General features: G+C 32.1%; 55 protein-coding genes and 10 pseudogenes. 30 read left to right on the plus strand and 35 right to left on the minus strand.

Annotated elements, in window-relative coordinates; translation table 11 throughout:
- Positions 1–71 precede the first annotated feature (71 nt).
- From bpSLO_RS07670 to bpSLO_RS07800, 27 genes and pseudogenes are all read right to left on the minus strand, one after another.
- Complete coding sequence (locus bpSLO_RS07670; protein WP_246990122.1) at positions 72–353, minus strand: hypothetical protein; 282 nt, start codon at positions 351–353, stop codon at positions 72–74.
- An 83-nt stretch (positions 354–436) separates the two neighbouring features.
- Positions 437–607 (minus strand): hypothetical protein, encoded by a 171-nt coding sequence (locus bpSLO_RS07675; protein WP_246990124.1) that lies wholly within the window; start codon positions 605–607, stop codon positions 437–439.
- A gap of 109 nt (positions 608–716) precedes the next feature.
- Positions 717–1,541 carry an FAD-dependent thymidylate synthase gene (gene thyX / locus bpSLO_RS07680; RefSeq protein ID WP_246990143.1) on the minus strand — a complete coding sequence of 275 codons (825 nt, stop codon included), beginning with the start codon at positions 1,539–1,541 and terminating at the stop codon, positions 717–719.
- A 266-nt stretch (positions 1,542–1,807) separates the two neighbouring features.
- Entirely contained in the window at positions 1,808–2,686 is an 879-nt protein-coding gene (locus bpSLO_RS07685) for a P12 family lipoprotein (RefSeq protein WP_246990126.1), read from the minus strand.
- 373 nt (positions 2,687–3,059) lie between these two features.
- Positions 3,060–4,043, minus strand: a pseudogene (locus tag bpSLO_RS07690) (variable large family protein); the annotation flags it as partial.
- Positions 4,044–4,156: 113 nt separating this feature from the next.
- Positions 4,157–5,221 (minus strand): variable large family protein, encoded by a 1,065-nt coding sequence (locus tag bpSLO_RS07695; protein ID WP_041178827.1) that lies wholly within the window; start codon positions 5,219–5,221, stop codon positions 4,157–4,159.
- Positions 5,222–5,302: 81 nt separating this feature from the next.
- The gene (locus tag bpSLO_RS07700; RefSeq protein ID WP_246990144.1) at positions 5,303–6,172 is read right to left on the minus strand and encodes a variable large family protein; all 870 of its coding nucleotides are present in this window, start codon (positions 6,170–6,172) and stop codon (positions 5,303–5,305) included.
- A 256-nt stretch (positions 6,173–6,428) separates the two neighbouring features.
- Positions 6,429–7,064: a Vsp/OspC family lipoprotein gene (locus tag bpSLO_RS07705; protein ID WP_348648864.1), complete on the minus strand. Its 636-nt coding sequence runs from the start codon at positions 7,062–7,064 to the stop codon at positions 6,429–6,431.
- A gap of 122 nt (positions 7,065–7,186) precedes the next feature.
- Entirely contained in the window at positions 7,187–8,209 is a 1,023-nt protein-coding gene (locus bpSLO_RS07710) for a variable large family protein (protein WP_041178829.1), read from the minus strand.
- Positions 8,210–8,332: 123 nt separating this feature from the next.
- Positions 8,333–9,340: a variable large family protein gene (locus bpSLO_RS07715; protein WP_246990243.1), complete on the minus strand. Its 1,008-nt coding sequence runs from the start codon at positions 9,338–9,340 to the stop codon at positions 8,333–8,335.
- A 230-nt stretch (positions 9,341–9,570) separates the two neighbouring features.
- The gene (locus bpSLO_RS07720) at positions 9,571–10,200 is read right to left on the minus strand and encodes a Vsp/OspC family lipoprotein (protein ID WP_246990244.1); all 630 of its coding nucleotides are present in this window, start codon (positions 10,198–10,200) and stop codon (positions 9,571–9,573) included.
- A gap of 123 nt (positions 10,201–10,323) precedes the next feature.
- A pseudogene (locus bpSLO_RS07725) lies at positions 10,324–11,136 on the minus strand (variable large family protein); the annotation flags it as partial.
- A 114-nt stretch (positions 11,137–11,250) separates the two neighbouring features.
- On the minus strand, positions 11,251–12,348 hold the full coding sequence (locus tag bpSLO_RS07730; protein ID WP_172797976.1) for a variable large family protein: 1,098 nt from the start codon (positions 12,346–12,348) through the stop codon (positions 11,251–11,253).
- A 197-nt stretch (positions 12,349–12,545) separates the two neighbouring features.
- Positions 12,546–13,067 carry a Bdr family repetitive protein gene (gene bdr / locus bpSLO_RS07735; protein ID WP_246990245.1) on the minus strand — a complete coding sequence of 174 codons (522 nt, stop codon included), beginning with the start codon at positions 13,065–13,067 and terminating at the stop codon, positions 12,546–12,548.
- Positions 13,068–13,365: 298 nt separating this feature from the next.
- Positions 13,366–14,373, minus strand: a pseudogene (locus bpSLO_RS07740) (variable large family protein); the annotation flags it as partial.
- Positions 14,374–14,641: 268 nt separating this feature from the next.
- Positions 14,642–15,280 carry a Vsp/OspC family lipoprotein gene (locus bpSLO_RS07745; protein ID WP_348648870.1) on the minus strand — a complete coding sequence of 213 codons (639 nt, stop codon included), beginning with the start codon at positions 15,278–15,280 and terminating at the stop codon, positions 14,642–14,644.
- 215 nt (positions 15,281–15,495) lie between these two features.
- Positions 15,496–16,071, minus strand: coding sequence for a Bdr family repetitive protein (bdr, locus tag bpSLO_RS07750; protein WP_246990246.1), 576 nt, complete (start codon positions 16,069–16,071; stop codon positions 15,496–15,498).
- Positions 16,072–16,383: 312 nt separating this feature from the next.
- Positions 16,384–17,358 (minus strand): annotated as a pseudogene (locus tag bpSLO_RS07755) (variable large family protein); the annotation flags it as partial.
- Between the two features lie 267 nt (positions 17,359–17,625).
- Positions 17,626–18,255 (minus strand): Vsp/OspC family lipoprotein, encoded by a 630-nt coding sequence (locus bpSLO_RS07760; RefSeq protein WP_432432511.1) that lies wholly within the window; start codon positions 18,253–18,255, stop codon positions 17,626–17,628.
- A gap of 213 nt (positions 18,256–18,468) precedes the next feature.
- A complete protein-coding gene (bdr, locus tag bpSLO_RS07765) occupies positions 18,469–19,110 on the minus strand; it encodes a Bdr family repetitive protein (protein ID WP_025407647.1) in 642 nt (213 codons plus the stop codon).
- Positions 19,111–19,151: 41 nt separating this feature from the next.
- Positions 19,152–19,313 carry a hypothetical protein gene (locus bpSLO_RS07770; RefSeq protein ID WP_246990248.1) on the minus strand — a complete coding sequence of 54 codons (162 nt, stop codon included), beginning with the start codon at positions 19,311–19,313 and terminating at the stop codon, positions 19,152–19,154.
- A 370-nt stretch (positions 19,314–19,683) separates the two neighbouring features.
- The gene (locus bpSLO_RS07775; protein WP_246990292.1) at positions 19,684–20,730 is read right to left on the minus strand and encodes a variable large family protein; all 1,047 of its coding nucleotides are present in this window, start codon (positions 20,728–20,730) and stop codon (positions 19,684–19,686) included.
- Positions 20,731–20,853: 123 nt separating this feature from the next.
- Positions 20,854–21,655 (minus strand): annotated as a pseudogene (locus tag bpSLO_RS07780) (variable large family protein).
- Positions 21,656–21,883: 228 nt separating this feature from the next.
- Positions 21,884–22,522, minus strand: a complete 639-nt coding sequence (locus bpSLO_RS07785; protein WP_246990249.1) for a Vsp/OspC family lipoprotein — start codon at positions 22,520–22,522, stop codon at positions 21,884–21,886.
- 193 nt (positions 22,523–22,715) lie between these two features.
- A complete protein-coding gene (gene bdr, locus bpSLO_RS07790) occupies positions 22,716–23,357 on the minus strand; it encodes a Bdr family repetitive protein (RefSeq protein WP_246990250.1) in 642 nt (213 codons plus the stop codon).
- Positions 23,358–23,396: 39 nt separating this feature from the next.
- A pseudogene (locus tag bpSLO_RS07795) lies at positions 23,397–24,688 on the minus strand (PBSX family phage terminase large subunit).
- A 5-nt stretch (positions 24,689–24,693) separates the two neighbouring features.
- On the minus strand, positions 24,694–25,266 hold the full coding sequence (locus bpSLO_RS07800) for a DUF603 domain-containing protein (protein ID WP_246990251.1): 573 nt from the start codon (positions 25,264–25,266) through the stop codon (positions 24,694–24,696).
- Positions 25,267–25,383: 117 nt separating this feature from the next.
- Here bpSLO_RS07800 and bpSLO_RS07805 point away from each other — a divergent pair, with 117 nt between their 5' ends.
- Both bpSLO_RS07805 and bpSLO_RS07810 read left to right on the plus strand, forming a co-directional pair.
- Positions 25,384–25,812, plus strand: coding sequence for an Mlp family lipoprotein (locus bpSLO_RS07805; RefSeq protein WP_246990253.1), 429 nt, complete (start codon positions 25,384–25,386; stop codon positions 25,810–25,812).
- A gap of 466 nt (positions 25,813–26,278) precedes the next feature.
- On the plus strand, positions 26,279–27,037 hold the full coding sequence (locus tag bpSLO_RS07810) for a tyrosine-type recombinase/integrase (RefSeq protein WP_246990255.1): 759 nt from the start codon (positions 26,279–26,281) through the stop codon (positions 27,035–27,037).
- A gap of 235 nt (positions 27,038–27,272) precedes the next feature.
- Here the strand turns inward: bpSLO_RS07810 and bpSLO_RS07815 are convergent, their stop codons facing one another.
- The 7 genes from bpSLO_RS07815 to bpSLO_RS07845 form a co-directional block, all read right to left on the minus strand.
- Positions 27,273–28,091 carry a DNA adenine methylase gene (locus tag bpSLO_RS07815; protein WP_246990257.1) on the minus strand — a complete coding sequence of 273 codons (819 nt, stop codon included), beginning with the start codon at positions 28,089–28,091 and terminating at the stop codon, positions 27,273–27,275.
- The gene (locus bpSLO_RS07820) at positions 28,088–28,504 is read right to left on the minus strand and encodes a DUF261 family protein (RefSeq protein WP_246990259.1); all 417 of its coding nucleotides are present in this window, start codon (positions 28,502–28,504) and stop codon (positions 28,088–28,090) included. The genes bpSLO_RS07815 and bpSLO_RS07820 overlap by 4 nt, the downstream gene beginning before the upstream one ends.
- 19 nt (positions 28,505–28,523) lie before the next feature.
- A complete protein-coding gene (locus bpSLO_RS07825) occupies positions 28,524–28,865 on the minus strand; it encodes a hypothetical protein (protein WP_025407631.1) in 342 nt (113 codons plus the stop codon).
- Positions 28,866–28,934: 69 nt separating this feature from the next.
- On the minus strand, positions 28,935–29,318 hold the full coding sequence (locus bpSLO_RS07830; RefSeq protein WP_241803714.1) for a single-stranded DNA-binding protein: 384 nt from the start codon (positions 29,316–29,318) through the stop codon (positions 28,935–28,937).
- Positions 29,293–29,487: a hypothetical protein gene (locus bpSLO_RS07835; RefSeq protein WP_246990260.1), complete on the minus strand. Its 195-nt coding sequence runs from the start codon at positions 29,485–29,487 to the stop codon at positions 29,293–29,295. Before bpSLO_RS07835 ends, bpSLO_RS07830 begins: the two co-directional genes overlap by 26 nt.
- 25 nt (positions 29,488–29,512) lie before the next feature.
- Positions 29,513–30,184 (minus strand): DUF244 domain-containing protein, encoded by a 672-nt coding sequence (locus tag bpSLO_RS07840; RefSeq protein ID WP_246990261.1) that lies wholly within the window; start codon positions 30,182–30,184, stop codon positions 29,513–29,515.
- A 167-nt stretch (positions 30,185–30,351) separates the two neighbouring features.
- Positions 30,352–30,870 carry a hypothetical protein gene (locus tag bpSLO_RS07845; protein WP_246990263.1) on the minus strand — a complete coding sequence of 173 codons (519 nt, stop codon included), beginning with the start codon at positions 30,868–30,870 and terminating at the stop codon, positions 30,352–30,354.
- A 183-nt stretch (positions 30,871–31,053) separates the two neighbouring features.
- Between bpSLO_RS07845 and bpSLO_RS07850 the strand changes: the two genes are divergently transcribed.
- The 7 genes from bpSLO_RS07850 to bpSLO_RS07880 all read left to right on the plus strand — a co-directional run bounded on the left by bpSLO_RS07850 (position 31,054) and on the right by bpSLO_RS07880 (position 35,762).
- Positions 31,054–32,166 carry a plasmid maintenance protein gene (locus bpSLO_RS07850; RefSeq protein ID WP_246990265.1) on the plus strand — a complete coding sequence of 371 codons (1,113 nt, stop codon included), beginning with the start codon at positions 31,054–31,056 and terminating at the stop codon, positions 32,164–32,166.
- Between the two features lie 9 nt (positions 32,167–32,175).
- Entirely contained in the window at positions 32,176–32,736 is a 561-nt protein-coding gene (locus bpSLO_RS07855; protein ID WP_246990266.1) for a DUF226 domain-containing protein, read from the plus strand.
- Entirely contained in the window at positions 32,712–33,464 is a 753-nt protein-coding gene (locus tag bpSLO_RS07860; RefSeq protein ID WP_246990267.1) for a ParA family protein, read from the plus strand. The genes bpSLO_RS07855 and bpSLO_RS07860 overlap by 25 nt, the downstream gene beginning before the upstream one ends.
- A gap of 40 nt (positions 33,465–33,504) precedes the next feature.
- A complete protein-coding gene (locus bpSLO_RS07865; RefSeq protein WP_246990269.1) occupies positions 33,505–34,065 on the plus strand; it encodes a chromosome replication/partitioning protein in 561 nt (186 codons plus the stop codon).
- An 11-nt stretch (positions 34,066–34,076) separates the two neighbouring features.
- Positions 34,077–34,229: a Bdr family repetitive protein gene (gene bdr / locus bpSLO_RS08175; protein ID WP_432432512.1), complete on the plus strand. Its 153-nt coding sequence runs from the start codon at positions 34,077–34,079 to the stop codon at positions 34,227–34,229.
- A 581-nt stretch (positions 34,230–34,810) separates the two neighbouring features.
- Complete coding sequence (locus bpSLO_RS07875) at positions 34,811–35,317, plus strand: ERF family protein (RefSeq protein WP_051480062.1); 507 nt, start codon at positions 34,811–34,813, stop codon at positions 35,315–35,317.
- 28 nt (positions 35,318–35,345) lie between these two features.
- Positions 35,346–35,762 carry a hypothetical protein gene (locus bpSLO_RS07880; RefSeq protein WP_246990271.1) on the plus strand — a complete coding sequence of 139 codons (417 nt, stop codon included), beginning with the start codon at positions 35,346–35,348 and terminating at the stop codon, positions 35,760–35,762.
- A 130-nt stretch (positions 35,763–35,892) separates the two neighbouring features.
- On the opposite strand, the pseudogene bpSLO_RS07885 reads toward bpSLO_RS07880, so the two are convergent.
- Positions 35,893–36,060, minus strand: a pseudogene (locus tag bpSLO_RS07885) (BBA14 family lipoprotein); the annotation flags it as partial.
- Positions 36,061–36,268: 208 nt separating this feature from the next.
- On the opposite strand from bpSLO_RS07885, the gene bpSLO_RS07890 reads away from it, so the two are divergent.
- The 21 genes and pseudogenes from bpSLO_RS07890 to bpSLO_RS07990 all read left to right on the plus strand — a co-directional run bounded on the left by bpSLO_RS07890 (position 36,269) and on the right by bpSLO_RS07990 (position 57,639).
- Positions 36,269–36,907, plus strand: coding sequence for a Vsp/OspC family lipoprotein (locus bpSLO_RS07890; RefSeq protein WP_246990272.1), 639 nt, complete (start codon positions 36,269–36,271; stop codon positions 36,905–36,907).
- A 261-nt stretch (positions 36,908–37,168) separates the two neighbouring features.
- Positions 37,169–38,182, plus strand: coding sequence for a variable large family protein (locus bpSLO_RS07895; RefSeq protein WP_246990294.1), 1,014 nt, complete (start codon positions 37,169–37,171; stop codon positions 38,180–38,182).
- A gap of 119 nt (positions 38,183–38,301) precedes the next feature.
- Positions 38,302–38,949 carry a Vsp/OspC family lipoprotein gene (locus bpSLO_RS07900; RefSeq protein ID WP_281506699.1) on the plus strand — a complete coding sequence of 216 codons (648 nt, stop codon included), beginning with the start codon at positions 38,302–38,304 and terminating at the stop codon, positions 38,947–38,949.
- A gap of 218 nt (positions 38,950–39,167) precedes the next feature.
- Positions 39,168–40,256: a variable large family protein gene (locus tag bpSLO_RS07905; RefSeq protein WP_246990295.1), complete on the plus strand. Its 1,089-nt coding sequence runs from the start codon at positions 39,168–39,170 to the stop codon at positions 40,254–40,256.
- Between the two features lie 97 nt (positions 40,257–40,353).
- Positions 40,354–41,362, plus strand: a pseudogene (locus bpSLO_RS07910) (variable large family protein); the annotation flags it as partial.
- Positions 41,363–41,450: 88 nt separating this feature from the next.
- Positions 41,451–42,455, plus strand: a complete 1,005-nt coding sequence (locus bpSLO_RS07915) for a variable large family protein (RefSeq protein WP_246990275.1) — start codon at positions 41,451–41,453, stop codon at positions 42,453–42,455.
- 119 nt (positions 42,456–42,574) lie between these two features.
- Positions 42,575–43,645, plus strand: a pseudogene (locus tag bpSLO_RS07920) (variable large family protein).
- 114 nt (positions 43,646–43,759) lie between these two features.
- Positions 43,760–44,803, plus strand: a complete 1,044-nt coding sequence (locus bpSLO_RS07925) for a variable large family protein (RefSeq protein ID WP_246990296.1) — start codon at positions 43,760–43,762, stop codon at positions 44,801–44,803.
- 129 nt (positions 44,804–44,932) lie between these two features.
- Positions 44,933–45,985, plus strand: a complete 1,053-nt coding sequence (locus tag bpSLO_RS07930; RefSeq protein ID WP_246990276.1) for a variable large family protein — start codon at positions 44,933–44,935, stop codon at positions 45,983–45,985.
- A 238-nt stretch (positions 45,986–46,223) separates the two neighbouring features.
- Positions 46,224–46,832, plus strand: coding sequence for a Bdr family repetitive protein (bdr, locus tag bpSLO_RS07935; RefSeq protein WP_246990278.1), 609 nt, complete (start codon positions 46,224–46,226; stop codon positions 46,830–46,832).
- Between the two features lie 222 nt (positions 46,833–47,054).
- Positions 47,055–48,116, plus strand: coding sequence for a variable large family protein (locus bpSLO_RS07940; RefSeq protein WP_246990279.1), 1,062 nt, complete (start codon positions 47,055–47,057; stop codon positions 48,114–48,116).
- 119 nt (positions 48,117–48,235) lie between these two features.
- Entirely contained in the window at positions 48,236–48,895 is a 660-nt protein-coding gene (locus bpSLO_RS07945) for a Vsp/OspC family lipoprotein (protein WP_246990280.1), read from the plus strand.
- Positions 48,896–49,103: 208 nt separating this feature from the next.
- A complete protein-coding gene (locus bpSLO_RS07950; protein ID WP_432432513.1) occupies positions 49,104–50,174 on the plus strand; it encodes a variable large family protein in 1,071 nt (356 codons plus the stop codon).
- Between the two features lie 310 nt (positions 50,175–50,484).
- The gene (bdr, locus tag bpSLO_RS07955; protein WP_246990283.1) at positions 50,485–50,724 is read left to right on the plus strand and encodes a Bdr family repetitive protein; all 240 of its coding nucleotides are present in this window, start codon (positions 50,485–50,487) and stop codon (positions 50,722–50,724) included.
- Positions 50,725–50,906: 182 nt separating this feature from the next.
- Positions 50,907–51,071, plus strand: a complete 165-nt coding sequence (locus bpSLO_RS07960; RefSeq protein WP_246990284.1) for a hypothetical protein — start codon at positions 50,907–50,909, stop codon at positions 51,069–51,071.
- Positions 51,072–51,230: 159 nt separating this feature from the next.
- Complete coding sequence (locus tag bpSLO_RS07965) at positions 51,231–52,298, plus strand: variable large family protein (RefSeq protein ID WP_025407659.1); 1,068 nt, start codon at positions 51,231–51,233, stop codon at positions 52,296–52,298.
- A gap of 139 nt (positions 52,299–52,437) precedes the next feature.
- The gene (locus bpSLO_RS07970) at positions 52,438–53,067 is read left to right on the plus strand and encodes a Vsp/OspC family lipoprotein (RefSeq protein ID WP_246990285.1); all 630 of its coding nucleotides are present in this window, start codon (positions 52,438–52,440) and stop codon (positions 53,065–53,067) included.
- A 234-nt stretch (positions 53,068–53,301) separates the two neighbouring features.
- Positions 53,302–54,324 (plus strand): annotated as a pseudogene (locus bpSLO_RS07975) (variable large family protein).
- Between the two features lie 125 nt (positions 54,325–54,449).
- On the plus strand, positions 54,450–55,493 hold the full coding sequence (locus bpSLO_RS07980) for a variable large family protein (RefSeq protein ID WP_025407656.1): 1,044 nt from the start codon (positions 54,450–54,452) through the stop codon (positions 55,491–55,493).
- Positions 55,494–55,798: 305 nt separating this feature from the next.
- Positions 55,799–56,365 carry a Bdr family repetitive protein gene (gene bdr, locus bpSLO_RS07985; RefSeq protein WP_246990286.1) on the plus strand — a complete coding sequence of 189 codons (567 nt, stop codon included), beginning with the start codon at positions 55,799–55,801 and terminating at the stop codon, positions 56,363–56,365.
- 191 nt (positions 56,366–56,556) lie between these two features.
- Positions 56,557–57,639, plus strand: coding sequence for a variable large family protein (locus tag bpSLO_RS07990; RefSeq protein WP_246990299.1), 1,083 nt, complete (start codon positions 56,557–56,559; stop codon positions 57,637–57,639).
- Positions 57,640–57,671: the final 32 nt, after the last annotated feature.

A 57,671-nucleotide genomic window follows, 5' to 3' on the forward strand; every position in this document is an offset into this window, starting at 1 on the left:
TAGTTTAGTTTTTAATAGTATAAAATAGATAACTAAAACCTATCTTAAAAATCTATTCTACACACAATTTTTCAGCTTTTATTTCTATGCTCATAACACACTTGTTTAATCAATTCAAATACTTTCTCTTCAGGATCTCTTTCAACAGCAGGTCCAGGCACAGGAGGATTTAAAAACATAAAATAATTATCAAAAACATCGGCAAGTCTTTTTTCTATTCTATAATGCTCTTTTGCATCTATATTAAGATTTTCATCTCTACCCTCTACATTAGGTGAATTATCTTTACCATATTTAATATGCTTAAGTAATTCTTTAACTTTTCCCTTATCGTTCAGTTTCAACAAAAACATTTTAATATATTCTTCTATTTTAGATACATCTCCTTTTAAATGGATATCAAAATTAGCTGAAACACCTTTGGGTAATTCATTTTTTAATACACTAACAACAAAAAAGTTAATATACCGGTCTCTTCTTTATTAAGTCCAAGATTATCTCTCCAATCTGATTTTAAATTAACATTAACTGGTTTTTGCAAGAAATCATCTTTATTATTTTTATTATTATAATCTTTAAATAAATCACAACTTACAAAACAAATCACACAAAATATAAATACAACTCTATACATAAAATCCAAAACTAACTTACTCTTTATAAAGATATCTCATTATTACTGTTTTTCAATATACAATAAAAGGAAACTTTGTTTATTATGTAATATTAAGTTTATCTTTTAACCTCTTTAATGCCTTATCATCCAATTTGAGTTTACTAATATTCAATGCACCAGAAATAGCTATTATCTCTTCATAAGACAACCTACACCCTTTTAAGATATGATTCTTAAAACTTTTAGTAGCAATAGGCACAATTTTTTCAATAACATCAATCAATATCCTGGCATATTCACGCATCTCTTTTGATGAATTTTCCCTAACCTCTTTCGATTCATTGAACGCCAACCTTATTTTGATAAAATGAAAAAGATTATTTAAATCAATCTGCCAATACCATTCAGTATACAAGCTTAACGGTAAAGCTATTCTAGACACTTCTTTTGAAACATTACACTCTATCATATTTTGATATAGTTTGTAACAAAAACTTTGACTTTCCTTTAAATCGCTTAACACATCTTTTGCAAAATTAGATTCAGTTTGCTTACTCTCAACATTTTGAATCTTTATATCCTCTTCTAAAGGAAGATAAAACTCTTCTCTCAGCAAACTATATGAACCAGACACTTCATTAATCCTTGCTGTTCTATGTCTCATCCATTGTCTTGCAACAAATATAGGGGCCTTAACATAAAATGTAAAAACAACTTGTTCAAATGGACTTGTATGCTCATTTCTCACTAAATAATCTATAAGTTCATCATCTTCTCTCCTAATACTTTCACCTCGATATGAAATTCTTGCTGCTTGCACTATTCTCTCGTCACTACCCATATAATCAACAAGCTTGATAAAGCCCTTATCTAAAACCTTATATTCCTTATTTAATAAATCATCTTTTTCAATATCAGTATTCAAAAGCAATTACTCCCACCAAAGCTTTAAAATAATTTACCAGTTATTCAATTTGCATTATTATATCAAAACATTTGATACCTTTCAAAAACACTTTGGAATAATAATACTCACACTTGTTAAGACATTTAAGCAGTACAAACTCATAGTCAAATCTTAAAGGTAATTAGTTTGTAAAAACTTATTTAAATAAAATTAATAAGAGTTCCTTTATAAGGAACTCTTATTGAAAATACTAATCTTATAAAAGATTTAAATCTTTACCATCTCTATCTTGAAAGATTCTCTAGAACAGACTTTGCCTCATTAATGAGTTCCTCTATCTCTTTCTTTATTCCTATTGCTTCTCCTATATTAGAAGAAGAGGATTCTAATAAACTTAAAACATTTTCTGCATCACTTCGTGCCTTTTGAGCTAAAGAATCGCTATTCCATCTTCTTGATGAGTAACTTCTACGTTTATTATTTCTTAATCTTTCAATAATAGCTTCTCTTAAAGTTTTTTGCGCTTCTTCAAAAAAATATTTTGCAGAACTTCTTTTATTAAGTCCTGCATCAATTTGGGTCATAAACATATCAAGCTGATTCCTTTCTTCATTGAACCTATTTTGTAATTTAATGAGCTTCTGTCTATTTGTTTTATCCTTTATAAGATTACTACTCCTTATTTTATTTTTAAGTTCTGAAAGAATACCATAAAAACTAGATTCTAATCGCTCATATTCACTTTTGAGTTTAAGTGCATCCTCAATTAATTGAGAAAATCCAGAATCTTCAATAACACGCTCTATATTTTTAACTGCATTATCTACTTCTTTTTCGGACTCAGTACTTGGTATTAGGTCTCCTTCTTTTATCTCTATTTCTTCTTGGACATAGTATGGATAAAATTGCTCAGACACCTCAAATCCCGCATTAACAGGCTTTACTCCCATATCTTGTTTTATTTCTACACCCTCTTCAAAAGCATCTATAACAACTTCTTTTTGTTCCTGATTTTCTTGTTTATGGTTTAAACCTTTATTATCTTTGCTTTCATCTAAAAATTTTTCCCTTACTTCATTTAATAAATCATTAAGGGCATTGATATCACATGATAACAAACATAATAATGTTAATATACATACTGATAAAATACTTCTCTTCATATCTCCCTCCTGGGATATTAGATTATTTAATTATTAAATCTCGATATTGAAATACAATAATTACTGGTAAGTGTACACCCTTTTATTTTAAATAACAAAAATAAATTTCATAAAACCCCGGTTATTTTATTCTGTAATAATTAAAATCTATTTAAAATTATTTTAATAAAGTAAAATTAATTACTTACTAATCAAAACTAATCTTAGAATACTTACTTCCACCTAAGTAGCATAGGAGTGAATAAAAGTTACTCTCTTATCTTTAGTACAAATATTTAATACATCACCAAAATGTAAAGAAGGAAAACAATTCTTATAAAAAGAAAAGTTTTCCTTAAATGACTTTATTTAGTAGATTATTTAATTAGATAATTTATTTAGCAGCAGCAGGTTGAGTAGTCGTACTAGCTTCAGTTGATTCAGTAGTAGTCTCAGAGTACTGTATTCCCTTAACAGCTTTTCCTACTTTATCTAGTTCGCTTGCTACTGTTTTCCTAATTATTAAGTCAAGTATTCCCAGTACCTTATTTACAGCAGTTACAGCAGCAGCTTTAACTGCACCATCTTCATTAGCAGCAGCACTAAATTTACCACCCTTAGTCATAGCTTTAAGAGCAACAGCAGCTGCTAAGTCTGCATTTGTTTTAGCACCAGTATTAGCTTGAACATCAATTTTAGTCGCTAGAGTTCCAGCTTCATTATCATTGCCTGCAGCAAGTGCAGCATTAGTTTTAGCATCTTTAATCTTATCAATCATTGCCCACGGATCAGCTTTAGACACTTCTTCAGCTAGATTAGGACCAGAGTTAGCAGCTGCAGCAGCACCAGACTTTGCAAGAGTTGCTCCTGCCTTATCATCACCAGCAACTACCTGAGCACCAGCATCTCCAGAACTGATTTCTACTTCAGATTTCTTTGCTACTTCAATAATTGCATTCACACTTTTAATTATAGTGTCAACTCCATCCTTATCAGCAGCAACTGCAGCACCAGCATTATTAGCATCACCAATATTAGTATCGCCAGCTTCCTTAGCAACCCCAGCAAGTTTAGTTAAAGCAGCAATTAGTTGCTCAAAGACATCACTAGCACTGTTAATTGCACCCTTAACAGCTTCAATTGTGCTACCATTAGCATTTTTTGCTTCAGATATTTCACCTGATAACTCTTTTAACTTATTCTTAGTAATTGTAAGTCCATCACCTATAGTCTTAAAGTGTTCACCAACTTTACTTCTCTTATCACCCGATTTAACTGCTGTAAGTCCCAAAGCATCACCAATAGCATTACCAAAAAAGCCAAAAATCTCGTAAAACCCATGACCTATTTTGATAAATGAACCAAAGAAAGAAATTTTAAATTAAGAAGCCAATTTAATTTCTTAAAGTTAATTACAACAATATAGAAGGCATCTTAGATATCGATCTAAGATGCCTTCTAATCTTATTTTAAAGTAATGAATCTATCTTATTACTGACCTGCTGTTTTCGGAGCCCTTGCTTCATCTATTTTTTCTTTTGCTGTTTTAAGAACATTCTTTACTGTCTTTTTAACTATATCTTCTACCGCTACTAATAGTTTATTTACTGATGTTATTCCTACTGCTTGTACTGTTATTTTATCATTGGCATCATTATTTGCAGCTAATTTACCTCCTTTAACCAAGGAACGTAATGCTATTCCTCCACTCACGGCACTTGCCAGCGCCGCACCTTTTGCTATATTCCCTACAGTACCTCCTACTGCAAATTCCAATGGAGTTGTATCTGCAGTTGCATCAGCTCCGATTTTCACAGCCTTATCTTCTGTTGAATTAATTATTGAAGCTAATATTTCTTCTCCACTCACTGCGGATACTATTGCTGCCGCTTTATCTCCTACTGTTGATCCTGCATTAGCATTTTCAGCTAAAACCTTGGCTCCATTTTCTGGAGAAGCTACTCCTATTGATGCTTGCGACAATGTTAACCTACTTCCTTTTAATTCTTCAACACCTGCTTCCACAGCTGAATTTACAATCCCTTTCAATGCTTCAAATACTATCTTTAATTCATCTGCACTTGCTGATACTCCTTTTTGGGTATCGCTTCCTACCTCACCTACTTTACTAATATCTCCTATTCTCTCTAAAGAAACTATATATCTTTTTAATTTTTCAAACATTTGCTTAGCTTTTTCAATCGCTTTATCTAATTCTGATTCATTTGCTTCTTTTTCTGATTGTTTATCAGACTGATCAGTTTGACCTGAAATTGCTGACAATTCCCCTACAGCTTTCTCTATTCCTTCTGCTAATTTCTTATAATAGTTCCCTACGTCATTTTTAGTTGTATCTTTAGTTACTCTTAAGCCTAATGTATCTGAGAGTAACTCTAAAAATGAATAAAAGGCATTTTCAGCACTTTTACCTACTTCCATTAGCACTGCACTTAAACTTCGCCCACCTGTAGCTGCCTCGCCATCCTTACCTACTTGTGGTTGTTGACCACTGCCACAGCTAAGAAGTAAAAATAAAGTAATAAGTATAATAAAAATAAAAGGAAAACGATTCTCATGAAGAGAAGAGTTTTCCTCAAATGACTTTATTTAGTTATGTTTATTGTTATTAAATTCTAACTAGTTCTTCTTAATTTCAGAGATTGTATTATCAGTAGTTACAGGAGTATCGGTAGAATTAAATTTCATAGCATCTTTAACAGTCTTAAGTCCCACATCAATTGTTTCTCTTATAGCAATAGTTAAAGTATCTAATGCCTTAATTACTGCACTGATAGCTGCACCTTTAACCGCGGGAGCATACTCAGCAGCTTCAGCACTAGGACCAGCAAATTTACCATTCTTAGCCATAGCTGTTAATGCAATAGCACCTGCAATAGTTCCATCTTTAGCCTTAGCCTTAGCAGCATCTCCGGCGTTATCGTTAGCAAATAATTTACCTGCTTCACCATTACCATTAGCAGTTCTTGCGCTAAGATCCTCGGCTTTTTTATCAGTACCAGCATCAGCATTTCCTTTATCTTTAAGAACCACGTCTACTATATCTTTAATTCCCTTTACTAGTTTATCAACTTCAGTCCCAGCAACACCAGCAGCATTATTAGTACCAACATTACCAAGTAACTCATCACCTGTAGTACCAACAGCCTCACTAGCAGTCTTAGCCCCCTGGATTATTTTATCAAGAGTATTAGTAATTAGAGCTTTTACAGCAATACCTGTAGCCTCTGCATTAGGATTATTATCAGATTTCATATCAGAAACAATTTTCTCAAGGGATGTCTTAGTAGATGAAAGAGTATCATGTACTTTCTTAAAGTAGTTCCCAACATCAGACTTTTTAGTATTAGTATTAAACCCTAAAACCCCTCCAACTATATCAGAAAAGGAAGTAAAAACATTTAAGAAGTCATTACCTAAACTAATAAGAGATTTTAAGAATCTACTCTGAGGATCCTCAGTCTTAGTACTGCCACTCCCACAACTCAGAAGTAAAAATAAGCAATCTAAGTTCTTATTAAGTGATAAAACAAGGTAAAATCAAAACATAAATATAAGTCTAAAATTGATAAGTAATCATAAGAAATCTAAGAAGAATAATAGTAAAGCAAGTAGATAGAGAATAAAGAAACAAAATAAGCTAAGAGAAGCAAACTCCTAGCTTATTATTTATAGACTTTATTTTATAAGAAAATAACGATTGATTAAAAAGTAATCATATAATAACTAATTAACTTGTTTACTCTTAGTTAGATTGAGCAGGAGTTGAAAGCGCATTAATTGCAGCTGTTACTGCAGCTTCAGCAGCAGTTAACAAAGCATCAATTGCTGTGTTGAGTTTTTTAAGTTCTGCAACTCCTTTGGTTCCATCTGGCTTATTAGTTTTATCTATAGCTTCTTTTGCATGTTCATCAGTAACAGCGCCATCTGCCTTACCAAGATCAGAATGCTCAGTTTCCAACTTTTTTATGAATGCATCATTATCGGTCTTAACAGCAGTAACCTTTTGTTTCAATTCATCAGAGATTCCATTTGTTTGTTCCAATACTCCCAATTTAGTTTTTACAGCTGATATTACACTATGTGCACCAGCAAGCAATGATCCATTTTTACCACCATTATCATCTTGAAGACCATCTGCTTGAATTTTCTTTTTAATAGCCTTAGCGAGGTCATCAATGGACTTAACTAAGGTATGAATTTCTGTAACACTCTTAGCAAAAGCAACAGCCTCTGTTATTTTTGAACTTACTGACTTTAAATCAATAAGAGTGCCATCAGATTTAGCCGCTTGCCCATCTTTAGGAGAAGAAGCTGAATTATTACAAGACATAAGTAAAAATAAAGTCATTAATAACGCACAAAAAGTAATTCTTTTCATTATCACGTGCCTCCTTATTAACTTAAGGGAGCTAGATCAAACAAAAGGAAAACAATTCTTATGAAGAGAATAGTTTTCCTAAAATGACTTTATTTAGTTATGTATTTATTATTAAATTTTAACTAGTTCTTCTTAGCTTCAGAGGTTGTATTATCAGTAGTTACAGGAGTATCAGTAGGATTAATTTTCATTGCTTCTTTAACTTCCTTAAGTCCTACATCAATAGTATTTCTTATTGCAATAGTTAGAGTACCCAATGCTTTAATTACTGCACTTGTTGCTGCTCCTTTAATTGCAGTAGTAACCTCTGCAGTACCAGTATTATCATTAGCAAACTTACCACCTTTTGCCATAGCTCTTAAAGCTATAGCACCTGCTATAGTCCCATCTTTAGCATTAGCCTTAGCTGCATCAGCAGCTGCACTAGTGCCATTTTTAACTATAACTTGTAATATATCAGCCCCGGTTACTGCTCCAACAGCTTTTGCTGCATCGGCAGCTGATTTCTTTGCATTATCAGCACTAGCAATAGCAGTAGTACCAAATAACTTTCCTGCTTCACCATCAGCATTAGTTCTTGCGCTAAGATCCTCGGCTTTTTTTTCGGTGCCAGCTTCAGGATTTCCTTTATCTTTAAGAACCACGTCTACTATATCTTTAATTCCCTTTACTAATTTATCAACCTCCCCAGCAGCACCACCGTTATTCTGAGAAGCAACATTACCAATTGGGTCACTAGCATCAGAACCAATAGCCTCACTAGCAGTTTTAGCTCCATCAATTATCTTATCAAGAGTATTAGTAATTAGAGCTTTTACAGCAGTTTCAGCTGCAGAAGCATTAGGATTATTTTCAGATTTCATATCAGAAACAATTTTCTCAAGTTTATTCTTAGTTCCTTGTACAGTATCATGAATGGCCTGAAAGTAGTTTCCAACATCAGACTTTTTAGTATTAGTACTAAACCCTAAAACCCCTCCAACCATATCAGAAAGGGAAGTAAAAACATCTAAGAACCCTTTACCTAAATTAGCAATAGAAGTTAAGAAAGTGGTTTTAGGATCTTCAGCCTTAGCACTACCACTCCCACAACTAAGAAGTAAAAATAAAGTCATTAATAACGCACAAAAAGTAATTCTTTTCATTATCACGTGCCTCCTTATTACTCAGGGGGATAAGATATAGATAAAAGGAAAACAATTCTTATGAAAATAAGAGTTTTCCTTATATGACTTTATTTAGTTATGTTTATTAATAATTCTTTATTGTTACTGTCCACTAGCTGTTGTTTCTTCAGAAGTAGTAGAATCTGTAGACTTATCTTCTTGTGTAACGGATGCTAGTGCTTCACTTATTGACTTTAAACCACTATCAACAGTATTTCTAATAGCAATAATAAGAGTACTTAAAGTCTTACCAACAGCACTAGCTGCTGCACCATTAACTGCATGAGCATCTTTTTCAGCATTAGCAGCAAATTGACCATCTTTAGCCATAGCTCTCAGTGCAATACCAGCAGCAATCACTGCATCTTTCTTTGCTGCATCTTTAATTTCTTTTTTGTTAGCAACAGCCGGAGCAATAGCAATTCCAGCTGCATCTTTGGCTGCGTTAATGCCCTCAGTACTATCTGCAGCAGGATTTTCTTCAGATTTAGCAATAGCTTTTAGAATGTCAGCACCAGTTACTGCTCCAATGCTAGCTGATGCCTTTGCAATATTTTCTTCTTTAGCATCAGCTTTACCAGTATTATCAATAAACAATGCACCGATGTCCTTTTTATCCTCTCCTGTTTTAGTAGCAGCAGCATTTCCATCATTGTCTTTTAAAACCACATCAACAATAGTCTTAATCCCTTTAACCAGTGAAACAACTGAATCCTTGCTAGCAGGAGTAGCCCCATGTCCAGCCGAAGTAGCATTCCCAATAGCAACATCACCAGTAGCCCCTTTAGCTGCTGTCTTAGCCCCTTCTGCGATCTTGTCTAATGTGTTAGTGATAAACGTATTAACAACTGTCTTAATTTTTGAGTAATTCCCATTAGTAGCAACTTCATCTTGTAACTTTTTTTTAACTGTGTTCATAGTAGTCTCAATATCAGTGAAGTACTTACCAATATCAGATTTTTTAGTGTCAGCCTTAATACCAAAAGCCCCAGCAACCATATCAGAAAGAGAAGTAAAAACATCTAAGAACCCTTTACCTAAATTAGCAATAGAAGTTAAGAATGTGGTTTTAGGATCTTCCGTCTTAGTACTACCACTGCCACAACTCATAAGTAAAAATAATATAAAATTAAAATCAATGCATAAATATAAGTCTAAAAGATAAAAGTAATTAAAGTAATCTAAAAAGTATAATAAAGTATTAAAGTAAATAAAGAATAAAGAAACAAAATAAGCTAAGAGAAGCATACTCTTAGCTTATTATTTATAGACTTTATTTTATCAGATAATTACGATTGATTAAAAAGTAATCTTATAATAATAAATTAACTTGTTTACCCTTAGTTAGAAGGTTTCGCAGGGGTTGTAAGCTGTGTAATTGCAGATTCTACTGCAGCTTCAGCAGAAGTTAACAACGCATCAACTGCTGTGTTCAAGGCAATAAGTTCTGCTTTACCTTTACCTCCAGTATTATCGTTTTTATCTATGGCATTTTTTATATGAGCATCAGTAACTTCTTTTTTACAAAGATCATCATCTTTCAATTTATCCAAAAATGGTTTAATTTTCGCCTTTACACCAGCAATTTTTGACTTTAATTCATCAGAAATTCCAGCTTTTTGATCTAATCCTGCCAATTTATCATCTATACCCGATACTAAGCTATAAACCCCTGCAACTAATTGTCCATTATTACCATTATCTTCAGCCTCCAAAGTGCCATCATCCTTCTTAAGCTTTTTTCCAATACCCTTAACAAACTCATCAATGGATTTAACTAAGGTATGAACTTCTTTAACATCTTTAGCAAAAGCGACAGAGTCTCTTATGTTTTTAGTCATTGTAGCTAAGTCAAGGATTGTACCATCAGATTTAGCTGCTTGTCCATCTTTAGGAGAAGAAGCTGAATTATTACAAGACATAAGTAAAAATAAAGTCATTAATAATGCACTTAAAGTAATTCTTTTCATTATCACGTGCCTCCTTATTAACCTCAGGGGGACAAGACATAAATAAAAGGAAAACAAATCTCATAAAAAGAGAAATAGTTTTCCTCAAATGACTTTATTTAGTAGATTATTTAACTAGATAATTTATTTAGTAGCAACAGGTTGAGTAGTACTAGCTTCAGTTGATTCAGTAGTAGTTTCAGAATATTGTATTCCCTTAACAGTTTCTCTTATCTTATTTAGATTACTTGCTACTGTTTTCCTAATTATTACGTCAAGTACTCCTAATACTTTATTTACTGCACTTATAGCAGCAGCTTTAACTGCATCAGCTTCATTAGCAGCATTACTAAATTTACCACCCTTAGTCATAGCCTTAAGAGCAACAGCAGCAGCTAAGTCTGCATTAGTAGCAGCTTTAGAACCATTAGCTTGATTAGGAGTACCAGTTGCCAATTCCCCAGCACCATAATTGGTATTAGCATCAAGTTGAACACCAACAGCGGTCTTGGCACTATTAATCTTAGCCCATGAATCCGCTTTTGATACCTCAGCTGCTAGCTTTGCAGTAGCACCAGCACCTGCAGCAGCAGCACCTGAATCACCAATATCAATATTACCAGCTTCTTTAGCAGTATCAGCAAGTTTAGTTAGAGCAATAATTAGTCGTTCAAAGACATCATTTGCACTGCTAATTGCACTCTTAACAGCTTCAATTGTGCTGCTATTAGCATTTTTTGCTTCAGATATTTCACCTGATAACTCTTTTAACTTATCCTTAGTATCACCTAAACCTTTTTTTATCTTATCAAAGTGTTCACCAACTTTACTTCTCTTAGCACCCGATTTAACTGCTGTAAGTCCCAAAGCATCCCCAATAGCATTACCAAAAAAGCCAAAAATCTCTTGAAATCCTTGACCTATTTTAATAAGTGAATCAAAGAAAGAAATTTTAGATTAAGAAGCCAATTTAACTTCTTAAAGTTAATTACAACAATATAGAAGGCATCTTAGATTTATATCTAAGATGCCTTCTAGTCTTATTTTAAAGTAATGAATCTATCTATCTTATTACTGCCCTGCTGGTTTTGTAGCTCTTGCTTCATCTATTTTTTCTTTTGCTTTTTCAAGAACATTCTTTACTATATTCTTAATTATATCCTCTATTGCTACTAATAGTTTATTTACTGCTGTTATTCCTACACCTTGTACTTCTTTCCCTCCTCCTGTAGCAGCATCTGCTGCGCCTGATGCTAATTTACCTGTCTTAATCAATGAACGTAATGCGATTCCTCCTACTACTGCTGCTGCTTTTGGAGTATTTGCACCTGCCAAGTGATCTGCCTGACCTCCTTTAGCAAAGGAAATGGCACTTGTATTTCCATCTGCAGCTGCTCCTAGTGCTGCATCACTTTCTTTTGATGCAATTATTGATGCTAGTATTTCCTCACCACTTACTGTTGATAATATTGCTGCTGCTTTTCCTGCATCTGTTGCTGCTGGATTATTACCACCACTTGTAGCTAATATCTTAGCACCATCCTTATTATCTGCGCCTCCATTTGCTTGTAATGTAGTAGTTCCTTCTTTTAATGCTTGAACACCTACATCTGTTGCAGATTTTACTATCTCCTGCAAGGCCTTAAGGGCTTTCTTTAATTCATCTGTATCAACTGCTGCTCCTAAACCAGCACCACCACTTGCTGCGTCCCCTACCACTTTGTCATCACCTATCCCTTTTAAGGAGTCTAAATGGCCTTTTAATTTGCTTAAAGTAGTCTTAGCAGCATCAATAGCTACTCTAATAGGATTTTTAGATGCATCGCTTGTATCAAGATCTGCTGTTGCCTTAACTGCTACCTCTTCTAACTCTGCTGACGCTTTTCCAAGCTTCGCACCTAAGCTGTTAAAATAACCTCCTACATCCTCTTTCTTTGTAGTTGATTTAGCAGTAAAGCCTAATGTATCTGAGAGTAACTCTAAAAAAGAATAAAAGGCATTTTCAGCACTCCTACCTACCTCCATTAGCACTGCACTTAAACTCCCCACCCCTTGTTGCTCTCCTCCTGCTGTTCCAGGATTACCTGAGTTTGCAACCTGTTGACCACTGCCACAGCTAAGAAGTAAAAATAAAGTCATTAATAATGCACAAAAAGTAATTCTTTTCATTATCACGTGCCTCCTTATTACCTCAACAAGGGACAAGATGGTTAACAAACTTTGAATAAGATAAAAAAAGCTAAGAACATAGATACTGTAACCTTGCAAAAACTGTGTGTGACTCAACAATAAATAAAATTGATTGATTTTGGTAATAAAAATAATTAACAGAAAGTCATTTAAATAAGAGGGATAATCAAATAAATTTACTTTACTAATAATGACATTAATGCTAAAAATATTCCTATATTAAGGGTAATTAGGATACCAAACATCCAACCATGAAGTCTTAATGTACTCTTAAGTTCCATTTTATTAACATCAATCTTATTATCGAGGTCTTTAATATCAAACTTTAATTCATTTCTAACAATATCTATCTTATTATCAAGATCCTTGATATCTGATTTTAATTCACTTCTAACTGTATCAATCTTCACATTTAAGTTGTTTTCAACAATATCTATTTTATTATCAAGTTCAGTTTTAACAGAAATAATCTCAGATTTTAAACTACGCTCTAACATCTCAAGCTTAAGATTAAAATTACTCTCTAAATACTCAATATCTTTATAAGTCAGTTCATTACGATAATATCTTTTAGAGAGATCATTTGCAACAAAATCTTGCATACCCATTTTTACAAATTCTTGATATATAATCTCCTCTGTAATATGCCCATTAAAAATTTGTGTACTAGCAACAGAATGTAGTGATGAATCTTGCATAAAATCTCCTTATATAATCATTATATAACATCTTAAGTATTATAGGAACCTTATTTTAGTAAAATGTGCTTTAAGAGGGTCCCTAACTCTAATATAAAGCGTCTAGTCTATTTTCTTTAGTTTATCAAAAAGCTCAAATGCAGTCTTACCATCAATCTGTTGTTAAAGGATTGCTATCAATACTCTTTAGACCTGGATACTATTACAAATAGTAAAAAAAGGAAAACAATTCTTATAAAAAGAACAGTTTTCCTACAATGACTTTATTTAGTTATGTTTTATTAATAATTATTTATTGTTACTGGCCACTACTAGCTGCTGCATTTGAAGGTCCAGTAGCCTCAGCCTCTGCTGTTTTATCTTCTTGTGTAACTGTAACAAGAGAATCACTAATTGTCTTTAATCCACTATCAACAGTATTTCTAATAGCAATAATAAGAGTACTGAGTGTTTTACCAACAGCACTAGCTGCTGCACCATTAACTGCATGGGCAGATTTATCGTCATTCTTAGCAGCAAACTTACCATCCTTAGCCATTGCTCGCAGTGCAATACCTCCTGCAATAACCGCATCTTTATCTTTTAAAGTATCACCAAACTCCTTATCATCATCTTTTTTAGCTGCAGCAATCTCAGCAGCATTCTTCGCTTCTTCAATTTTAATCTCACCAGTAGCAGCATCACCATTATCTTTAACGATAGCTTGCAATATATCAGCCCCAGTTACAGCACCAACAGCCTTTGCTGCATCAGCAGCTGATTTCTTTGCAGCATCAGTAGCTCCAGCATTGTTATTAGCAAATAGTTTTCCTGCAGCATCATTATCCCTTGCACCAAGATCCTCAGCCTTTTTATTATCCCCCGCATCAGGATTGCCTTTACCTTGAAGTACCACATCTACAATTGATTTAATACCCTTTACTAGACTATCAACACCAGTTCCAACAACACCGCCATTATTGTCAGCAGCAACATTACCAAGTAATTCATCACCTTCAGCACCCTTTACAGCATCGCCTGCCCCTTCTATTATTTTATTAAGTGTATTATCAATTAGTTTTTTTACTGCAGTACCTGCTGAATCTGCATTAGGATTATTTTTAGATTTCATGTCAGTCACAATTTTATTAAGGGACCTCTTAGTAGATGAAACAGTGTCATGAATCTTCTTAAAGTAGTTCCCAACATCAGACTTTTTAGTATTAGTATTAAACCCTAAAACCCCTCCAACCATATCAGAAAGGGAAGTAAAAACATTTAAGAAGTCATTACCTAAACTAATAATAGATTTTAAGAATCTACTCTGAAGAGCCTATAAATAAGCAATTTAAGATTTTATTAAGTTCTAAAAAAAGATAAAATCAAGGCATAAATATAAGTCTAAAAGATAAAAGAAATCATAATAAATCTTAAGGAATTATAATAAAGTAGTAAAGCAAATAAAAAAAGAATAAAGAAACAAAAAAAGCTAAGAGAAGAATACTCCTAGCTTATTATTTATAGACTTTATTTTATAAGAAAATAACGATTGATTAAAAAGTAATCTTATAATAATAAATTAACTTGTTTATCCCTTAGATGTTAGAAGGTTTAACAGAAGTTGTAAGTTCCTTAATTGCAGACTCTACTGCAGCATCAGCAGCCTTTAACAAAGCATCAACTGCTGTATTCAATTTACCAAGTTCTTCAGCTCCCTTATCTCCATTAGGCTGACTAGTCCTATCTATAGCTTTTTTTGCATCATCAGCTTTAGCATCATTTTTACCAAGAGTAGCATTTGCTCCTTTCACTTTATTTATAAACTCTGTACTTGAAGTCTTAGCCTCAGTAACTTGTTTCTTAAGTTCATTATCATTTATTTTTGTTTCTAAAGCTACTAATTTAGTCTGTATATCCAACACCACACTATATACTCCTGCAACTAAAGAACCATTTTTATCTTTATCAGCATCATCAGCAAGTTTACCAGCATTATCAACTTTCTTACCAATAGCTTTAGCGAGTTCATCAATAGACTTAACTAAGGTATGAACGTCTTTAACACTCTTAGCAAAAGCAACAGCCTCTGTTATTTTTGAACTTACTGACTTTAAATCAATAAGAGTGCCATCAGATTTAGCCGCTTGTCCATCTTTAGGAGAAGAAGCTGAATTATTACAAGACATAAGTAAAAATAAAGTCATTAATAACGCACAAAAAGTAATTCTTTTCATTATCACGTGCCTCCTTATTACCTCAAGGAGCAAAATGGTTAACAACCTTTGAACAAAATAAAAAAAGCTAAAAGCATAGATACTGTAACCTTGCAAAAACTAAATACAATGAGAAAATTAGCAGATATTAATTGTCTCTAACAAAAAATTAAATAATTTTCTAAAAAAATAACTGATATGTAGTCAAAGAAAGAAAAGGTTTAATTAATTTAAATTCATTTATTCAACAATGAATAGACTATGGATATTAATGTTAAAATTATTCCTATATTTAGGGTAATAATAGTTCCAAACATCCAACCATGAAGTCTTAATGTACTCTTAAGTTCCATTTTGTTAACATCAATCTTATTATCAAGTTCATTAAATTTAGTATCGAATTTATTATCCAAGTCTTTAATATCGGATTTTAATTCACTTTTAACATTATCAATCTTAGTGTTAAGATTATTCTCAACAGTATCTATTTTGTTATCCAGGTCTTTAATGTCTGATTTTAATTCACTTCTGACTGTATCAATTTTAGTATCTAAGTCTTTAATATCAGATTTTAACTCATTTCTAACGTTGACAATTTTATTATCAAGGTCTCTAATCTCAGCTTGTAAGGTTGCTTCTACCTTTTCAAGCTTAAGGTTAAAAGTAGTCTCTAAATACTCAATATCTTTATAAGTCAGTTCATTTTTATAATATCTGTAAGATAAATCAATAGCAATATCTCTATTAATACCAGCTCTAGTAAGTTCAGCTATAACCATTTGTTGAGTAATAACAGGTTGTGCAAGTCCCATAAAAATCTCCTTATGTAATTATTATATAATATCTTAAGTGTTATAGGAACCTTATGTTAGTAAAATGTGCCTTAAGAAGGTCCCTCAATCTAACATAAAGTATTTAGTCTATTTTCTTTAGCTTATCAAAAAGCTCAAATGTAGTCTTACCATCAATCTGTTGTCAAAGGATTACTACCAATACTATTTAGACCTGAATTATTACAAGATAGTAAAAAAGGAAAACCGCTCCCTTAAATACAGAGAAATAGTTTTCCTCAAATGACTTTATTTAGTTATGTATTGCTTACTAATCCTATTTAGTCCTGATTATTAGTTCTTCTTAGCTTCAGAGGTTGTATTATCAATAGTTAAAGGAGTATCAATAGAATTGAATTTCATAGTATCTTTAACAGTCTTAAGCCCTGTATCAATTGTTTCTCTTATCGCTATTGTTAGAGTACCCAATGCTTTAGTTACTGCGCTTATTGTTACACCTTTAACTGCAACAGAAACATCAGCATCATTACTATTAGAAAACTTACCATTCTTAGCCATAGCTCTTAAAGCTATACCTCCTGCAATAGTTGCATCTTTAGGGGAAACACCAATATTAGCATTAGCATCATTATTCTCAGCTAACTTAGCTGCTTTACCCTTATCTTCAATTATAGTTTTTAGTATATCAGCTCCCGTTACAGCACCAACAGCTTTAGCAGCATCAGTAACAACTTTTTTGGCATTAGCTTGAGCGCCAGCAGCACCATTACCAGTAACAAATAATTTACCTGCTTCACCATCAGCAGCATTTCCATTAGTCCTAGCGGTATTACCATCTTCAGCTTTTTTATCATCTCCCGCATCAGGATTCCCCTTGTCTTTTAGTACTACATCTACAATTGATTTAATTCCTTTTGCTAGTTTATCGACTTCAGCACCAGCAGTACCACCGTTATTCTGAGCAGCAACATTACCAAGCAACTCATCACCTGTAGTACCAATAGCCTCACTAGCAGTCTTAGCCCCCTGGATTATCTTATCAAGAGTGGTTGTAACTAAATTAGTTACAGCAGTCTCAACTGTAGAAGAATTAGGATGATTCTCAGATTTCATATCAGCAACAATTTTATTAAGGGACCTCTTAGTAGATGAAAGAGTATCCTGAACGGTCTTAAAGTAGTTCCCAACATCAGACTTCTTAGTATTAGTATTAAACCCTAAAACCCCTCCAACCATATCAGAAAAGGAAGTAAAAATATTTAAGAAGTCATTACTTAAACTAATAACAGATTTTAAGAATCTACTCTGAAGAGCCTATAAATAAGCAATTTAAGATTTTATTAAGTGATAAAACAAGATAAAATCAAGGCATAAATATAAGTCTAAAAGATAAAAGAAATCATAAGTAATCTTAAAGAAGGAGACCAAAGTAGTCAAGCAAGTAAAAAGAGAATTAAAAACAAAATAAGCTAAGAGAAGCATACTCTTAGCTTATTATTTATAGACTTTATTTTATCAGATAATTACGATTAATTAAAAAGTAATCTTATAATAATAAATTAACTTGTTTATGCCTTAGGTGTTAGAGGGTTTAGCAGGGAGTGTAAGCTCCTTAATTGCAGCTGTTACTGCATCTTCAGCAGCTGTGAACAACGCATCAATTGCTGTGTTGAGCTTATCAAGCTCTTCTCTTCCTTTAGTTTTATCACCATTATCTTTAAGAATAGCTTTCTTTACATCGTCATCCTTAGCTCCTTCTTTATCAAACTCATTAGTAGCACCTTTTACCGTAGTTAAGAAAGCTGTACTTTCCTTCTTAGCACTACCAACTTTTGCCTTTAAATCACTTGAGAGGCCATCTTGTTTCTCTAATGCTCCTAATTTAGTATCCACAGCTTCTATAACACTATATACTCCTGCAAGTAAAGAACCATTATGATCAGCTATATCACCAAGACCAGCAGCACCAACTTTCTTCCCAATAGCTTTAGCAAGTTCATCAATAGACTTAACTAAAGTATGAACTTCTTTAACACTCTTAGCAAAAGCAACAGCGTTTTTTATGTTTTTAGTTATTTTATCTAGGTCAAGGATTGTACCATCAGACTTAGCCGCTTGTCCATCTTTAGGAGAAGTCCCTGAATTATTACAAGACATAAGTAAAAATAAAGTCATTAATAATGCACAAAAAGTAATTCTTTTCATTATCACGTGCCTCCTTATTACCTCAAGGAGCAAAATGGTTAACAACCTTTGAACAAAATAAAAACAGTAAATAAAGAACATAGATGCTTTAACATTTCAGATACTGTGTGTAATTTAACAATTAATGAAGTTAAATTGTACTTAAAATTTTAATGTTTTGTAAAAAAATAATTAACAGAAGGTCAATTAAATAAGAGAGATAATCAAATAAATTTACTTTACTAATAATGACATTAATGCTAAGAATATTCCTATATTAAGAGTAATAAGGGTACCAAACATCCACTTATGTAATCTTGATGTACTATCAAACTTAATTTTATTAATTTCCATATCTTTTCTAACAAGAAAAACCTCATTGCTCACAGATGCAATATCAGATTTTAACTCACTTTTAACGTTGTCAATCTTATTATCAAGTTCATTAAATTTAGTATCTATTTTGTTATCAAGTTCATTGAATTTGGTATCTATCTTAGTGTTAAGATTATTCTCAACAGAATCTATTTTGTTATCAAGTTCATTGAATTTAGTATCAATCTTGATGTTAAGATTATTCTCAACAACATTAATTTTATTATCAAGGTCTCTAATATCGGATTTCAAGTTCGTCTCAACCCTTTGAATCTCAGCTTGTAAGGTTGCCTCTACAGATTTAATTTCAACTTGTAAAAGTGCTTCAACCTTTTCAAGTTTAATATCAAAATTTTCTTTTAAGAATTCAATATCTTTGTAAGTCAGTTCATTACGATAGTATCTGTAAGATAAATCAATAGCAATATCTCTATTTATACCAGCTTTAGTAAGTTCAGCTATAACCATTTGTTGAGTAATTACTGGTTGAGCAAGTCCCATAAAAACACTCCTTATATAATTATTATATAATATCTTAAGTGTTATAGGAACCTTCTTTTAATAAAATGTGCTTTAAGATTACGCATACTTAGAGTCAATAACATATATGATGCAGAAAGGCTATCTAATGAATCATCATCACTCTTACCATCTCCTTTGTATTTATAAATATCAGATATAGCTGATTTACTTAAATAATCCATAATACTAAGTTTAGATGTCGAAAACGGCTCTATTAACGTAGTAATTCTAGTAAATTTATTACTTATAGGTTTAATTGGTACAATCTTAACTTATGACTCATACCTGCTCTAAGATTAAGAAATGCTTTAGTCACATTTCCATGCCCAAAAACGTTATCCCTATCTTCAATATATAGTGTTAGGTCAAAATTCTTTAGTTTATAAAAAAGCTGAAATGAAATCTTACCATCAATCTGTTGTGAAAAGATTGGTATCAATACTATTTAGACCTGGATACTATTACAAATAGTAAAAAAAGGAAAACAATTCTTATAAAAAGAAAAGTTTTCCTACAATGACTTTATTTAGTTATGTTTTATTAATAATTATTTTATTGTTGTCCACTAGTTGCTGTTTCTGCAGGTGTAGTAGAATCTGCAGATTTATCTTCTTGTTTAACTGTAGCTAGTGCTTCACTTATTGTTTTTAAACCAGTATCAACAGTTTTTCTTATTGCTATTATTAGAGTACTTAAAGTCTTACCAACAGCATTAGCAGCTACTCCATTTACTGCATTGGCATATTTATCATCATTATTAGCAGCAAATTTACCATCTTTAGCCATAGCTCGCAGTGCAATACCAGCAGCAATAACTGCATCTTTCTGTGCTGCTGCACCAAAATCTTTATTATCATCTTTCTTAGCAGCAGCAATCTCAGCAGCATTCTTTGCCTGATCAATTTCAATCTCATTATTAGCAGCCTCACCCGACTTAGCAATAGCTTTTAATATGTCAGCCCCAGTTACTGCTCCAATAGATGAGCTAGCAGCAGCAGCTTGTGCTTCTTCAGCATTAGCTTTACCACCAAACAACTTACCAACTACTTTATTCTTCTCTCCACTAGTTTTAGTAGCATCTGCATTCCCTTCATTGTCTTTTAAAACTATATCAACCATTGTTTTCATTCCTTTAACAAGTGTGTTTACTGCATCTTTATTAGCAGGTGCAGCATCAGTATCTTTAACAGCATTACCAATAACAGTATCAGTAGTAGCCCCTTTTGATGCCTCCTTTGCTCCTGCAGCAATTTTATCTAATGTCCCTGTAATAAATTGCGCAACTACTTCTTTTACTTTTGGATAGTTACTATTCTCTGCCATCACAGTGTTTAATTTATTTTTTACTGATATCATAGTAGTTTCAATATCACTAAAGTATTTCCCTATATCAGATTTTTTAGTTTCTGCTTTAATACCAAAAGCCCCAGAAACCATATCAGAAAGAGAAGTAAAAACATCTAAGAACCCTTTACCCAAATTAGCAATAGAAGTTAAGAATGTGGTTTTAGGATCTTCCACCTTAGCACTACCACTGCCACAGCCAAGAAGTAAAAATAAAGTCATTAATAACGCACAAAAAGTAATTCTTTTCATTATCACGTGCCTCCTTATTACCTCAGGGGAGCTAGATAAAAACAAAAGGAAAACGAATCCCATGAAGAGAAGAGTTTTCCTAAAATGACTTTATTTAGTTATGTATTTGTTATTACTTATTTATTGTTACTGTCCACTAGCTGTTGCGCCTGTAGGCGTAGTAGAATCTACAGATTTATCTTCTTGTGTAACTGTAGCAAGAGCATCACTTATTGATTTTAATCCACTATCAACAGTATTCCTAATAGCAATAATAAGAGTACTTAAAGTCTTACCAACAGCACTAGCCGCTGCTCCATTAACTGCATGGGCAGATTTCTCTTCATTACTCTTAACAGCAAATTTACCACCCTTAGCCATAGCTCTTAAGGCTATTCCTGCTGCTATTACCGCATCCTTCTTTTCAAATAATTTTCCAATGTCTTTTTTATCATCTTCTGCTGTTTTAGTAGCAGTAGCATTTCTCTCATTGTCTTTTAACACTACACCAACTATTGTCTTAGTCCCTTTAACAAGAGAATTTACACTTGCTGCATCTGCTGCTACAGCAGCCTGATCTGCAGTAGAATTCCCACTTGTAGCCCCACTAGCAGCGGTCTTAGCCACCATCAGAAATCTTGTCTAATACATCTGTAATAAATGTATCAACAACTTCCTTCACTTTTGGATAATTACCATGCTCTGTAACTACAGTGTTTAACTTCTCTTTAACCGATGTCATAGTGTCAGCAATATTAGTGAAATAAGCTCCAATATCACTCTTTTTTGTTTCTGCTTTAATGCCCAAAGCCCCAGCAACCATATCAGAAAGGGAAGTAAAAACATCTAAGAACCCTTTACCCAAATTAGCAATAGAAGTTAAAAACATGGTTTTAGAATCTTCAGCATTAGTACTCCCACCCCCACAGCTAAGAAGTAAAAATAATATAAAATTAAAATCAAGGCATAAATATAAATCTAAAAAATAAAAGTAATCAAAAAAATCTAAGAAGTATAATAAAGAAGTAAAGCAAAAAAATAGAGAATAAAGAAACAAAATAAGCTAAGAGAAAAAAACTCCTAGCTTATTATTTATAGACTTTATTTTATCAGATAATTACGATTGATTAAAAACTAATCTTATAATCCTATAATAATTAAATAATTTATTTCTTAATTAGAACTTAGTAGGTTCTACCTTAGCAGGAGTTGTAAGCTCCTTAATTGCAGCCGTTACTGCATCTTCAGCGGCCGTTAACAATTCACCAATAGCTATGTTTAACTGCCCAAGTTCAGTAGCTCCTTTATCTTTAGTATTATTTGTTATAAGTAAAGCTGCTTTTGCATGATCGTCAGTAGCTCCTTCTTTACCAAGATCAGTATGATTGGTTTTCAATTTACCTAAGAACGCTTCGGCTTTGCTTTTAGAATCATTAACTTTTTGCTTCAATTCATCAGAAAGTTCGTTTGTTTTTGCTAATGTGTCTAATTTAGACTTTACAGTTGATATTATTTGAAATGACCCTGCAATTATACCCCCATTATGATTATTATCAGTAGCAAGAGTATCTCCGTTTTGGATTTTCTTACCAATAGCTTTAGCGAGTTCATCAATGGACTTAACTAAAGTATGAACGTCTTTAACATTTTTTGCAAAAGCTACAGCCTCTTTTATGTTATTAGTTATTTTAGCTAAATCAATAACAGTTCCATCAGACTTAGCCGCTTGTCCATCTTTAGGAGAAGTCCCTGAATTATTACAAGACATAAGTAAAAATAAAGTCATTAATAACGCACAAAAAGTAATTCTTTTCATTATCACGTGCCTCCTTATTACCTCAGGGACAAGATGGTTAACAAGCTTCGAACAAAATAAAAAAAGCTAAGAGCATAGATACTTTAACATTTCAGAAATTAAACACAACATAACAACTAATCTATTAATTGTCTCTAACAAAATTTAAATAATTTTTGTAAAAAAAATTAAATAAGGGACTAATTAAATAAATTTACTTTACTAATAATGACATTAATGCTAAGAATATTCCTATATTAAGGGTAATAAGGGTTCCAAACATCCAATTATGTAGTCTTGATGTACTCTTAAATTCTGATGTGGCTTTATCAAGTTTATTATCAAGCTCCATTTTGTTAACATCAATCTTATTATCCAAGTCTTTAATGTCAGATCTTAATTCACTTCTGACTGTATCAATCTTATTATCCAGGTCTTTAATATCAGATCTTAATTCACTTCTGACTGTATCAATCTTATTATCCAGGTCTTTAAATTTAGTGTCAATCTTTACATTTAAGTTACTTTCAATAGAATCTATTTTGTTATCAAGGTCTTTAATATCAGATTTTAACTCATTTCTAACAATGTCAATCTTGTTATCAAGCTCAGTTTTAACAGAAATAATCTCAGATTTTAAACTACGCTCTAACATCTCAAGTTTTAAGTTAAAATTACTCTCTAAATACTCAATATCTTTATAAGTTAGTTCATTACGATAATATCTTTTAGAGAGATCATTTGCAACAAAATCTTGCATACCCATTTTTACAAATTCTTGATATATAATCTCCTCTGTAATATGCCCATTAAAAATTTGTGTATTAACAACAGAATGTAGTGATGAATCTTGCATAAAATCTCCTTATGTAATTATTATATAATATTTTAAGTATTATAGGAACCTTATGTTAGTAACATATACTTTAAAAGAACGGGTACCCAGAGTCAATAACATATATGATGCTGAGAGGATATCTAATGAATCATCATCACCCTTACCATCTGCTTAGAAGTAGCAAATAATTCTATTAACATAGTAATTCTAGTAAATTTATTACTTATAGGTTTAATTGGAGCAACTTTAAACTTATGACTCATACCCACTCTAAGTGTAAGAAATGCTTTAGTTACATTCCCATGCCCAAAAACGTTATCCCTATCTTCAACATATAGTGTATGTACATTAAGATTTGTAAGTATAGTTTTAATTATATTTAACACTCTAGGATCACCTGCTGTAATTTTTCTTGAAATATAAATGCATAATAACTTTGATCTACTCGCTCTAGAACACAAATAGCTGTATTATCTCCTCCAATACTGTATGCAGGATCTAAATATGCTATTGAGGAGATAAATTCATGATTACTTGTAAGATTAATATTAGTAAATATCGCATCATTAGATGCAACCCATTCTCCAAGTAAAACCCTTGCTTTATATGTTGGCATTCCTCTGCAAATCTCTTCTTAGGTTTTAATAAAATCCCTAGAAATTAATTTATTATCATATGTTGTAAAGTTATATGTAGAGTAAATTTTTGTGTTATCAATATAATTCCTTTTAAAGAAATGCTCTGGACTCTCAGGATTGGTATCAAATATAATTGTTTCCATACCTACTCTAAGTCTCTTTAAACATTCTATTAATGTTTCCTTATGAAGAGTAGTTGCTTCATTAACGTAAATAAGTGCAGAATAAACACCTCTAAACCGCTCAAAATCACTCACCCCTATCACCACCATACAGATTAACTTTTAGAGAGTCTCTTTCAAAATACGATGTATTAGAAAATTTTGGCTTAAAGGGTATCTTAAGCATGTTAGCAATCTTTTCAAACTCACCCACAACATTAATCTCTAATGATTTTTGTGAATTACCTATTATAAAATTATTAGTATCTTCTATATATAAATGTCTATTCTTAATGAGTATCTTTAGATATAAATAACATGCTAGAAATGTTTTACCGCTAGAAATCCCACCTGATAGGATAATCTTACTTTGTTTATTCTTCTCAATGTTATATATTACCTCAAGTTATTTTGAAGTTGAATATTTATTCTTAAATCCTTTAAAATCAATGTCCAATCCTTTCGGTTTAATTAAATCTGATATATCAACACCATATTTTTTATATTTCTTTTTCAATTTGATAAATAGACTTGATTTTAGAAATTCCATTTCTATTATTCCCTACCTTTACTAAGGTCAAGTACAGACTTAAGTTTAAGCAAGGGTTTATAACATAAAGTCATTTCTTTACTTGCAATACTTGTCTCAAGCTCATTAAGTTTAGTTATTTTCAAAACAAGTTCTTCATTAAGACTTGCATAGTTATTAGAATCTGAATTTCTAATTTTTTCCTTTTGATTCTCTATCTCTTCATGCAACGCTACAGCCCTACTCAAATCTTCTTGTAATTCTAATTGAAAATATTTATTGAATGAATTTAAGAAACGTAATGCTATCTTATTTTTTTCAATCTCTACTTGATTCTTAAGTCTATTTGCTTCACTCTCAGTCTCAAAACTTCGGGCAAGCATATTATTGAAAGTATCTTCACGAATAGTAATTTTACTATTTTCATTCTCATACTGCTGGTCATCTTTAATCTCTTCCCATTTGCGTCGCATCTTTCCTACATTAACACGACTAACTCCAAGCTCTTTTGCAATACTAGCGTCATTAAGTTTTCCTTCTCTAAAATACACAACATAATCATCTAATGATTTCTTTATCCTGCTCATATCTCTTAACATAAAAGTTATAACAAAACAATAATTTTTACAAAAACAATTAATACCTATAAGTACATGCACACTAAAGACGTGTAAATAGAGATATATTTTTAAAATCAAAAAGATAAGGGGATTTATATGAATAAAATTAATTTTATTTTGGTGTTGGCACTACTAATTAGTAGTTGTGAATATGAGCATGGAAATGCTACACCTAAGAGTAGAGTTAAAAGAAACTTGGAAGAACAAGAAGAAGTACAAAAAACACCTGAAGAAGTGTTAAGAGAAAAATTAAATGATACTCAAAAGCAAGGATTAGAATTTTTAAAAGATACTTTAGGTGATGATAATAAGCTAAATGAAATTCTAAAACAAGATGAAAGCAAAGTTAAAGCTGCACTTGAACATATAAATACTGAGCTTGAAAAATGCAAAGGTGATAATGCTAGCCAGCAAAAAGAAACTTTTAAAACTCTAGTAAAGGAATATTTTAAAGGAAATAATAATTTAGACAATATTGTTGGTGAAAACAGTCAATTACAAAGCATGTGTGGAGCAGGAAGTTAAAAGCACCTCTAATAATCAAAAAGTTAAGAAATAATATTTAAGAAAAGTAGATTTAAGAGAATAAGACAACAAATATCCTAGATAAAAAAGCATGAAAAAGAATAAATTAAACTCGTTATAAAAATGGTAAGAGTAACTATAAAAGTAAACCTTTGGTTAACAGAAAGAGAGAATTTAAAATTTGTACTAAACAATCCATCATTGCAAAGTAGAAAGCCACTAAATAGACAAATAAAGCACATGTATAGCAAAATTTAAAGTATTTGTTAAAGATAACACAAAGTATACTAGATATTTTGTGCTCATCCCTTTAAAAACAACCTTTCTACAAATTACAAGTATTCTATACACAATATTTCTCTTGCAATGGAGACCTTTAAAAATTGACTCTACATGTAAGTATTTGCTAATATTTTTATAACTAATTTTATCTATTTTTAAACTATTTAGTTAACTTTGAAATTACATGAAAGGGAAACATTTAATTAACTGCAATCTTAACTTAAAAATTAAAGAATTAGAAATGCAAAATGAGCGCTTAAGTGAAGAATTATCTCTACTTAAAAGCTCACTTAAAACTAGAAATACTAAAAAATTAAACACTCCTGTAAGATTTTATCTAAATGACAAGACAACTAGACTAGTAAAACGTTCTATAGAGAGACTTAAAGAACAAGACCCAATCTCAGGATGGTTTGTACACTTACTCTCAATTACTGGTTGTAGGGGTGTTGAAATGCAAAATGTAAAACTTACTGACATATATCAAGAGACAAGCAGTAATGGTGAAGTATTCTATTCTATTCGTGTTAATGTAGCTAAAAAACGCAGCAATATCTGTATAAGAGAAGTAGTTATTAGTAAGTTTGAATTTGATTCTATTATGAGGGCACATCAAGAATATTTTAGCTCTAGAGACAAAGACAGTAGGCGTACTTACCTATTTCAAAAAAGTAAACTCAAATTTCGTGACAATAAAATTAACATAACTGAAATTTCAAAACAATTTAAGGAATTACTTATTAAGGGAGGATTTAAACATCGCAAATCTCTACATATACTCCGTAATATATTTATAGCATCACTAAAGTCTAGAGGATATAATTCATTTGAAATTAAAGAGCTTATGAAATACTCATCTACTTCTGAGATTGATAATGTTTATGGACTCTCAAGTGCAAGTAAAATACAGGCTTACAAAGATATCAAAACTAGCTTGAAATAATTATTAATTTTTGCTAATATCTTTAGGGTACTACTCCCCATTTCAAGATTTTTACCAACTTTAAAATAAATACCTAAAGATAAAATTAGGTATTTATTTACAAAAAAATATTTGTTAAGCTTTTGTTTTTGATAATTCTTTGGTTTATAATATATATATTCTTTGAACTAAAATTTCATTATGCAGGGAAAAAAAGACTCTAAACTTTTCTAGGGTCTTTTTTCCATATACAAATTTACGCCTGCATTTTAAACATTTCCTTTTGAATATAACGAGTATCACGGAAGTCCATCCTTGACTTATTAGTTTTGTATGAAGTAGCTAGTATTTCATGTTTAGTTTTCTTAAAAATACTTGCTACACCAGTTGATCGTGCTACATAGTTTACGAAAAGATTATGCTTTAAGAAAAGCTCAACTACTCTTAAATCATCAAATTCACTTATTGCAAATTGCCAACTATATCTCTTCATCTCTATAATAAGCCTTTCTAGAGAATCTAAATTCCATCCACGATTATCAGCAAGATTGCCACGTGAAATTGAATATGGAGGGTCAAGATATACAAATGTTGAGCTTACCTTGTCTCGCCTAGGTAGTGCTGCTAAAAATTTAAAAATATCACGTGACGTAAATATTGCATTATCAAGCATCTCTTTAAATCTAGACTTATAAGTTTCAAGGGTTTCTAAAAAAAACCTCTTAGCATTACTTCGATTTAACTTCATAGTTGAACCGGATGAACCATAAAGTGAATACAAACATCTAAGCACCATGTATTCGATTTTGTCTCTGTTCTCATTAATAATGCTATCATAAATAATTGCATCTCTTACACGCTTGTAGAGCAACTCAGGGTCTTGCTTTAAGATATAGAAAAACTTATATATAAATTTAGAATTATCATTGAGTATATTGTAATGGGCTAATGGCTTTGCAAAAAATACAGCTCCTGTACCAAAAAATCCTTCAATATACTGGGTATGCCTAGGAAAAAGACTTATAATATCAGCACTATAAAGGTATTTACTTCCTTCTCTACTTAGTAGTTTCAATATTTCTTAAATATTCTCCTTGATGTAATTTCATATTCAACACCCCGCTCCTTAAGCGTCAGTGAATCATAAAGCACAGATGCCGCATTAGTTACTATAAAATGATGACCTGGTGTATTTTTGATTTTAACTTCACTTATCTCAAATTCTCCATCTAAACATCTGTAAGCAGGGCCCTCCCACCTCACACTTGTCTTAATACCAAAACTTTGAAATATACCGGTTGGTGCTAAAATATAACAATTATTTCTCATATATCCTAAATAAACAAATTTGTGATAATTCTTATTTATATCATTAACACTAAACTGTAACTTTTTATACTTTTCTATGTAATAATGAAGACATAAAAAGTAACATCCCCATTGACGTACTGCTGAAATTAAATTTGGATTATTTTGCGTTATTTTCATCTCTAACCTTCAACCTCCATTAAATCTCTAAGTCTGGATCCTCAAGAAGACACTCTACACTACTATCATAAAAGTTTAGAATTTGATCTACAAATATAGAAATACTAAAGAAACTAGCTACAAATATACTCCTCTTGTTAATCTTAAGTATCCCATATCTTGAAGCAAAGTCAGAACTCTTTTTGCAAATGCTTAAAAATACATCTAAACATAACTTAGCATTCCCAATAGTAAGCCCTTCTCTGCAAAGTCTCTCAAATAGCATCTCACCTTGCCTGTCTTTCCTACAAAGTAAAACATCTTCAAAATCATATTTAGCTCCCATCATATTTTCTATAAGCTCCCTTTTTGATACTACCACCCCATACCTCCTTAACTTTTAATTTACCTTATATAACTACTAAAAAGGAATATCTTCATAAAACTCATCTTAAGACTGAGAATCATTAGTCTCTTGTGTCTTAATTGACGAATTTAAGATTTGAATATCATTTACCAAAATACTGTATTTACTCTTCCCCTCACCTGTACGCTTGTCATGCCAATTCTCACAGACAAGGGATCCACTAAGTACAACTTGAACCCCTCGTTTAAGCAAAGAAGTCAGGCTTTCGGCTCTAGAGCCAAAAATCACACAGTCAAAAAATTGTGCTTGTCTCTCCCACGAACTACTCCTCTTAACACCTCTATTATTAGCCAGAGTAAATTTTAATATAGGAAGACTATTACTAGTATAAGTAATCTCACAGTCTCTTGTTAAACGACCAGACATATTTAACGAATTAATATCAAACACCAGAACTCTCCTCATCATAAATCCTACTTAAAGCATCCATACGTCTTAAATCACAATCAAGTCTTCTCATATTTTCTAAAATTTCTCGTCTTGAATAATAATCCTGAATGAGTCTCGCTATACTTCGCATGCAAAACTTACATAAAAATCTTAAAGCCTTATAAGTAATTACTAAAAATAAAACCATAAATATAAACCTCATAAAGGTACCCTTAAACAGCATTTAAAATAGGAGTGGACCAATCATTAACTACATTTAAATTACTACTAAAGGTAAAATCCATAACAGAGCTTAAAAACTTAAATCTATCCTTAATAGCTCTCCTACTCATATCTAAATGAAATAGATTCCCATCAAAGTCATAATTTATATGTTCATTTAAAGAAAATTCTTTCATCAGAGCATCTATTTGAAATTTAAGTTTATCTTTAATAGGTTTTGTTAACCTAGACAACTCTAACGCATGATCCTTTTTAGTTGTCTCTTCTACCTTGTCAATTTCAGATTGCAATGCAATAATCTTTTCAAGACGTCTCTTCAAATCCAAATTTTCGTCTTCATCAATCTCAAGTTGACTTGCTTTTAAAAATGTTAAAAATTCAAATTTGAAATCCATATCACACAACTCTTGATACACAAAGCTATTCTTTAAAAGATCTTCAATAATAACACTCAGCTCGTCTAAATCAATATTTTTAATATCAATATCACTATTTGATTTTAAAGATTTGGCAATATTATTTACTTCTCTCTCCAATCTTGAAACCTCAGTCATTACAGCACTAATAAAATTATCATCCCTATTAATTACACAGTTGATTGCCTCATTACCTATGATAATAAATAAAATTCCCCTATCTAAACCTGTACATAAGAGCTGCATTCGTACTTGAACATAATATTTGAAGAAATATTTATTTTCTAAAAAATTACCGGTTCTGTTGTATTTACAAGCTGCACTTTTTAAGTAAAAATTATCACTAAATTTGATCTCAAGTAACTCTGCTTCTCCCGCGCTACTTACAAACCATCCATCAATTGTTGAACCAACTAATGTCCCACGGTCCTTAAATTCTTTAAAATAATTATATTTGTCAACACCGTTTGCATATTTGTTTTTTGTAACACTTCAATATTGCCTGCGTGCATACGAACAAATTCATCAAATCCTAAAGACTCTAGTATCTTCCCCTTTCTCATGCTTAAATTATCTTCAAATGGAATCTCTATTCCTATAGCTTTAAGTATCCTATCTCGCATTAATTTTTCTAAAGAATCAGCTCCAATAAACATACTTCCAACTTCACTTGCACCCATATGCTTTAATGCTTCTCTTTGCATACTAAAATCAACCTTACTATTAAACTTAAAACATTCATCTCTTCCAATTTTTGATAACTTACGTCCTATCTTGCTTATTTTACTTAACTGTTTTTGTTTACCTTTAAGATTTTCTTGAATTTGATATGCAAAAGATTCAAATCCTTCAAACACCATCTGCCTGTACAAACCAAATTGTTGCATCTCTACCTCTGATCTTTGTTCATTTATTTTTGTTACATCTATCATATTAAACTCCTACTTTATGAGTTACTAAAAACAAATATATAGCAAAAAATATTTACAAAAAATGTTATAAACATTAGCATTTTTGCTAAATTAAAAATAATTTTTATTTTTACTAATTACTGATTTACTTATAGCTAAATATTGAGTTATCATTATGATAAATAACTCATAAGGGAGATAATCATGGGAATCCAAAAAACTATAAAAAATCCTAGTTCATATAAAAACAAATACCAACACAAACTAATAGTACTAATATCAACAATTGAATATATCAATAATAAACATAAAAAATACACACAAAGCAATCTACTTTACTACTTTAATGGAAACTTAAAACGCAATGGATACAAAGAAACTACTCTTAAAACACTTCAAAAATATCTTTATAAATTAGAAAAAGAATTTAAAGTAACAATGAATTATCACAGACATTTGGGGGTTAGCATGGGTACTGAAGTTTATTACAAACTTAAATACTCTAAAAAAGAATGTCATCACATAATCAATAAACACTTTAGAGATAAAAAAGAAGAAAGACACAAAAACCGTGTAAATGGCTACTTTAAAAAAAGATGTAATAAAAAGGGGAGTGTAAAAAAGGCGGAGTGTTTTAATAATACTTATAATAATAAAGAAGAAGACAAAAACATAAAATCTATAGAAAGATTACAAATAGAAAAATACGCTAAGAAATGCAATTTTAAATCAAATGCTTTCCTCTCTATTTTGAATTTGGAAGCGAAAAAAGATTTTAAAATTCAATCATTAAAAGCCATTAAAATAGCTGAAAATAGTGAGTATAAAAAAATAAATAATACTAAACCAAATAATGGTAAACTTAAAAGTAAACAAAAAGAATTAAGTAGAATACTAGAGGAGACAAAAGCTAATCTAGAGAATGAAGGATATGACAATAAACAATTAGAGATCCAAATAAAAAACGTGTATGAACAATATAAAAACAAACCACACTTTATCATAGAAAAAGATAAATACAGTGATCTAGAAAAAATAATAGGAAAACTTAAAAAAACAGTTGAATATGCTAATAAAAACACACAAGAAAGTGAGAGAGAAATTAGGAATAACGTATTTAGCATACTTCTTGAACAATTAAGACATAAAGTAGACATATCTGTTTTAGTACCAATATTAAAGAATTATTTAAACAAACAGAACAAATTAGAGTATGGTAAAGTATTTAGTAATCATTACTATTACGAGCTTTTAGAATTGGTAAAAGAACAAAAAAGTTGTTTGAAGCATGCAGAGCTTAAACAATCTTTTACTTAAGGACTTGTTATGGATTGTATGTTGAAAAATGTAGAGAAGAAAAAGATAAAATTAATACCAAAAGAAGAGAAATCTCTTTTTATAAAAATAGAAGAAATTGAGGGTCGAAAAATATATCATACTAAAATCATGAAGGATTTATACAAATTTGGTATTGATAAAAATCAAAAACATAAATTTTTTATTTCGTTTAAAGGATTGTTTAATGAAGAAAAGGCAGAATGGTTTCGATTATTTTCTGTAAAGGAAGGTGATAAATTTTTAGGAATTTCTTATGGATATAGGAAACCAATAAAAAATACTATTAGGAGATATGAAGAGAATGGGGTGATTAAAGCGGTATCATTTTCAAAAGTGTACTATTTAGAATTTAGATTTAAAAAAGGTAGCGTATTTTGTTATTTGAGGGGATTTATTTATTTGCTTAGGAAAGATAGAGTTCATAAACAATATTACAGAACTTTAATTGATATGTTAGCAAAATTAGAAAGACAAGTATATGAATTTTATGGTAAAAAATTACCGGAAGGAGGTCTTATAACCAAATGGATAGAAAAAAACCAGAAGTAATAACAATTTCATCGATTAAAGGTGGTGTTGGTAAGAGTACAAGTGCCTTGTTCTTTAGCAATATATTGTCACATGAAGGTTACAAAGTTTTGCTGATTGATAGTGATCCCCAAGCTAGTATTACAAGTTATTTCTTATTTAAATTGCAGGAACAAAATGTAGATATTGAAAGATATAATCTATATGAAATTTTCAAACAAAGAAAATATATAGAAAATTGTATCTTTAACGTAAGTAGTTGTATAGATTTAATTCCTAGTTCATTAGAATTGTCTTCTTTTAATTCCGAAAGTATTCCTTTGCAAGATAATCTATTAGAAAAAAGACTTTTAACAGTCAAATTCGAATACGATTATATAATAATCGATACAAATCCTAGCTTAGGACATCTTTTAAATAATGCCTTGATTATTGCTGATTACCTAGTTGTTCCTATTAATTCTGATTTATGGGCAGTTGAAAGTATAGATTTAATAGTAGATGCTACGAAAAAAGTTTATAGGGAAGATCTTTTGCCCAATTTTTTGGTAACGGGTGCTTTAGAAAGACAAAGCATTGATAAAGAAATAATATCAGAGTTAGAAACTCGGTATAAAAAAAACTTAATAGGAATAATTCCTAAAAGAGATGATATAAAAAAAACAGTATTTTATAGAAAAGAATTCTGTTTCAATAATGATTATTATCAAGAATATAAGAAATCTTTAAATAATCTTTTAAATAAATAACAAAAAAATAAATATCCAGTTATAGACAAAAGGAGTGTAAATGAGTGATAAAAATAAAATGATCATAGGGAGAAGAGTTAACATAAAAGAAAGTGTTTTGGAAACAAAATTATCAAAAGATAATCGTAAGGATGAATATTTAAGATTAAAAGACAAACTAAAGTCTTTAACTGTAGACGATATTTATAATAAAATAGAAACAGCAAAAATATTAAGTTTAATCAACAAAAGAAAGTTATATATTTTTGATGGGTATAAAAACTTTTATAGCTTTTTATCGGATTTTAAGATAGCAAAATCTCAAGCATATAAATATATAAAAATAGCTTCAGGCGTAGAACACGGTATTATCGATTATGATTTTGTAGCTAGTAATGGGATTGAGAATACCATTAAGAAGTTAGAAGACAATAGTATTATTAAAAAATCAAGACAAAATCCAATAAAACCATTAAGATTTCAGCTTAAAAAACAAGAAAGTTATGATTTTTATAAGCAAAATGCCAAGTTTACAAGTTTCTTAATGGATGAGCTTTTTGAACATCAAAGAGATTTGCTTGATAAGCTTTTGAAAAAGTATAAAGAATTAAAAGGGGAATAACGAGGAGTTTTATGGGTAATTTAGCATATAAGATATATAGAACAGAAGATTTAAAGAAGGAGTTTTTAAATAAGGGATTTACTGAAGAAGCTGTGAATTTTATTTTACTTCATAATGATAATTCTAATTTGGAAGTCTTAATAGAAAAAATGAATTCATTATAACAGCAAATTATTAATGTAGAGAAGAATTTACAAAAGGATATATCTAATCTAGATATTAAAATAGACAGTATAGAGAGGAATTTACTTAAGGAAATCCAAAATAATAATGCAGTACTATTAGAAAAACTTAATACTGGAAATAGAATCATATATTTAATGATCATAGGAATAGGAATTTTTTCCCAATTATTTCTTCTTTAATAAATAAATATTTTATAAATTAGTAATGGTTAAAATATTTGTAGCATATTAAGATAGTTAGTATTTATTAATATATACTTGATATTATTTCAAAAGTGTTGTATCCTACTACTAGGTATTGTTTATTGGCAATCACCTTTATGAGTGTGCTTAGTAAGGCATTAGAGCTTAGTTAAGAGTTCTGTTTAGAATTTTTAGTTAAGCTCTAATTTTTTGTGTTTATTTTTAGTTAAGTCAGGCAACATGTCAATGACCATTAAATTATAATCTTTGTTAATAATTATAAAATATTTACAAAGATATTTTGTTTGTTTTTTTGTCAAAAAATAGTTTTTTTGATATATATATTTGTTTTTAGTAACTCATAAAGGAGATTAAATATGGCAAAAAATATTATAAATACAAAAACTAGAATGCGTAAAACAGTTAAGAAACAGAGTAAACAAACAAGAAAAGTAACAGATATAAGAGTAAATAATCAAAGTTCAGTAACAAATGAGAATCAATCAAAGATAAACTTTCTAAAGTCTTTGCATAGTCTACAAATGCATTTAAGTGGTGTTGCTAAGAATCTTAATGGATATGGATATAAGTATCAAGATTTTAATGAGATAATAAGAGAGATAAAGAATGTTATAAAGAGCAATAATTTGGACATTGGTTTTATGCAATATCCAACCATAAAGAATTTTGATGGTGATTTAGTTAATGTTATTACAACAACATTTTACAGTCCCAAGAGTGGATATAGCGAGTCATTTGATACACCTATTTACAGCGAAGAATTAACTTCAACGGGAGTAAAGAATCAAAATATATTACCTCAACTTTTAGGTTCATGCATAACATATTTTAAAAGATATGCTCTTGTAGCATATCTTAATTGAGATTGAAGTTGACACTGATACTAGTTCCTTGGAGCATGTTCAAAAAGCTAATAAAGAACAAGCTAGTAGTGTGGATGTTCCACTTGTAAAATCTTTAAATGAAAGTAAAGGTATTAATACTAAAACAGTAACTAAAGGCATAACAAAACAGCAATCTGTAAGTCATAAATCTGTAGTTAGCCTTAAGAGTCTTCCTAAACGTATACCTGCTAAGTATCATTATTACAAGAAATTGCTACAAGCATCTAAAAGAGTGCATTCGGTATTAGATGATGCACCGTTTGATAGTTTAGAAATGATAGATAAGTTTTTACTACAATTAAAGAATGATGATGATTCGAGTATACTCAAGTTTTTTGAAACTAAACCAGAACTTAAAACTGTAAAGTATTGGACTGAGCTTATAAATAGTTATTTAAAGAGGACAGATTCTGATCAGAAGTAATTGGAGGTTTTTCTAAATTTTTAGTTTATAGGCAACCGAAATATGGTCAGAGTCCACTCAAATTATTTGGATATATAGCTAGTGATGGTAATTTTGGGTATCTATGTAAGTAAACAGAATTTTTATTCTTTCAATTTTGTAATTTTGAATATTTAATGTACACCATTTGGGCAATGGGTTTAATTATATTAGTATATTCTTTAAATAAATTGATATTAAACATTAAATCATCAAGTGTACTTTCAGATTTTAGTGTAGAAGCATTAAAGTAAGTAAACTTAGGATACTTTGGGTCATTAACCTTCTTCTTTGTTCAGGTTGTAGGAGGTGTTAGTTCTTCCGTTAGTGGTGCAATAGATATAAATGGAAAGATAAGGGTTGAGGAAGTTAGATTTGATAATTTTTCAAAATAATAAAGTCATTTGAGGAAAACTCTTCTTTTAATAAAAACTGTTTTCCTTTTATTTATGTCTTTCCCCCCTGCTGTAATAAGGAGGCACGTGATAATGAAAAGAATTACTTTAAGTGCGTTATTAATGACTTTATTTTTACTCATGTCTTGTAATAATTCAGGGACTTCTCCTAAAGATGGACAAGCGGCTAAATCTGATGGCACTCTTATTGATTTAGCTACAATAAGTTCGAAAATAACAGAGGCTGTTGCTTTTGCTAAAGATGTTAAGGGAGTTCATACTTTAGTTAAATCCATTGATGAACTCGCTAAAGCTATTGGGAAAAAAATTAAGCAAAATGCTGAAGAACTTGATGTGGATAATGGTAAAAATAATAAGAATGGAGAGTTAGTGGCAGGAGCATTTCAAGTGATGTTAACTTTGAAATCCCAATTGGAAAAATTAGAAAACAAAGCTGGATTTTCCGATGATCTTAAGAGAAAAGTTATTGATGTTAAGAATAAATGTAAAGTATTCGTGGATAAATTAAAAGCAGATGCTGATCTTGCTAAAGCAGAGGTCACAGATGAGCATGCACAAAAAACTATAGATGTAAGTAAGGATGATGAAAAAGGATCAAAGGCACTTGGTGATTTCAACAAATCAGTTGATGAATTATTAAAGACCGCTAATGATGCAGTAATAGCTGCAATTAAGGAGCTTACAACTTCTGCTAAACCTTCTAACACCTAAGGCATAAACAAGTTAATTTATTATTATAAGATTACTTTTTAATCAATCGTAATTATCTGATAAAATAAAGTCTATAAATAATAAGCTAGGAGTACACTTCTCTTAGCTTATTTTGTTTCTTTATTCTATATTTACTTCCTTTACTACTTTATTATTATATTTTTTAGATTTCTTTAATTACTTTTATCTTTTAGACTTATATTTATGCTTTGATTTTATCTTGTTTTATCACTTAATAAGAACTTAGATTGCTTATTTTTACTGCTTAGTTGTGGCAGTGGCAGTACTAAGTCTGAGGATCCTAAAACCTTATTCTTAACTTCTATTGCTAATTTAGGTAAAGGGTTCTTAGATGTTTTTACTTCTCTTTCTGATATGGTTGCTGGGGCTTTTGGTATTAAGGCTGACACTAAGAAATCTGACATTGGTAAGTATTTCATTTCTATTGAGACTACTATGAATACAGTTAAAAAGAATTTACAAGAGGAAGTTACTAAGAATGGAAATTACGTAAAAATTAAATCAGTCGTTGATACTTTTATCACAGGAACATTAGACAAGATCGCTGAAGGGGCTAAAACAGCTGCTAGTGGGGCTACTGGTGACGATAAGATTGGTGGTGCTACTGCTGGTCAGGATGCTGCACCTGCAGAAGTTGCAAGTGTAAACGCACTTGTTAAGGGTATTAAAATAATAGTTGACATAGTTTTAGAAAACAATGAAGGGAACCCAGTTGCTACTAAGACTGGAGATACAGAGAAGAAATCAATTGGTAAGTTATTTAGTGGGAAAAAAGATACTGATGGTACAGAAGTACAAGCTGCTGCTGCTAGTGCTTCAATTGGGGCTGTAACTGGGTCTGTAACTGGGGCTGACATATTACAAGCTATTGCTAAAGCTGCTTCAACCGAAGCTGACAAAGATATTGATAAAGCAAGTAATGCAGCAGAGATTGCTGCTGCTAAGGCTGATGCTAATGGTAAAGATTTTGGAGATGGGCAGAAAGATGCTGTTATTGCTGCGGGGATAGCACTGAGAGCAATGGCTAAGAATGGTAAATTTGCTGCTAAAACTGGGGAAGATAAATCTGCTCATGCAGTTAATGGTGTTGCTGCTAGTGCTGTTGGTAAGACCCTAAGTACTCTAATAATAGCAATAAGAAATACTGTTGATAGTGGTTTAAAGACAATTAGTGAAACACTTGCTACAGTTACACAAGAAGATAAATCCGCAGAAGCTACTACACCTGCAGAAACAACAGCTAGTGGACAGTAACAATAAATAATTATCAATAAACATAACTAAATAAAGTCATTTTAGGGAAACTCTTCTCTTCATGAGATTTGTTTTCCTTTTATTTATATTTGTCCCCTGAGGTAATAAGGAGGCACGTGATAATGAAAAGAATTACTTTTTGTGCGTTATTAATGACTTTATTTTTACTCATGTCTTGTAATAATTCAGGGACTTCTCCTAAAGATGGGCAAGCGGCTAAGGCTGATGGGACAATCCTTGACCTAGATACAATAACTAAAAACATAACAGAGGCTGTTGCTTTTGCTAAAGATGTTAAAGAAGTTCATACTTTAGTTAAATCCATTGACGAACTTGCTAAAGCTATTGGGAAAAAGATTGATGCTAATGGACTTGCTGCTGATGCTAATCATAATGGTTCTTTAATTGCAGGAGCATATAGTATAGTATTGGCTGTAAGTACTAAATTGGAAGAATTAGAGAAACAAGATGGAGTGTTTGCTGAATTGAAGACAAAGGTTACTTCTGCTAAAACCGCAAGTAAAAAATTCTTAGACAAATTAAAAGAAAAGAAGGATGATCTTGGTAAAAATGATGCTTCTGATGATGACACAAAAAAAGCTATAGATAGGACTAGTCAGCCTAATGGAGATAAGGGAGCTGAAGAACTTGGTAAATTGAATACAGCAGTTGATGCTTTGTTAACGGCTGCTGAAGCTGCAGTAGAGTCTGCAATTAAGGAACTTACAACTTCTGTTAAGTCAGCATCTTCTGCTCAATCTAACTAAGGATAAACAAGTTAATTATTTATTATAAGATTACTTTTTAATCAATCGTAATTATCTGATAAAATAAAGTCTATAAATAATAAGCTAGGAGTATTCTTCTCTTAGCTTTTTTTGTTTCTTTATTCTATATTTATTTGCTTTACTTCTTTATTATACTTCCTTAAGATTTCTTATGATTACTTTTATCTTTTAGACCTATATTTATGCCTTGATTTTACATTATTTTAGAACTTAATAATAACTTATATTGCTTATTTTTACTTCTTAGCTGTGGAAGTGGACAACAGGCTGCAAACTCAGGTAATCCTGGAACAGCAGGAGGAGAGCAACAAGGGGTGGGGAGTTTAAGTGCAGTGCTAATTGATGTAGGTAAAAGTGCTGAGAATGCCTTTTATTCTTTTTTGGAGTTACTCTCAGATACATTAGGATTAAGAGTAACTAAAGATACAACTAAAAGTCAGGTAGGAGATTATTTTAACAGTTTAGGTACTAAGCTTGAAGCAGCAGCAAATGACTTAGAACAAGTAGCAGTTAAATCAACAGCAGATCTTGAGAAAGATGGCTTATCAAACAAGTCAATCAGAAGTGCAATTGATGTAGCTAAGGAAGTGTTAAGTACATTAAAAGACCATTTAGATTCTTTAAAAGATATAGGTGATTCTACTAACAAGGTAGTAGGTGAGGTGGCTTCCCAACAAAACGGAGTAGCAGCAGCTACAGATGAATTAAAAAGAGCCCTTAAGGCTCTTCAAGGAATAGTGGAAACAGCTAAGACACAACAAGTTAAAGCTTTAAACACAAGTAGTGTGACATTAGCCTCAAATTCAATAGGAGTTGATGCAAAAGATGGAGCTAAGGTCTTAATAACGGGTAATAATGCACAAGCAGCAGCGGGAGATAAAGCTGCATTAATAGTATCAGCAGTAAGTGGAGAAGAAATATTAGCATCAATAGTTGCATCACAAGAAGGAGATGCAGATACAGGAATAGGAGCTAATGCAACTGCAAATACAAGTGCGGTGGCATTTGCAAAAGGAGGAGCTACTGCAGATCACTTAGCACAAGATGCAGCGTTAGCAAGTGCGGTGAGTGGAGGAATAGCCCTACGCTCATTAGTTAAAGGTGGTAAATTAGCTTCTCATAATAATAATGATGAAAAAGCAGTACAAGCAGCAGGAATAAGTGCAGTAAATAAGTTATTAGTAGCAGTAGAGGATGTAATTAAAAAGACAGTAAAGAATGTGCTTAAAACAGCGAAAGAAAAAATAGATGAAGCAAGAGCTCCAAAACCAGCAGCTCAGCAATAAAATAGATAATTAGATTAGCTTAAAAATAATATTAGAAGGAATATTAGATTTATATCTAAGATTCCTTCTATATTGTTGTAATTAACTTTAAGAAGTTAAATTGGCTGCTGAATCTAAAATTTCTTTCTTTGATTCACTTATCAAAATAGGTCATGGATTTCAAGAGATTTTTGGTATTTTTGGTAATGCTATTGGTGATACTTTTGGACTTACAGCAGTTAAATCGGGTGATAAGAAAAGTAAAGTTGGTGAACACTTTAAGACTATAGGAGATGGACTTACAACTACTAAGGATAAGTTAAATGAGCTATCAAATAAAATCTCTGAAGCAAAGAATGCTAATAGCGGTACAATTGAAGCTGTTAAGGGTGCAATTAACAGTGCAAATGATGTCTTTGAACGACTAATTGCTGCTCTAATTAAACTTGCTGATGCAACTAAAGATGATAACTCAATTGGTCATAATGATAATAATGCTGCTGCTGGTGCTGAAAAGGATGGAGTTGAAGCCATTATTGGGGGAATTCAAACAATTATTGCAGAAGCAGGGAAGTCTGGCATAGCAATCAAACCTGGAAATGCTGGTGGGCAGGTAACAGCTGCTGCTAATACCGCCGCCCCTGCTGTACTGAGTGGTCATAATAATTCAGCTGCAGGCGCTGGAGCTGGTGATAAGCTAGCAGCTGAAGTATCTAAAGCAGATCCATGGGCTATGATTGATAAGATTAAGAATGCTAAGGCTACTGTTCCTGCTACCCTTGCTCAAAGCAATAATAATGAAGCTGGAACACTAGCTGCTGCTAATGCTAATGCTAATGATAATAACTATGGTGCTAAAACTAATGCCGACCTAGTAGCTGCTGTTGTTCTCAAAGCAATGACTAAGGGTGGTAAATTTAGAGCTGATAATGCATGATGCTGAAACAGTTAAAGCTGCTGCTGTAACTGCTGTAAATAAGGTATTAGGAGTACTTGATTTTATAATTAGGAAAACAGTAGAAAGCAATCTAGATAAGATAAGAGAAGCTGTTAAGGGAATACAATATTCTGAAACTACTACTGAAGCAACTGAATCTAGTACTACTCAACCTGCTTCTACTAAATAAATTATCTATTTAAATAATCTAAATAAAGTCATTTGAGGAAAACTTTTCTCTTCATGAGATTTGTTTTCCTTTTATCTATATTATACTGATGACTTTATTTTTATTTCTTAGCTGTGGGAGTGGTAGTGCTAAGACTGAGGATCCTCAGAGTAGATTCTTAAAATCTCTTATTAGTTTAAGTAATGACTTATTAAATGTTTTCACTTCCCTTAGTGATATGGTTGGAGGGGTTTTAGGTTTTGATACTAATACTAAAAAGTTTGATGTTGGAGTTTACTTTAAAACTGTTCAGGATACTGTACAAGGTACTAAGGATAAGCTTAATAAAATTGTTGCTGACATGAAATCTGATAATAATCCTAATGCTTCTGCAGTTGAGACCGCTGTAACTAATTTAGTTACTACCACTCTTGATAAGATAATCCAGGGGGCTAAGACTGCTAGTGAGGCTATTGGTTCTGATAATAACCCAATTGCTAATGTTGCTGCTCAGGGTTCTGGTGGTATTGCTGGGGAGGTTGATGGTTTAGTAAAGGGCATTAAGTTAATTGTAGAATTGGTACTCGGAGACAAAGGAAATGCTGATGCGGGGGATAATAAAAAGGCTGAAGATGGTTCTACTGCAAGAGATAACAATGCTGCGGGCATGCTGTTTGCTAGTAACAATGCCGGTGCTAATGCTTCTGCAAAGAAATCAGCTGCTGATGCTGCTAAAGCTGTTGGTGCTGTAACTGGTGCTGACATCTTGAAAGCAATGGTTAAAGATAATGGTGATGCGGCTAAATTAGCCAAAAATAGTGCTGCCAATGGTAATGCTGCTAATGCTAAGAAAGATGCAATTATAGCAGGAGGTATAGCACTGAGAGCTATGGCTAAGGATGGTAAATTTGCTAATAGTAGTGATACTGATGTTACTGCTGAAATTAAAGGTGCAGCTATCAGTGCAGTAACTAAGGCTTTAGATACCTTAACTATTGCTATAAGAAATACTATTGATACAGAACTTAAGATTGTTAAAGATACTATGAAATTTAATTCTACTGATACTCCTGTAACTACTGATAGGCAAGTTTCTGAAACTAAAGGTCAATAATTAGAATTAATAACAATATACATAATTAAATAAAGTCATTTGAGGGAAACTTTTCTTTTTATAAGAATTGTTTCCTTTTTATTTATGTCTGGTCCTCTGAATAAATAAGGAGGCACGTGATAATGAAAAGAATTACTTTTTGTGCGTTATTAATGACTTTATTTTTACTTCTTAGTTGTGGTAGTGGTAGTGCTAAGGTGGAAGATCCTAAGACCACATTCTTAACTTCTATTGCTAATTTAGGTAAAGGTTTCTTAGATGTTTTTACTTCCCTTTCTGATATGGTTGCTGGTGCTTTTGGTATTAAGGCTGATACTAAAAAATCTGATATTGGTAAGTATTTCACTTCTATTGAGACAACTATGAACACAGTTAAAAAGAAATTACAAACGGAAGTTGCTAAGAATGGTAATTACTCAAAAATTAAATCTGTTGTTGATACATTTATCACTAATACATTAGACAAAATTGCTGCTGGTGCAAAGGAAGCTGCTGATGTTGCTAAGGCTGTTGGTGAAGTTGTGAAATCTGATGCTGGTACTAGCGTTGACGCTACAAGTGTCAATGCTCTTGTTAAGGGAATTAAAGAAATTGTTGATTTGATAATAAAAGAAGGTGATGGACAAGCAGATAAAACTACCCCAGTTGATGATGATAAAAAGAATATTGGTAAACTATTTGGAGCTCAGAATTCCGGTAATGATAAAGGTGCTGAAGATAAACATGTAGCTGCTGCTAGTGCTTCTATTGGTGCTGTAACTGGGGCTGATATCCTAAAAGCTATTGCTGCTTCTAATGCTGATGCTAAGAAAGATGGTAAAGTTAGTGAGGCTAAGGATGCAGCTGCTCTGGCTTTAGCTAAGGGTACTAATACTGAGAATTAGGAAAAACTTGGAGATGCAGCAAAGAAGGATGCAGTGATTGCTGCTGGTATTGCACTTCGAGCAATGGCTAAGAATGGTAAATTTATTGTTAAGGATAATGCTGCAAATAAAACTGAGGCTGAGGCAGCTAAAGGGGTTGCTGCTAATGCTGTAAACAAAACATTAAGTACTTTAATAATAGCAATAAGGAATACTGTTGATAGTGGTTTAAAGACAATAAGTGAAGCACTAGCTGCCGTTAAACAAGAAGATAAATCTGCAGATTTTACTACACCTACAGATGCAACAGCTAGTGGACAACAATAAATAATTATTAATAAACATAACTAAATAAAGTCATTTGAGGAAAACTCTTCTCTTCATGAGATTTGTTTTCCTTTTATTTATATCTTTTCCCCTGAGTAAAAAAGGAGGCACGTGATAATGAAAAGAATTACTTTTTGTGCGTTATTAATGACTTTATTTTTACTTCTTGGCTGTGGCAGTGGGAGTGCTAAGACTGAAGATCCTAAAACCTTATTCTTAACTTCTATTGCTAATTTAGGTAAGGGTTTCTTAGATGTTTTTACTTCTCTTTCTGACATGGTTGCTGGCGCTTTTGGTATTAAGGCTGACACTAAAAAGGAAGATATTGGAGCTTATTTCACTAAAATTGCAGAGACTATGACATCTGTTAAAAAGAAATTACAAGATGAAGTTGCAAAAAATGGAAATTATGTAAAGATAAAGACAGCTGTTGATCAGTTTATCACTAACACATTAGATAAAATTGCGGCAGGGGCTAAAACAGCAGCAACAGGAGCTATTGGTAGCGATGCTATTGGTAATGCTGTTAAAAATCAGGCTGCAGAGCCGGCAGATTTTAATAGTGTTAATTCTATAGTTAAAGGGATTAAAGAAATAGCTGATTTGGTGTTAAAAGATAATGGAGATATTAATGCTACTAAAACAAAGCACAATGAGCACAAAACAATTGGTAAATTGCTTAGTACCACTGCTTCTGATGGAACAGAAGCAGTAGCAGCAGCGGCAAGTGCATCAATAGGAGCAGTGACTGGTGCTGATATTTTACAAGCTATTTCTAGATCTGATAAGGCTGCTGATAATGAGATTGGGATTGATCAAGCAAAGAATGCTGCTGAGATTGCTGCTGCTAAAAAAGAGAGTAAGGATTTTGGCGATACTTTAAAAGATAAAGATGCGGTTATAACAGGAGGAATAGCACTGCGTGCTATGGCTAAAGGTGGTAAATTTGCGGCTAATAATGACGATAAATCTGAACATGCAGTTAATGGTGCAGCAGCTAGTGCTGTTGGTAAGACTTTAAGTACTCTTATTATTGCTATTAGAAATACTGTTGATAGTGGTTTAAAGACAATTAGTGATGCTCTTGCTACAGTTACACAAGAAGATAAATCTGTAGAAGCTACTACACCCGCAGAAACAGTAACTAGTGGACAGTAACAATAAAGAATTATTAATAAAACATAACTAAATAAAGTCATTTGAGGAAAACTCTTCTCTCTTCATGAGAACCGTTTTCCTTTTATTTATGTTTTGTCCCTTGTTGAAGTAAAAAGGAGGCACGTGATAATGAAAAGAATTACTTTTTGTGCGTTATTAATGACTTTATTTTTACTTCTTAGTTGTGGCAGTGGGAGTACTAAGGCTGAGGATCCTCAGAGTAGATTCTTAAAGTCAGTTATTAGTTTAGGTAATGACTTCTTAAATGTTTTTACTTCCCTTTCTGATATGGTTGGAGGGTTTTTAGGGTTTAATACTAATACTAAAAAGTCTGATGTTGGGAACTACTTTAAGAAGATTCATGACACTGTTTCATCTACTAAGACATCCCTTGAGAAAATTGTTGCTGATATGAAATCTGATAATAATCCTAATTCAGAGGCTACTGATACCGCTGTAAAAGCTTTAATTACTAATACTCTTGATAAAATAATCCAAGGGGCTAAGACTGCTAGTGAAGCTATTGGTTCTGATAGTAATCCAATAGCTAATGTTGCTGACCAAAATGCAGGTGCTGCTGGTGAAGAAGCTTCAGTTAAGTCTCTTAGTGAAGGAATTGGAAAGATTGTAGGTGTAGTACTTAAAGAAGGAAATCCTGAGGCGGGGGATGATAAAAAGGCTAGTGATGGTTCTACTGCAAGAACCGCTGCTGCTGGGGATGGTGAAGCAGGTAAATTATTTGCTACTGCTAATGTTGGCACTGCTGAGAATGCAAAAAAATCAGCTGCTGATGCAGCAAAAGCTGTTGGAGCAGTAACTGGGGCTGATATTCTTCAAGCTATGGTTAAAGAAAGTGGTGATGCTGCTAAGCTAGCTAAAGAAACAACTGGGAATGCTGGTGCTATCCCTAAAGATGCAACTATAGCAGGTGCTGTAGTTTTAAGGTCTATGGCTAAAGGTGGTAAATTTGCTGGTCCTAGTGATGCTGCTAGTGTTGATGCAAAGAAAGCAGTGGAGAATGCAGCAGTAAGTGCTGTTACTAAAGCATTAAATGAATTAACTATTGCTATAAGAGATACTATTGACGTAGGACTTAAATCTGTTAAAGATGCTATGAAATTTAATCCTAATGATACTCCTGTAACTACTGATAATACAATCTCTGAAGTTAAGAAGAACTAGTTAGAATTTAATAACAATAAACATAACTAAATAAAGTCATTTGAGGAAAACTTTTCTCTCTTCATGAGAACCGTTTTCCTTTTGTTTTTATCTTGTAATATTTGAGCTTTTTGATAAGCTAAATAAAATAGATTAAACATTTATGTTAGATTGAGGGACCTTCTTAAGGCACATTTTACTAACATAAAGTTCCTATAACAGTTAAAATATTATATAATACTTATATAAGGAGATTCTTATGGAACTTGCTCAACCAGTTATTACTCAACAAATGGTTATAGCTGAACTTACTAGAGCTGGTATTAATAGAGATATTGCTATTGATTTATCTTACAGATATTATAAAAATGAACTGACTTATAAAGATATTGAGTATTTAGAGACTACTTTTAACCTTAAACTTGAAAAGGTAGAAGCAACCTTACAAGCCGATATTAGAGACCTTGATAATAAAATTGTCAACGTTAGAAATGAGTTAAAATCAGACATTAAAGACTTGGATACCAAAATCGATTCTGTTGAGAATAATCTTAACACCAAGATTGACAACGTTGAGAATAATCTTAACATTAAGATTGATACTAAATTCAATGAACTTGATAATAAGATAGACACTGTTGAGAATAATCTTAACACTAAGATTGATAATGTTAAAAGTGAGTTAAAATCCGATATTAAAGACTTGGATAATAAGATTGATGTTAACAAAATGGAGCTTGATAATAAACTTGATAAAACTGCATCTGAACTTAAGAGTACATTAAGACTTCATGGTTGGATGTTTGGTACCCTTATTACCCTTAATATAGGAATATTTTTAGCATTAATGTCATTGTTAGTAAAGTAAATTTATTTGATTATCTCCCCCCTTGTTTCATTGAATTTCTGTCAGTTATTTTTTATCAAAATTATTTAATTATTGTTAATAACAATTAACAATAATTAATTGTTATATCACACACAGTATCTGAAATGTTAAAGTATCTATGCTTTTAGCTTTTTTTATTTTATTCAAAGGTTGTTAACCATCTTGCCCCCCTGAGTTGAATTAATAAGGAGGCACGTGATAATGAAAAGAATTACTTTAAGTGCATTATTAATGACTTTATTTTTACTTATGAGCTGTGGAAGTGGTAGTACTAAGACGGAAGATCCTAAAACCACATTCTTAAACTCTATTGCTAATTTAGGTAAAGGGTTCTTAGATGTTTTTACTTCCCTTTCTGATATGGTTACTGGTGCTTTTGGTATTAAGGCTGAGACTAAGAAATCTGATATTGGTAAGTATTTCACTGATATTGCTGACACTATGACATCTGTTAAAAAGAAATTAAATACTGTGGTGGCAGAGAATGGTAACTATCCAAAGATAAAGGGAGTAGTTGATAAGTTTATTACTGACACATTAGACAAGATCGCAGAAGGGGCTAAAGAAGCGGCTAAAGGGGCTACTGGTGATGTTGCTATTGGGAATGCTACTTCGGCTGGACATGGGGCTACTCCTGCTAGCAAGGATTCAGTTGTTTCTCTTGTTAAAGGGTTTAAGACAATGGTTGAAGTGGTGCTAAAAAAGGATGAGGGAAATGCAGGTGCTACTAAAACAGGAGAGTATAAAAAGGACATTGGTAAGTTATTTGCTGATGATAATAGTAAAGCTGATGCCAAAGAAGAAAATATTGCAAAGGCATCAGCAAGTGTTGGTTCAGTGACTGGTGCTGATATATTACAAGCTATTGCTAAATCCAAAGAAGATCCTAAAGTTGATAATGCTAATGGAATTGAAAAAGCTACAGATGCTGCTGAGATTTCTATTGCTCCGGCTGTTAACGACAAGAAAGAAATTAAAGAGGCAGAAGCCAAGAAAGATGCAGTTATTGCTGCTGGTATTGCTTTAAGAGCTATGGCTAAGGATGGTAAGTTTGCTGCTAATAACAATGCTAAAGATGCCAATGCAGTCAATGGTATTGCTGCCAATGCTGTTGGTAAGACTTTAAGTACTCTTATTATTGCTATTAGAAATACTGTTGATAGTGGTTTAAAGACAATTAATGACGCTCTTGCTACAGTTACACAAGAAGATAACTCTGTAGATTCTACTACACCTGCAGAAGCAGCAACTGGTGGACAATAATAAAGATATTAATAAAACATAACTAAATAAAGTCATTTGAGGAAAACTTTTCTCTTCATGAGAGCTGTTTTCCTTTTATTTATATTTGTCCCCTTGATTTAATAAGGAGGCACGTGATAATGAAAAGAATTACTTTAAGTGCGTTATTAATGACTTTATTTTTACTTATGTCTTGTAATAATTCAGCTTCTTCTCCTAAAGATGGACAAGCAGCTAAATCTGATGGTACTCTTATTGATTTAGCTAAAATAACTAATAACATTACCGAGGCTGTTGCTTTTGCTAAGAGTGTTACAGAAATTCATACTTTAGTTAAGTCTATTGATGACCTTGCTAAGGCTATTGGTAAGAAAATTCAAAATCAAGATATACTTGGTACTGATAGTGGTAAAAATACTGCATTGATAGCAGGGGTTTTTAGTATCACATTGGATATAGTAAAAAAATCAAAAGCTTTGCAAATTCCAGAATTTATTAAAGATCAACAAATTTTAACTCAAAAAGTTAGAGGAGTTACAACTTCAGTTGAGGCATTTATAAATAAGTTGAAGAATAAAACTGTTGAGTTGGCGGTTGATAGTGGAGCAACTACTGATGATAATGCACAAAAAGCTATAGACAGAAATGAGAAGCCTAGTGGGGAGAATGGAGCAAAAGAACTTGGTGAGCTTAATACAGCAATTGATGAATTATTAAAGGCCGCTAATGGTGCAGTAACAGCTGCAATGAAGGAGCTTACAACTCCTGCTAAGTTAGCATCTACTGCTCAATCTAACTAAGGATAAACAAGTTAATTTATTATTATAAGATTACTTTTTAATCAATCGTTATTATCTGCAAAAATAAAGTCTATAAATAATAAGCTAAGAGTATGCTTCTCTTAGCTTATTTTGTTTCTTTATTCTTTTTTTACTTGCTTTACTACTTTATTATACTTCCTTAAGATTCCTTTTATCTTTTAGACTTATATTTATGGCTTGATTTTACATTATTTTAGAACTTAATAATAACTTATATTTCTTATTTTTACTTCTGAGTTGTGGTAGTGGCAGTACTAAGACTGAGGATCCTCAGAGTAGATTCTTAAAATCTATTATTAGTTTAAGTAATGACTTCTTAAATGTTTTTACTTCCTTTGCTGATATGCTTGGAGGGGTTTTAGGGTTTAATACTAATACTAAAAAGTCTGATGTTGGAGTTTACTTTAAAACTGTTCAGGATACTTTACAAGGCACTAAGGATAAGCTTAATAAAATTGTTGCTGACATGAAATCTGAAAATAATCCTAATGCAGAGGCTACTGATACCGCTGTAAAAGCTCTAATTACTAATACTCTTGATAAAATAATTGATGGTGCTAAAACCGCTAGTGAGGCTATTGGTACTACAGGTGATGAGTTACTTGGTAATATTTCTGATAAGGGTGCTGGTGATAATACTTCTCATGGTGCTGGTGCGAAGTCTGATAGTGTTGAAAATTTAATTAGGGGCGTCAAATCAATTGTAGACGTGGTACTTAAAGACAAAGGAAATGCTGAGGCTGGTACTGATAAAAAAGCTGAAGATGGTAATACCGCTAGGACTAATGGAAATGCTGCTGATGGTGAAGCAACTAAATTATTTGTTGGTGCTGGTAATGCTGATAATGCAAAGAAATCAGCTGCTGATGCTGCTAAAGCTGTTGGGGCTGTGACTGGGGCTGACATTTTAAAAGCTATGGTTAAAGATGATGGTGATACTGCTAAATTAGCTAAGAATAATGTTGCAGCTGTTAACGCTACTGGCAGACCTAAAGATGCGGTTATTGCAGGGGCTATAGCTTTAAGAGCTATGGCTAAGGGTGGTAAATTTGCTAACGGTAATGCTGCTAATGATATTTCAACTGCAGTTAAAGGAATCGCTATAAGTGCAGTAACTAAAGCATTAAATGCATTAACAATAGCAATAAGAAATACTATTGATTTGGGTCTTAAAACAGTTAAAGATGCTATTAAATTTAATACTACTGATACTACTGTAACTACTGATAATCAGACCTCTGAAACTAAGAAGAACTAATAGTCAGTACTAAAGAGTATTTAATAACAATATACATAACTAAATAAAGTCATTTGAGGAAAACTCTTCTCTTCATGAGAATTGTTTTCCTTTTAGATATATCTTGTAATAATTCAGGTCTAAATAATATTGATAGCAATCCTTTAACAACAGATTGATGGTAAGACTGCATTTGAGCTTTTTGATAAACTAAAGAAAATAGACTGGACGCTTTATATTAGAGTTAGGGACCCTCTTAAAGCACATTTTACTAACTATAAAGTTTCTATAATACTTAAGATATTATATAATGATTATATAAGGAGATTTTATGCAAGATTCATCACTACATTCTGTTGTTAATACACAAATTTTTAATGGGCATATTACAGAGGAGATTATATATCAAGAATTTGTAAAAATGGGTATGCAAGATTTTGTTGCAAATGATCTCTCTAAAAGATATTATCGTAATGAACTGACTTATAAAGATATTGAGTATTTAGAGACTACTTTTACCTTAAGCTTGAAAAAGTTGAAACACTATTACAAGCTGAAATTAAATCTGTAGAGTCAAGCTTACAAGCTGAGATTCAAAGGGTTGAGACAAACTTAAGATCTGATATTAGAGAGCTGGATACCAAAATCGATACTGTTGAGAATAATCTTAATACTAAGATTGATACTAAATTTAATGAACTCGATAATAAGATTGATAATGTTAGAAATGAGGTTTTTCTTGTTAGAAGAGATATGGAAATTAATAGGGTGGAGCTTGATAATAAACTTGATAAAGCTACATCAGAATTTAAGAGTTCATCAAGACTTCATGGTTGGATGTTTGGAACCCTTATTACCCTTAATATAGGAATTTTCTTAGCATTAATATCCATAGTCTATTCATTATTGAATAAGTAAGTTTAAGTTAAGTAAACCCTTTCTTTGATTATATATCAAACCCTTTCTTTGATTATATATCAGTTATTTTTTATTACAACAATCAATCAATTTTATTAATCGTTGAATCACACACAGCCTCTGCGATGTTAAACCCCCTGAGTAATAAGGAGGCACGTGATAATGAAAAGAATTACTTTTTGTGCGTTATTGATGACTTTATTTTTACTTCTTAGTTGTGGTAGTGGTAGTGCTAAGGTGGAAGATCCTAAAACCACATTCTTATCTTCTATTGCTAATTTAGGTAAAGGGTTCTTAGATGTTTTTACTTCTCTTTCTGATATGGTTTCTGGGGCTTTTGGTATTAAAGCAGATACTAAAAAATCTGATATTGGTAAGTATTTCACTTCTATTGAAACTACTATGAACACAGTTAAAAAGAAATTACAAGAGGAAGTTGCTAATAATGGTAATTACTCAAAAATTAAGACAGTTGTTGATACGTTTATCACTAACACATTAGACAAAATTGCTGCAGGAGCTAAGGAAGCTGCTAAAGGAGCTACTGGTGATGCTATAGGAAATGCTACCTCAGCTGGACATGGAGCTACTCCTGCTAGCAAGGATTCAGTTGTTTCACTAGTTAAAGGGATTAAGACTATTGTTGAAGTGGTATTAAAAAATAATGAAGGGAGTGCAGAGGCTACTAAAACTGCAGAAGATGATAAAAAGGATATTGGTAATCTTTTTATTAATGATGCAGGTAAGGCTGATGCCAAAGAAGAAAATATTGCAAAGGCATCAGCAAGTATTGGTTCAGTGACTGGTGCTGACATATTACAAGCTATTGTTAAATCCAAAGAAGATCCTAAAGCTAATAATACTGATGGAATTGAAAAAGCTACAGATGCAGCAGAGATTGCGATTGCTCCCGCTGTTGCTAACAAGAAAGAAATTAAAGAGGCTTCAGCAAAGAAAGACGCGATTATTGCAGCGGGGATTGCTTTAAGAGCTATGGCTAAAGATGGTAAATTTGCTGCTAAGGATGAAGAGAAGTCTGCTAATGCGGTTAATGGTGTTGCTGCTAATGCTGTTGGTAAGACTTTAAGTACTCTTATTATTGCTATTAGAAATACTGTTGATAGTGGATTAAAGACAATTAGTGAAGCACTAGCATCCGTTACACAAGAAGATAAATCTCTAGATTCTACTACACCCGCAGAATCAACAACTAGTGGACAACAATAATAAATAATTATCAATAAACATAACTAAATAAAGTCATTTGAGGAAAACTTTTCTCTCTTTATGAGAATTGTTTTCCTTTTGTTTATATCTTGCCCCTCTCTTGCCTTCCTGAGTTGAGTAAAAAATGAGGCACGTGATAATGAAAAGAATTACTTTAAGTGCGTTATTAATGACTTTATTTTTACTTATGTCTTGTAATAATTCAGGGACTTCTCCTAAAGATGGACAAGCGGCTAAGTCTGATGGAACAATCCTTGACTTAGCTACAATAACTAAAAACATAACAGAGGCTGTTGCTTTTGCTAAGAGTGTTACAGAAATTCATACTTTAGTTAAGTCTATTGATGACCTTGCTAAGGCTATTGGTAAGAAAATTAAAGATGGTGATGAACTTGATATTGAGGCTGCTGTGAATGAATCTTTAGTTGCAGGAGCATTTCAAGTAATATTGACTGTAGAAACTAAATTGAAATTATTGGAAGGACCATCAGCTAAAATCCCAGATGCATGTAAGAAAAAGGTTACTGAGGCTAAGACTAAAAGTAGAGAGTTTTTAGGCAAATTGAGAGGGGCCACAGCTACTCTTGGTAAAAAAGGCGTTGCTGATAATGATGCAAAAGCAGCTATAGATAGAATAGGTACATCTAATGGAGATAAAGGTGTTGCAGAACTTATTGCCTTGAACACAGCAGTTGATGCTTTGTTAACAGCTGCTAATGATGCAGTAACAGCTGCTATTAATGCTCTTACAACTCCTGCTAAACCTTAATTAAGAGATAAATTGTTATTATAAGATTACTTTTTAATCAATCGTAATTATCTGATAAAATAAAGTCTATAAATAATAAGCTAGGAGTTTGCTTCTCTTAGCTTATTTTGTTTCTTTATTCTATATTTACTTGCTTTACTTCTTTATTAGACTTCTTTAAATTTCTTATGATTTCTTTTATCTTTTAGACTTATATTTATGCCTTGATTTTACCTTATTTTATCACTTAATTAAATCTTATATTGCTTATTTTTACTTCTTAGCTGTGGAAGTGGCAGTACTAAGTCTGAGGATCCTCAGAGTAGATTCTTAAAATCTATTATTAGTTTAAGTAATGACTTCTTAAATGTTTTTACTTCACTTTCTGATATGGTTGGAGGGGTTTTAGGGTTTAATACTACTACTAAGAAGTCTGATGTTGGGAACTACTTTAAGACCGTTCAGGATACTGTATAAGGTACTAAGGATAAGCTTAATAAAATTGTTGCTGATATGAAATCTGATAATAATCCTAATGCTTCTGCAGTTGATACCGCTGTAAAAGCTCTAATTGCTAATACTCTTGATAAGATAATTGATGGTGCTAAAACCGCTAGTGAGGCTATTGGTTCTGATAGCAATCCAATTGCTAATGTTGCTGCTACTAATGCTGATGGAGCTGCTGGGACTGGAGTTGATAGTTTAGTAAAGGGAATTAAGTTAATTGTAGATGTGGTTCTTAAAGAAGGAAATGCTGAAGCTGGGAATGATAAAAAAGCTGAAGATGGCAATACTGCAAGAACTGCTGCTGGTGGTGATGGTGAAGCAGGTAAATTATTTACAGCTGGTGCTGGTGCGGCTGGTGATGCTAACAATTCAAAAAAAGTTGCAGCTGATGCTGCTAAAGCTGTTGGTGCTGTAACTGGCGCTGACATCTTGAAAGCCATGGTTAAAGATAATGGTGATGCTGCTAAATTAGCTACTTCTCAGAATGCTGGTGCTGCCCCTAAAGATGCAACTATTGCAGGAGGTATAGCTTTAAGGGTTATGGCTAAGGATGGTAAATTTGCTGGTCCTAGTGCTGCTGCTGATGATGCTGTTACTGCAGTGAAAGGAGTATCAGTAAGTGCTGTTACTAAGGCATTGGGTACTTTAACTATTGCAATAAGAAACACTATTGATGTGGGACTTAAAACCGTTAAAGATGCTATGAATATTAATACTACTGATACTCCTGTAACCACTGATAATACAACCTCTGAAGCTAAAAACCAATAATCAGAATTAATAACAATATATATAATTAAATAAAGTCATTTTAGGAAAACTATTTCTCTCTTTATGAGGATTGTTTTCCTTTTGTTTTTATCTAGCTTCCCTGGTTAATAAGGAGGCACGTGATAATGAAAAGAATTACTTTAAGTGCGTTATTGATGACTTTATTTTTACTTATGAGTTGTGGTAGTGGCAGTACTAAGTCTGAGGATCCTAAAACCACATTCTTAAACTCTATTGCTAATTTAGGTAAAGGGTTCTTAGATGTTTTTACTTCTCTTTCTGACATGGTTGCTGGCGCTTTTGGTATTAAGGCTGACACTAAAAAGGAAGATATTGGAGCTTATTTCACTAAAATTGCAGAGACTATGACATCTCTTAAAAAGAAATTACAAGATGAAGTTGCAAAAAATGGAAATTATGTAAAGATAAAGACAGCTGTTGATCAGTTTATCACTAACACATTAGATAAAATTGCTGCAGGAGCAAAGGAAGCATCAAAAGGGACTACTAGTGATGCTGTTATTGGAAATGCTGTTAAAGGAGAAGATGCTGCACCTGCAGAAGTTGCAAGCGTAAATGCCCTAGTTAAAGGAATTAAAACCATTGTTGACGTGGTTTTAAAAGATAATGAAGGAAATCCAGATGCTACTAAGACAGCAGAAACTGAGCAAAAATCAATTGGTAAGTTGTTTGGTACTAATGCCGCTGATGGAACAGAAGCACAAGCTGCAGCAGCAAGTGCTTCAATTGGAGCTATAACTGGTGCTGACATTCTAAAAGCTATTGCTAAGTCTGAAGAGGCTAAGGGTGAGCCTACTATTGAGCAATCAAAGAATGCTGCTGAAATTGCTGCTGCTAAGAAAGAAGACAATAAGGATCTTGGGGCTTCAGCAAGAAAGGATGCAGTAATAGCAGCAGGAATAGCACTGAGAGCAATGGCTAAAGATGGTAAACTTGCTGCTAAGACAGGTGAAGATAAATCTGCTCATGCAATAAATGGTGCTGTTGCTAGTGCTGTTGGTAAGACTTTAAGTACTCTAATAATAGCAATAAGAAATACTGTTGATAGTGGTTTAAAGACAATAAGTGCAGCTCTTGCTACAGTTACACAAGAAGATAAGTCTGCAGATTCTACTACACCTACAGATGCAGCAACTGGTGGACAGTAACAATAAAGAATTATTAATAACAATATACATAACTAAATAAAGTTATTTTAGGAAAACTATTCTTTTCATAAGAATTGTTTTCCTTTTTTACTATTTGTAATAATACTCAGGTCTAAATAGTATTGATAGCAATCCTTTAACAACAGATTGATGGTAAGACTGCATTTGAGAGCTTTTTAATAAACTAAAAAAAATAGACTAAATACTTTATGTTAGATTTAGGAACCCTTTTAAATCATATTTTACTAAAATAAAGTTCCTATAACCGTTAAAATATTATATAATAATTACATAAGGAGATTTTTATGGGACTTGCTCAACCTGTTATTACTCAACAAATGGTCATCAATGAACTTACTAAAGCCGGTATTAAGAGAGACATCGCTGTTGATCTGTCCTACAGATACTATCGTAATGAACTGACTTACAAAGATATTGAATTCTTAAAAGAAAACTTTGATATAAAGCTTGAAAAAGTTGAAGCACTCTTACAAGCTGAAATTAAATCTGTAGAGTCAAGTTTACAAGCTGAGATTAAATCTGTCAAAACTGAACTGGATAACAAAATAGATACCAAATTTAATGAACTCGATACTAAGATTGATGCTAAATTCAATGAACTTGATAATAAGATTGATACAGTTAGGAATGAATTAAAATCTGATATTTCATCTGTTAGCAATGAAATTTTTCTTGTTAGAAAAGATATGGAAATTAATAGGGTGGAGCTTGATAATAAACTTGATAAAGCCACATCTGAATTTAAGAGTACATCAAGATTACATAATTGGATGTTTGGAACCCTTATTACACTTAATATAGGAATATTTTTAACATTAATGTCCATAGTCTATTCATTGTTAAGTAAGTAAATTTAAGTTAAGTAAACCCTTTCTTTGATTATATATCAGTTATTTTTTATTACAACAATCAATCAATTTTATTAATTGTTGAGTCACACACAGTCTCTGTAATATTAAAGTATCTATGCTTTTAGTTTTTGTTTTTATTTTATTCAAAGGTTGTTAACCATTGTACTCCTGAGGTAATAAGGAGGCACGTGATAATGAAAAGAATTACTTTTTGTGCGTTATTGATGACTTTATTTTTACTTCTTAGCTGTGGAAGTGGTCAACTTCAGGCTGAGAAATTGGCTGCTGAGAGTAAGAATACTTTCTTTGATTCATTAGTTAAGATAGGTCATGGGTTTTATGAGATTTTTGGCATCTTTGGTAATGCTATTGGGGATACTTTTGGACTTACAGTAGTTAAATCGGGTGATAAGAGAAGTAAAGTTGGTGAACACTTTAAGACTATAGGAGATGGGCTTACAACTACTAAGAATAAGTTGAAAGAGCTATCAAATAAAATATCTGAAACAAAAAATGCTAATAGCAGCACAATTGAAGCTATTAAGAATGCAATTAAAGGTGCAAATGATGTCTTTGAACAACTAATTGCTGTTCTAACTACACTTGCTGATACTGCTAAAGAGGCTGGTAATACTGATATTGGTGATGCAACTACTGATAATAATGCTGCAGGTGCTGATGAAGCTAGTGTAAAGGCTATAATTGAAAGTGTAAAGACAATTATTGATCTAGCAGATAAATCTGGCATAGAAATCAAGCCTGGCAATTTTGGTGAACCGGTGGCTAATGGAGATGGACCTAAAGCTCTAATTCATAACGCTCAAGCTGGTGCAGGTGATGCTGCAAAGCTAGCAGGCGAAGTATCAAAAGCCGACCCATGGGCTATGGTTGATAAGATTAAGAATGCCAAGGCTACTGCACCTGCTGCACCTGCTGCTAATTCTGAAGCCGGAGTACTAGCTACTGCTACTAATGGCAATAATGCTGCCGGCAGTGCAGCTACTAATGCAGACTTAGCAGCTGCTGTTGCTCTTAAAGCCATGACTAAAGGTGGTAAATTTACTCAACCTGCTGCTAATGAAGATGGAGCAATTAAAGCTGCTGCTGTAACTGCTGTAAATAAGGTACTGGGAATACTTGACTTAATAATTAGGAAAACAGTATCAATCAATCTAGATAAGATAAGAGAAGCTGTTAAGGGAATACAGTACTCTGAAACTACTACTGAATCAACTGAAGCTAGTACTACTACTCAACCGGCTGCTGCTAAATAAATTATCTAATTAAATAATCTACTAAATAAAGT

It is taken from the genome of Borrelia parkeri, assembly GCF_023035815.1.
Classification (GTDB): domain Bacteria; phylum Spirochaetota; class Spirochaetia; order Borreliales; family Borreliaceae; genus Borrelia; species Borrelia parkeri.

What these genes read in the sequence shown, in the direction of transcription:
- bpSLO_RS07670 (WP_246990122.1), bottom strand. Translation starts at nt 353, where the DNA reads ATGTTTTTGTTGAAACTGAACGATAAGGGAAAAGTTAAAGAATTACTT.
- bpSLO_RS07685 (WP_246990126.1), bottom strand. Translation starts at nt 2,686, where the DNA reads ATGAAGAGAAGTATTTTATCAGTATGTATATTAACATTATTATGTTTG.
- bpSLO_RS07705 (WP_348648864.1), bottom strand. Translation starts at nt 7,064, where the DNA reads ATGAAAAGAATTACTTTTTGTGCGTTATTAATGACTTTATTTTTACTT.
- bpSLO_RS07710 (WP_041178829.1), bottom strand. Translation starts at nt 8,209, where the DNA reads ATGAAAAGAATTACTTTTTGTGCGTTATTAATGACTTTATTTTTACTT.
- bpSLO_RS07715 (WP_246990243.1), bottom strand. Translation starts at nt 9,340, where the DNA reads ATGAGTTGTGGCAGTGGTAGTACTAAGACGGAAGATCCTAAAACCACA.
- bpSLO_RS07720 (WP_246990244.1), bottom strand. Translation starts at nt 10,200, where the DNA reads ATGAAAAGAATTACTTTAAGTGCATTATTAATGACTTTATTTTTACTT.
- bpSLO_RS07730 (WP_172797976.1), bottom strand. Translation starts at nt 12,348, where the DNA reads ATGAAAAGAATTACTTTTTGTGCATTATTAATGACTTTATTTTTACTT.
- bdr (WP_246990245.1), bottom strand. Translation starts at nt 13,067, where the DNA reads ATGCAAGATTCATCACTACATTCTGTTGCTAGTACACAAATTTTTAAT.
- bpSLO_RS07745 (WP_348648870.1), bottom strand. Translation starts at nt 15,280, where the DNA reads ATGAAAAGAATTACTTTTTGTGCGTTATTAATGACTTTATTTTTACTT.
- bdr (WP_246990246.1), bottom strand. Translation starts at nt 16,071, where the DNA reads ATGGGACTTGCACAACCTGTTATTACTCAACAAATGGTTATAGCTGAA.
- bpSLO_RS07760 (WP_432432511.1), bottom strand. Translation starts at nt 18,255, where the DNA reads ATGAAAAGAATTACTTTTTGTGCATTATTAATGACTTTATTTTTACTT.
- bdr (WP_025407647.1), bottom strand. Translation starts at nt 19,110, where the DNA reads ATGGGACTTGCTCAACCAGTAATTACTCAACAAATGGTTATAGCTGAA.
- bpSLO_RS07770 (WP_246990248.1), bottom strand. Translation starts at nt 19,313, where the DNA reads ATGGATTATTTAAGTAAATCAGCTATATCTGATATTTATAAATACAAA.
- bpSLO_RS07785 (WP_246990249.1), bottom strand. Translation starts at nt 22,522, where the DNA reads ATGAAAAGAATTACTTTTTGTGCGTTATTAATGACTTTATTTTTACTT.
- bdr (WP_246990250.1), bottom strand. Translation starts at nt 23,357, where the DNA reads ATGCAAGATTCATCACTACATTCTGTTGTTAATACACAAATTTTTAAT.
- bpSLO_RS07800 (WP_246990251.1), bottom strand. Translation starts at nt 25,266, where the DNA reads ATGTTAAGAGATATGAGCAGGATAAAGAAATCATTAGATGATTATGTT.
- bpSLO_RS07805 (WP_246990253.1), top strand. Translation starts at nt 25,384, where the DNA reads ATGAATAAAATTAATTTTATTTTGGTGTTGGCACTACTAATTAGTAGT.
- bpSLO_RS07810 (WP_246990255.1), top strand. Translation starts at nt 26,279, where the DNA reads ATGAAAGGGAAACATTTAATTAACTGCAATCTTAACTTAAAAATTAAA.
- bpSLO_RS07820 (WP_246990259.1), bottom strand. Translation starts at nt 28,504, where the DNA reads ATGAAAATAACGCAAAATAATCCAAATTTAATTTCAGCAGTACGTCAA.
- bpSLO_RS07830 (WP_241803714.1), bottom strand. Translation starts at nt 29,318, where the DNA reads ATGATGAGGAGAGTTCTGGTGTTTGATATTAATTCGTTAAATATGTCT.
- bpSLO_RS07835 (WP_246990260.1), bottom strand. Translation starts at nt 29,487, where the DNA reads ATGGTTTTATTTTTAGTAATTACTTATAAGGCTTTAAGATTTTTATGT.
- bpSLO_RS07840 (WP_246990261.1), bottom strand. Translation starts at nt 30,184, where the DNA reads ATGCAGCTCTTATGTACAGGTTTAGATAGGGGAATTTTATTTATTATC.
- bpSLO_RS07845 (WP_246990263.1), bottom strand. Translation starts at nt 30,870, where the DNA reads ATGATAGATGTAACAAAAATAAATGAACAAAGATCAGAGGTAGAGATG.
- bpSLO_RS07850 (WP_246990265.1), top strand. Translation starts at nt 31,054, where the DNA reads ATGGGAATCCAAAAAACTATAAAAAATCCTAGTTCATATAAAAACAAA.
- bpSLO_RS07855 (WP_246990266.1), top strand. Translation starts at nt 32,176, where the DNA reads ATGGATTGTATGTTGAAAAATGTAGAGAAGAAAAAGATAAAATTAATA.
- bpSLO_RS07860 (WP_246990267.1), top strand. Translation starts at nt 32,712, where the DNA reads ATGGATAGAAAAAAACCAGAAGTAATAACAATTTCATCGATTAAAGGT.
- bpSLO_RS07865 (WP_246990269.1), top strand. Translation starts at nt 33,505, where the DNA reads ATGAGTGATAAAAATAAAATGATCATAGGGAGAAGAGTTAACATAAAA.
- bdr (WP_432432512.1), top strand. Translation starts at nt 34,077, where the DNA reads ATGGGTAATTTAGCATATAAGATATATAGAACAGAAGATTTAAAGAAG.
- bpSLO_RS07875 (WP_051480062.1), top strand. Translation starts at nt 34,811, where the DNA reads ATGGCAAAAAATATTATAAATACAAAAACTAGAATGCGTAAAACAGTT.
- bpSLO_RS07890 (WP_246990272.1), top strand. Translation starts at nt 36,269, where the DNA reads ATGAAAAGAATTACTTTAAGTGCGTTATTAATGACTTTATTTTTACTC.
- bpSLO_RS07915 (WP_246990275.1), top strand. Translation starts at nt 41,451, where the DNA reads ATGACTTTATTTTTATTTCTTAGCTGTGGGAGTGGTAGTGCTAAGACT.
- bpSLO_RS07930 (WP_246990276.1), top strand. Translation starts at nt 44,933, where the DNA reads ATGAAAAGAATTACTTTTTGTGCGTTATTAATGACTTTATTTTTACTT.
- bdr (WP_246990278.1), top strand. Translation starts at nt 46,224, where the DNA reads ATGGAACTTGCTCAACCAGTTATTACTCAACAAATGGTTATAGCTGAA.
- bpSLO_RS07940 (WP_246990279.1), top strand. Translation starts at nt 47,055, where the DNA reads ATGAAAAGAATTACTTTAAGTGCATTATTAATGACTTTATTTTTACTT.
- bpSLO_RS07945 (WP_246990280.1), top strand. Translation starts at nt 48,236, where the DNA reads ATGAAAAGAATTACTTTAAGTGCGTTATTAATGACTTTATTTTTACTT.
- bdr (WP_246990283.1), top strand. Translation starts at nt 50,485, where the DNA reads ATGCAAGATTCATCACTACATTCTGTTGTTAATACACAAATTTTTAAT.
- bpSLO_RS07960 (WP_246990284.1), top strand. Translation starts at nt 50,907, where the DNA reads ATGGAAATTAATAGGGTGGAGCTTGATAATAAACTTGATAAAGCTACA.
- bpSLO_RS07970 (WP_246990285.1), top strand. Translation starts at nt 52,438, where the DNA reads ATGAAAAGAATTACTTTAAGTGCGTTATTAATGACTTTATTTTTACTT.
- bpSLO_RS07980 (WP_025407656.1), top strand. Translation starts at nt 54,450, where the DNA reads ATGAAAAGAATTACTTTAAGTGCGTTATTGATGACTTTATTTTTACTT.
- bdr (WP_246990286.1), top strand. Translation starts at nt 55,799, where the DNA reads ATGGGACTTGCTCAACCTGTTATTACTCAACAAATGGTCATCAATGAA.